The following is a 57,671-nucleotide window of genomic DNA, read 5'->3' on the forward strand; positions in this document are numbered from 1 at the left end:
CGTCCAAGAACAAAAGCTGGTTACTTGAAAAAGAATGAATACGTATATGACGCACATTTTGATTGTTACATTTGCCCCAACGGGCAAATTCTCTCTTATCGTACAACGACTAGAGAAGGCTATAAGCAATATGCATCTGATTCAGAGGTATGTAAATCCTGCTCGTTTTTAAATAACTGTACACAAAGTCAAAATCACACCAAACAAATTCATCGGCATATTTGGCAGGACTATCTAGATGAAGCAGACCATCTGAGGCTGACACAAATGAATAAAGACATCTATGCAAAACGGAAAGAAACAATAGAACGCGTTTTTGCGGATGCAAAAGAAAAGCATGGTATGCGTTGGACGAAACTTCGAGGACTCAAAAAAGTTTCAATGCAGGCGATGCTTACTTTCGCTGCCATGAATCTTAAAAAGCTAGCAAACTGGACATGGAAAGAGCCATGTCCAGCGTAAAATACATAAAGTTTTTATAAAAAATGTGAAAACCCCACTTTTACTTGAAGTAAAGGTGGGGTTTGTCTACGGTCTGAAGCCGCTGCCCAGCAGCGGCTTTTTTTTATTCATCGTAGGAAAGGACGGCATGAGCGAGTACCTTTGCTGCGACAGGCATTGCGTTTTCGTTAATATCAAATTTCGGATGGTGATGTGGATACACATCTTGGCTGTTTTCTGGCATAGCGCCTGTGTAGAAGAAAGTACCAGGAACATGCTGAAGGTAGTAAGCAAAGTCTTCTCCACCCATTTGGGTTTCGGCTTCTTTTACTTCTGTGACTCCTTCTGTCTGTTTGGCTATTTCTGCTATATATTCAGTTGGTGCAGGGTGATTTTTGACTGCAGGATAGCCTCTTACATATTCATAAGTATAAGAGGCATCGTGCATGTGGCAGACACCTTTCACCACCTGTTCAATTTCACGTTCAATGATATGGCGTGCACTCTCTTCAAAGGAACGTGCAGTACCTGTTAGCACGGCCGAATCTGCAATGACGTTAAAGGCATTTTCAGCGACAAATCCCCCTACAGATACCACCGCAGAATCAATCGGGTTGACTTTACGGGCCACGACCTGCTGAAGATTGGCTACAATTTGTGAACCGATGAGTACGGCATCTTTCGTCAGGTGCGGCTGTGCGCCATGTCCGCCTTTCCCTTGCACTTGAATAGAGAAACGATCGGCGGCTGCCATAAAGTTCCCGCTTTTATAAAGAACAGTGCCGCATGGCTCTGATGACCAAAGGTGGGTGCCGAAAATGACGTCAACACCGTCTAAACAGCCATCTTCAATCATTGGTTTCGCACCGCCGGGGGCATATTCTTCTGCGTGTTGATGAATGAGGACGATTTTTCCTTTTAATTGATCTCGGTGCTCATGTAAGATCTTCGCTAAGACGAGAAGTGTTGCTGTGTGGCCATCATGACCGCATGCGTGCATGATGCCAGGTTTTGTTGAACGGTAAGGTACATCCTTTTCATCATAAATGGGAAGTGCATCAAAATCAGCTCTCAATGCAATGGTCGGTCCAGGGGAAGCTCCTTCAATAAAAGCGAGTACACCATGTCCGCCTACATGTATGCGTGTTGGGATATGTAATCTGTCATAATATTGAGCGATGTAAGCAGCTGTTTCCTCTTCCTGAAAAGAAAGTTCTGGATTCATATGGAGATGGCGTCTAATTTCAACCATTTCCTCATAATGTTCATCAAGACGTTCATTGATCCTTTTGTGTAAAGTGGATACTGTCATTGATCCGAAAACCTCCTTTAGGCTCTTTTACTGATTGTATGGTAATTGTTAGAATCTTTCAACAGAAGAGGATGTCGAGAATGACAGAAAAGGTCATTTTACATAAAAGTCGAAGGTTAAGTATGAAGCTTGAAAAAGGGGGAGTGGCATTGGGAAGCTGTCCAAATTGTTCAAAAGCATTTTCTTTCGTCGAAAAATTTCATTTATCGCATACGAGAATGATGCTTTGTCCAAGCTGTCGGCATCAAATCAAAGAAACGTTCGTTTCGAAGATGAGCTTTTTGATGATTTGTTTGATTCCACTGTTGGTACTACTTATTCAGATGAAAGGTGCTTCACCTATGCTCAAATGGCCAATCTTATTAGGATGGATCTTGCTGAATTTTTATGTACTTCAGCCAATCATTCATCGGTACGAGCTTAGAGATAAGCGTTGAAAGCCCAGCAGAAGGGCTTTTTTTTATGAAAAAAAGAAGTGCGAAGAGTAGCACTTCCTTAATGGTCTATGACGGCATGATAGGATGTCAGATAGGCAGGACGAGAGAAGATGGAGCCAGTATCCTCGTGTGGCTGAAAGAATGCTTCTGACTCTTGGAAGTCTTGAAATAAGTCTTCAGATTCCCAAAGGGTCAAAATTAAGTACACTTCTTCATCCTTTTTTGGTCTTAACACACGAAGCGCCTGAAAGCCGCGCTGGTGCTCTGACATGTTTGTTTTTTTCTGAAAGGTGGATTCAAAAAGTGCTCTGCTTTCGAGCTTTACAGGGATATGATTCAGCGTGACAAAGCCAGATTGGACGAGCTCACCTTTTGTATAAATCACATCATAGGCATGGGGTGCTTTAAAGACTGTCTCACCCTCCGTTTCATGAAAAAGAGCCGCTTGTTCCTTACCGACCGTATAAAGCAGATTTTCAAGATGATGTTTTTTTGCGATTTTTTGCAAAAAGTCTGCTGTTCCATATGTAATATAGAAATTCATCTAAACCGCCTCCTGCTTGATAGTATAACAAAAGAATGATATATAATTCTTTGGTAGTCAATCCATAAAACATATTATGAAGCAATACATCCCATACTATCCGTATAAAGGAATGAGGTGACCTAATTTGAAGAAAAAGAAGATAATCATTCCATTAGTCATTGCAGGAAGTACAATCGTGCTTTCATTTATTGGCTATCTGACCATTTTATTTTTAGGACATTATGTCATAGATGAGAAGAAGCTCGTTTTTCACGCTTCCTCGAAAATCATTGATCAGAATGGAAAAGAACTCACAAGCATGTATTCAGAAAATCGGGACCCTGTGTCATTAAAAGAGGTCCCAGATAAAGTGGCGAAAGCTTTTGTTGCTGTAGAGGACAAGCGCTTTTATGAGCACCACGGAATTGATGCACAATCGATTTCAAGGGCGGTTTATCGAGATATTTTAGCAGGTGGAAAGGTAGAAGGCGGCAGTACCATCACCCAGCAGCTCGCCAAAAATATCTTTCTCACAAATGATAAAACGTTTCTTCGAAAAACAAAAGAAGTCATTATTGCGATCAATTTAGAAAGAGATTATTCAAAGGACAAGCTGCTTGAAATGTATTTGAATCAGCTTTACTTTGGTCATGGCGTCTATGGGATCCAAGCAGCAGCCAATTACTATTTTAGTAAAGATGTAAAAGATCTCACTGTCAGTGAAGGAGCTACACTTGCTGCCATGCCAAAGGCACCTTCAACGTATTCCCCTGTTCTACACCCAGATAAAAATAAACAAAGACGGGATACCATCCTGAATTTAATGAATGAACAAGGATATTTGTCTTCTACAGAAACAGTTGAAGCAAAAGGAAGAACACTTGGTATTCATTTAAAAAAGAAATCAGAAACCCCTTGGGTGGACAGTTATGTAGATCTCATGATTAAAGAAGCAGAATCACAGTATTCGATTTCGCATGAACAATTGCTTCAAGGCGGCTATACCATTACGGTACCAATCGATATGAATTTGCAAAAAATTGCCTATGATGCAATGAAAAACAATCGTTATTTCCCGGGAAAAAGCGGGTCACCTGAAGGCAGCGCTGTGTTTATTGACAACGCATCTGGTGGTGTAAAAGCAGCAATAGGCGGACGAGAATATCAGGCAAGAGGCTATAACAGAGTCACAGCTGTTAGACAGCCTGGTTCTGTCTTTAAGCCGATCGCAGTATATGGTCCAGCGATGCAGGAGAAAAAATTCAGACCGTATTCACTGCTTGAGGACAAAGAAAAAAGCTATGACGGCTATTCTCCAAAGAACTACGATGGACAGTACGAGGGCAGGGTCACGATGGTAGAGGCTCTCATGAAAAGTAAAAATACATCTGCCGTATGGACGTTAAGCCAGCTTGGCATCGATACGTCTAAATCCTATCTTGAGAAAATGGGGATGGATATTTCGGATAAAGGACTTGCCATAGCGCTTGGTGGTCTAGAAAAAGGGGTTTCTCCATTGCAGATAGCTGGAGCATTTCATACATTTGCAAATGAAGGCGTCTATAAAAAGCCGTTCTTCATTCAGAAAATCACGAATGATGATGGAGAAACCGTTGAAAAAAATCGAAACAAAGAAGAACGAGTATTTAGCGTACAAAATGCTTGGAATATGACAAGAATGCTTCAACAGGTCGTCAAAGGCGGAACCGCTCAGAGCGGATCATACGCTGGAGATTTGGCTGGTAAAACAGGTACAACTACGTATTCCGGTGTCAAAGGGGCAACGAAAGATGCTTGGTTTGCTGGCTACACGCCTAGTACAACAGGGGCAATCTGGATGGGATATGACAAAACGGATAACAGTCATTATTTAACTGGCGGCAGTCAGTATCCAGTGCAGTTAATGAAAGATATTTTAACGACCGCTCAAATAACCAATGAAACATTCCAAAAACCAGAGGGAATTAAAGAACTTCAATCGCCAATCCATTTAGAAGGACTGTCAGGCTTTGAAGCACGTTATGCATTTAAAATCAAAGGGCTCTTTACATTAGAGCTGTCATGGGATGAACAGGAAGACAAACGCGTTGAATATCGTATTTATGAAAAGAGGAATGGAAGCGAGACCCTGATCGATTCTGTAACAGGAACAAACAGCTACACAATGCCGTATGCAAATGTGTTTTCAGATGCGCAGTATAAGGTTGTTCCATACAATACTCAAACACAAGAAGAAGGCGAAGGTAGTGCTTATATCAAGCCAGAGGCTTTTGGACGTTAATATTCGGCGATTTTTTGAACATTGAGCCGCTTTAGTATACCGAGCCCTGAAAAAGCGGTATAGTAAAAGCAGTGTTTGAGCCTTATACAAAGAGAGTGTGAGGCGAAAGGTGGAATGAAAGGTAATGGGAAAAACGAAGGCTTTTAATGACACGTTCTTAAAGGCGTGCAAAGGGGAAAAAACAGACCATGTACCGGTTTGGTATATGAGACAGGCAGGACGCTCGCAGCCTGAATATCGTGCCCTTAAAGAAAAATACGGGCTATTTGAAATTACGCATCAGCCAGAGCTATGTGCTTACGTAACAAGACTTCCTGTAGAACAATATGGTGTAGATGCCGCTATTTTATATAAAGATATTATGACTCCGCTTCCAGCTATTGGAGTGGACGTTGAAATTAAAAATGGAATTGGACCAGTGATTGACTCGCCTATTCGGACAAAGGCAGATATCCAGCGTCTTGGAGAGCTTCATCCTGAAGAAGACCTGCCGTATGTGCTTGATACGATCAAGCTGTTAACAGAGGAGCAGTTGAATGTTCCGCTGATTGGTTTCGCAGGTGCACCTTTTACGATGGCAAGCTATATGATCGAAGGCGGTCCATCTAAAAATTATCATAAAACAAAGGCGCTCATGTACAGTGAGCCAGAGACATGGATGCTTTTGATGAATAAATTAGCCGATATGACGATCACATACATACGCGCTCAGGTAAAAGCAGGCGTCCGAGCATTTCAAATCTTTGACTCTTGGGTTGGCGCTTTAAATGCAGCAGATTACCGGACCTTCATTAAGCCTGTCATGCAGCGTATTTTCACAGAGCTGAAGTCTGAAAACGTACCAATGATTATGTATGGTGTCGGTGCGAGCCATCTGGCGAAAGATTGGCATGACTTGCCGCTTGATGTCGTTGGACTGGATTGGCGTATGAGTATAGACGAAGCGCGAAAAGAAGGCTTAACAAAAACGTTACAAGGAAACCTTGATCCAACGATTTTACTTTCTCCTTGGGAAGTGATTGAAGAAAGAGCAAAAGCGATTTTAGATCAAGGGATGAAATCAGATCAATTCATCTTTAACTTAGGTCACGGGGTATTTCCTGATGTCTCACCAGACACGTTAAAGAAGCTGACTGACTTTATTCACGATTATTCAGCTAAACATAAAAAAACATCCATCTAAATATTTCAAATGATCTGAAGGAGTGTTGGTTGTGGAGAAAAAGAAAATGGGGCTACTTGTCATGGCATATGGCACCCCATATAAAGAAGAAGACATTGAACGTTACTATACACATATCCGTAGAGGCAGAAAGCCAGAGCCGGAGATGCTGCAAGATTTAAAGGACCGCTACAAGGCAATTGGCGGCATTTCTCCTTTATCAAAAATTACAGAACAGCAGGCAAATGGCTTGTGTGAACATTTGAATGAGATCCAAGACGAGATTGAATTTCATGTATACATTGGGTTAAAACACATCGAGCCTTTCATTGAGGATGCGGTCGCTGACATGCACCGAGATGGCATCACAGAAGCGGTGAGTATTGTACTAGCACCGCACTTCTCCACATTTAGTGTGAAATCGTATAACAAACGTGCACAAGATGAAGCAGAAAAGCTTGGCCATCTGAACATTACTTCTGTTGAAAGCTGGTACGATGAACCGAAGTTTGTGGACTATTGGGTGAAACAAGTGAAAGAGACGTATGCATCCATGAGTCAGGAAGAAAGAGATTCAGCAGTGCTGATTGTGTCTGCACACAGTCTTCCTGAAAAAATTATTGCAGCAGGGGACCCATACCCTGATCAGCTTGCACAATCTGCAAAAATGATTGCTGAAGGTGCAGGAATTGAGCATTATGAAATTGGCTGGCAAAGTGAAGGCAATACGCCTGATCCGTGGCTTGGACCAGACGTACAGGATCTCACGCGTGACCTATTTGAGCAAAAAGGCTATAAAACATTTGTATACGTGCCTGTTGGTTTTGTCGCTGATCACCTTGAAGTGTTATACGACAATGATTATGAATGTAAAGTCGTCACGGATGAAATTGGTGCAGCTTACTATCGTCCAGAAATGCCAAATGCGAAACCAGCATTTATTGATGCACTGGCAGCAGTCGTATTAAAGAAGCTTAATGAAAGCAAGTAATCATATAAAAGAAGGCGATCCTATGCATGACAATCAAAAACACCTTGTCATCATTGGCGGTGGCATCACGGGTTTGGCCGCCGCCTTCTATTTGGAAAAGGAAATTGAAGAAAAAGGCCTTCCTATCCAAATATCTCTTATTGAAGCGAGTCCTAGGCTAGGTGGAAAAATTCAAACATTATATAAAGACGGTTATATCATTGAACGTGGACCCGATTCATTTTTAGAAAGAAAGGTCAGTGGACCCCAGCTGGCAAAAGATGTTGGCCTATCTGATCAGCTCGTCAATAATGAAACAGGGCAAGCGTATGTATTAGTCAATGAAACCCTTCATCCGATGCCAAAGGGCGCTGTCATGGGCATTCCAACTCAAATCAGTCCTTTCATTACAACTGGGCTTTTTTCAGTTGCCGGAAAAGCACGTGCAGCGATGGATTTCGTTTTGCCAAAAAGCAAACAGACAGAAGATCAGTCTCTGGGGGAATTTTTTAGAAGACGTGTGGGTGATGAAGTGGTGGAGAATTTAATTGAACCGCTACTATCAGGCATTTATGCTGGTGACATTGATCGCCTGAGCTTAATGTCTACCTTCCCGCAGTTCTATCAAACAGAACAGAAGCATCGCAGTTTGATTCTTGGGATGAAAAAATCACAGCAGCATGCAAAAGCGCAACAAGTGACAGCGAAAAAGCAAGGACAGTTCCAGACAATCAATCAAGGGCTGCAAGCACTTGTTGAAGCGGTCGAAAGTAAACTCAAGCTGACGAAGATTTACAAAGGGACAAAAGTGACCCAGATCGAAAAAGCCGAGGGAGGCTATGGCGTTCAATTAGACAGCGGTCAAACGCTTTTTGCAGATTCTGCCATTGTGACAACTCCTCACCAATCGATCTATTCCATGTTTCCAAAAGAAGCAGGGCTTGAGTACTTGCATGACATGACATCGACTTCTGTTGCAACAGTTGCACTCGGATTTAAAGAAGAGGATGTTCACAATGAATATGATGGCACTGGTTTTGTCATCTCAAGAAATAGTGATTTCTCCATTACAGCATGTACGTGGACAAATAAGAAATGGCCTCACACTGCACCTAAAGGAAAAACATTGCTTCGTGCATATGTTGGGAAAGCTGGTGATGAATCAATTGTTGAACAGTCTGATCATCAAATCGTGAGCATTGTGCTGGAGGATTTGAAGAAAATCATGGATATTAAAGCAGATCCAGAGCTGACGACAGTGACTCGCTGGAAAACAAGCATGCCGCAATATCATGTGGGTCATCAAAAACAGATTTCGACGATGAGAGAAACGTTTAAGCAATCATATCCTGGTATTTATATCACGGGTGCTGCATTTGAAGGTGTTGGGATTCCTGATTGTATTGATCAAGGAAAAGCTGCCATCTCAGAAGCTGTATCTTATCTATTTTCATAAAAAACAAACTCCCTTTTCTGTCATGGAAAGGGAGTTTTTCATGTTCGTATGTTTAGAAAAGAGTGGTGAATAATAAAATTGAACAAAGTTGTTGCATCTGACGAAAAAGATGTGGTATATTACTTTCTGTACTTAATGACCGAAACGTTCAAATAGTCATTTTGGGAGTGAGATCATGAGTGTTGATAGGAGACAAATGATTTTAGATGGAGCAACAAAGGCATTTACCCAGTTCGGGTATAAAGCCACGACAATGGACCTTGTAGCAAAGCTTGCCAACGTCGGAAAAGGAACGATTTATACCTTTTTTAAAAACAAAGAAGAGCTGTTCGATGAAATTTTCACATCACTGTTAATGGAGATGAGGAAAATTGCAGATGAAGCAATAGATGAGAAGAATAGTTTCTCAGAAAACCTTCATTTAGCACTCTTTGCAATATTAGAATTTCGAAAAAACCACCAACTTACAATTAAAATCTTTCAGGAAAATGCGGAGCTTGGCACATCAGCAGTGAAAGAAATGATTGAAAAAATGGAGCAGATGATCATTCGCTATATTAAAACAAAAGTAAAAGAAGCGATTGAAAAAGGCGACATTAAGCCCTGTGATCCTGAATTGACGGCATTTGTGATGGTGAAACTATATATTGCACTTATTTTTGACTGGGAAAAGCGATATGAGCCTTTAACAAAAGAAGAGGTCGCTGAATCGCTCGAGCTTTATGTACTAAAAGGACTGTCTGCAACAACATAATTTTTTTTGAGTTCAAATGACCGAATTCTTAATTTAGTCATTCATCAATGGGAGGAAAACAGCAATGAATGTAATTCGGAATCAATGGAAAGACATTGTGACGAGCAAAAAACTACTGATCCCGATTTTAGCTGTCTTATTTATTCCACTAATTTATAGTGGTGTATTTTTAAAAGCTTACTGGGATCCATATGGTACAGTTGATCAATTACCTGTAGCGGTTGTCAACTTGGATGAAGGCAGTCATTATGACGGCAAAACCCTTCAAGTGGGCGATGATTTAGTGAAGGAATTGAAGAAAAACGATAGTTTTAAATGGCATTTTGTTGATAGTGAAGAAAAGGCCATCAAAGGGTTAAATAACGAAGACTATTATCTCGTCGTCGAGATTCCGAAAGATTTCTCGAAAAATGCGAGTACAGTACTAGACAAACATCCGAAAAAATCGAATCTGAAATATTATACGAATCCAGGCGCAAACTATGCTGCGTCTCAAATTGCGAATAACGCCATTATCAAATTAAAAGATTCGGTTTCAAAGGAAGTCACAGAAAATTATGCAGAGGTCATCTTTGATAACTTCAAAACGATTGCAAAAGGATTAGATCAAGCAAGCGATGGAGCGAAGAAAATTGATGACGGAACAAAAAGCGCAAAAGACGGTAGCCAAAAGTTAAAAGACAATCTGGCGAAATTGGCAGAAGGAACGTTAACGTATAGCGAAGGTGTTCATCAGTTTGCAGGAAAAATGGGTGAACTGAACACTGGAATTCAATCTCTTGATAGCGGTCTTGGTCAGCTCTTAACAGGCTATCAAACGATTGATCAGAAATTTGGTGAACTTGGCACAGGCATTGATACATTGACCGAAGGGTTAAACACAAGCCGTGAAGGACATGAGCAGCTTTCTTCTAAAATGCCGCAATTCACAGCAGGCATTGAGCAGCTGAACAATAAAGCACAGTCATTTTCAGAAAAAATCGCTGCTGTGGAGAAAGTATTGTCTTCACCTGAATTAGCGAACCTTGAAAAGATGGCGCCTAAGATTGATCAGGTGAAAGAAGATGCAAAAACGTTTAGTACCAAACTTGCTTCTTTAAAAGAAGCATTATCTAATCGAGATGCAAAAGTAAAAAGTATTATTCAAAACAGCTCGATGACAGATGAAGAGAAAAAGGCGGCAATGGATCAGCTAGACAGTCTTCCTACAATCGAACTGCCTGATTTGTCTGGGATTGAGCAAAGCTTAGCGGCGCTGCAGGAACTGCCTGACGCAAGTGAAGTTCAGTCTGCGGTTGCATCTGCAAAAGCACAGCTACAGCAAGTCAAGCAGCTGCCAGAGAAAACAGAACAGCTGTATACATCAACAGTCGCCATACAAAATGCGATTGATCAAATGACATCCGGTACGAATAAATTGTATCAAGGTGCACTGAAGCTTCAAACGGGTCAAGGGAAATTACAAGATGGCCTGCAAACAGCAAATGGAAAGCTTGATACAGCGAAAAGTGGTGCGGATAAACTGGCAAACGGTTCAAGCCAGCTTAGTGCAGCATTGAATAAACTAGAAAGTGGATCAGCGAGTATCCAAAGCAACTCATCTAAACTGGCTGAAGGGTCAAAATCCCTTGATAAAGGATTAGGTGACTTAAAAAGTGGGACTGGAAAGCTTTCTGATAAGCTAAAAAGCGCTGCAGATGAAACAGGAGACATTGATGCGGGGCAGGACAATTACAATATGATTGCAAGCCCAGTCAAAACAGAGAATGATACAGCGAAAAAAATTGATAACTATGGAACAGGGCTCACACCATATATTTTATCAATGGGACTCTTTGTTGGAGCTCTTATGCTGACTGTTGTATTCCCAATGAAAGATCCTGCAGGACGCCCTAGAAATGCGTTTGAATGGTTTGTCAGCAAATATAGTGTGCTCCTCTTAGTCGGTATCTTGCAGGCAGTGATTGCAAGCTCCATGCTCATCTTTGGACTTGGACTTGAGGTGGAAAGCCTCTGGCGCTTCTATCTCTTTGCGATCATCGTCAGTCTGACATTCCTAGCGATCATTCAGCTTCTTGCGACGACGATGGGGAACCCAGGACGCTTTATTGCCGTCATTATCTTGGTTCTTCAGCTTGCAGCAAGTGCGGGTACATTCCCGCTTGAGCTTGTACCAAAATTCTTCCAAGTCATTCACAGTCTGCTTCCAATGACGTATACCATCAACGGATTTAGAACGATCATTGCCAGCGGTGATAACAGTTATTTATGGCACCAAGCAGCGATTCTTGGAACAGTAGCCATCATCATGATGGCTGCAACAACAGCATACTTTGCTTGGAACATAAGAAAAATGAAACAAGAAGAAGCTTAATCAAAAAAACCTTTCTCTTTCATGAGAAAGGTTTTTTCTATTAGAAATTAGACATCAGGAACCCGAAGCGATATATTTTAAGAAGGATGCTGAAAAAAGGCATGCTTGGAAAGAATTTCTTTTAGATGAAGGAGGATATGCCGAATGACAACGGAAGTAAATGAAACGATTCAGCTTATTCAAAAGCTTGTGTCGATCCCAAGTCCATCAGGAAATACTGAGAAAGTGATTGGCTTTGTCGAACGTTTTTTACAAGATTTACATATTGAAACGAAGCGAAATCGAAAAGGCGGATTAATTGCCACCCTAAAAGGAACAGATGACAAGGAACACCGCATGCTGACAGCACATGTCGATACGCTCGGTGCGATGGTCAAAGAAATTAAATCAAATGGCCGGCTGCGTCTTGCACTCATTGGAGGCTTTCAATATAACTCGATAGAAGGCGAGTATTGTGAAATTGAAACAGTAACAGGCCGTACATACACAGGTACCATTCTGATGCATCAAACGTCCGTTCACGTATATGAGGATGCTGGAAAAGCGAAGCGAAATCAAGAAAATATGGAGATTCGCTTAGATGAAAAAGTGAAAAATGCAGACGATGTGCAAGCACTCGGCATTCAAGTAGGAGACTTTATCTCATTTGATCCTAGAGTGGAAGTGACATCTTCAGGTTTTATTAAATCAAGACACCTTGATGATAAGGCAAGTGTGGCGTTGTTGCTGAGATTGATTCACCGCATTCAAACAGAGAACATCACATTGCCGCATACGACACATTTCTTAATTTCAAATAATGAAGAAATCGGATACGGTGGGAACTCGAATATCCCGGAAGAAACGGTGGAATATTTGGCTGTTGATATGGGAGCCATCGGTGACGGTCAATCAACTGATGAATACAGTGTGTCAATATGTGTGAAGGATTCTAGCGGTCCTTATCACTATGGTCTGCGCAAACATTTAGCCGCATTAGCTGAGGCAAATAAGATCGATTACCGCCTTGATATATACCCTTATTATGGCTCAGATGCGTCAGCAGCGATTCGAGCAGGGCATGATATCATTCATGGACTGATTGGACCTGGCATTGACTCTTCGCATGCCTTTGAAAGAACCCATGAAGACTCATTGATTCATACGGCCAATCTTCTGTACCACTATGTTCAAAGCAAATTAATCACAGTATAAAAAAAGAACCCCGATCGCGGGGTTCTTTTTGATTAGCTTGAAAGTTGTGTTGGCTCAGGTACATCTTGTCCAGTCATCACGCGGTGTCCTTTTTCAGGGTCATATTGCCCTTCCCATTTAGACATCACGACAGCTGCAAGTGCATTACCAGTTAAGTTGACAACGGTTCTTGCCATATCCATGATACGATCAACACCTGCAATAAAGGCTAGACCTTCAGCAGGAACACCGATCGTTCCAAGTGTTGCAAGTAATACAACAAAGGATGTACCAGGAACGGCAGCCATTCCTTTTGATGTCACCATCAGTACAAGAATCAGTGTGAGTTGCTGTACGATTGTGAGGTCAATGCCATATACCTGTGCTAAGAAAAGCGCCGCAATGGCTTGATACAAGACGGAGCCGTCTAGATTAAACGTATAACCAATTGGGATAACAAAAGAAACAATTCCTTTTGGACACCCGATGCGCTCCATTTTATCCATGACTCTCGGTAAAACTGTTTCAGAGCTGGATGTACTAAAGGCGAGAAGCATTTCGTCTTTCATGTAAGCAAGAAATCTGAAAATATTGACGCCAATCATCTTTCCAATAATTCCGAATACAACGATAAGGAAGAGAGCGAGCGCAAAATAAACAAGACCTACGAGCTTACCTAATGAAACAAGAGATTCAAGACCAAATTTTGATACTGTCACACCAATGAGCGCGAACACACCAAATGGTGCAGCTTTCATCACAACATTGACGACATGGAACATCGCATGTGACACACCTTCAAAGAAGGCGAGCACTGGTTTGCCGCGTTCACCAATTGCTGAAACGCCAAGTGCGAATAATACAGTGAAGAAAATAATCGCAAGCAAATCACCTTCCGCCAATGATTGGAAGAAGTTCGTCGGAACGATATGAAGGAACGTATCAGCAACTGATTTACTGCTTTGTTCTTTTTCCGTTTCAACATACTGGCTAATATCCTGTTTTTCTGTATGTCCAAAGTCAACGCCTGCACCTGGTTGAACAAAGTTCGCAAGCACAAGACCAAGGATGATCGCAAACGTTGTGATAATTTCAAAATAAAGAATGGTTCTAAAACCAAGCTTCCCTACTTTTTTACCATCACCCGCACCTGCAACACCTAAAATTAAGCTAGATACGACAATCGGAATGACAATCATCTTAATGAGTCGTAAGAAGAAGTCTCCAATTGGTTTTAAATATGTCTCAACACCAGGGTTACCGAAAAAGATCGCACCAACCACGACACCGAGAATAAGACCGATTAGGATTTGAGTAGCTAATCCAAATTTTAATTTTTTCATAGATTTCCTCCCTAACATATTCATTAAAGGAATATTCCCATTATATTAAGTTTTAATATATGAATTAAAGTATAACTAAAATTAAAGAGGTTCGTCCACGATTAAATTATATTAAGAAAATACAAAATTATTTGAAAAAATGGACACTTCGAACCCCCTTCGTTGTTTTAAGTCAATAAAAAGTGCCTTCCGAACTAAAAGTCATCATATGAAAATACTAAAAAACCCTTCTGTACCAAGGGTTTTACCTTTTTACCTATTTTTCAGAAAAAATAAAAAGCACTTTTGACTCCAACTGACGACGGAGGAAAAAAGTGCTTTTTTATTCTATTTATTACCTTATTTAAGATAACTTACTTGTGAGCATTCCTCACATTCATTACCGTAACACTCGTGCTGTTCCATTAAATCATTTCCACATTTTGTGCATTTTTTTGAAGGCAAATTTCTAAAAAACTCAGTGATTTTTCCTAGCATTTGTCATCCTCCAATACGTTTTATTGCTATCATTGTATTATAACAGATTAATAATTGTCAATCTGTTTTGTAACAATAGGCAAGAAGAATGCTTTTTTTATGAAAAATGGGTATATTGTAAGAAGGGGATTTTTTGAAAAGGAGGAAATATGACGATGAAATTAACCGTGATTGGTTGCTACGGAGGATTTCCAGCAGCTGGTGAAGCCACATCAGGTTATCTTTTTGAATCAGATGGTTTTCGTCTGCTTGTCGACTGCGGGAGCGGAGTTCTGTCAAAGCTTCAGCAATACATTGATATAGAAGAACTAGATGCTGTACTCCTTTCTCATTATCATCACGATCATATTGCAGATATCGGACCTCTCCAATATGCCAAGCTAGTGGGTTATCATTTAGGAAAAAGCAGTGGTCCGCTGACGATCTACGGACACACCGGGGATCAAGAAGCATTTCAGCGGCTCTCTGATGATGTACATACAAATACAACACCTTATCAGCCGGAAGAGGGCATTCAAATCGGACCATTTCAAATTGATTTTTTGAAAACGGTTCATCCGGCAGAATGCTATGCGATGAGAATTCAGGCAAATGAGGCTGTGGTGGTGTATACAGCTGACTCAAGCTATCAAGATGCATTTATCCCTTTTAGCAAGGATGCAGACTTACTTATTGCCGAAAGCAACTTTTACGCCGGACAAGATGGATCGGGTGCAGGACATATGAACAGTACTGAAGTAGGGAAGCTGGCAAGTGAAGCAAATGTTGGAGAGCTCATCATCACCCATCTCCCTCATTTCGGTCGGCATAAAGACCTAGTCAATGAAGCACAGGCGTTATATACTGGCAATATACAGCTTGCCCAATCAGGGCTTAGATGGAACAAGGAAGGAAGATAGAGATGCTGTTTATCGATAACGAGCAACATTATGACCCAATGATTAATTTAGCCATTGAAGAGTATTGCTTAAAATATTTAGATCCAGAAGAAACGTATTTGCTGTTTTACATCAACCAGCCGTCCATTATTATTGGAAAAAACCAAAATACAATAGAAGAAATCAATACAAAATATGTGGAAGACAATGGCATCAAAGTCGTTCGCAGGTTATCTGGCGGTGGTGCAGTTTACCATGACAAAGGAAACTTGAACTTCAGTTTTATTACAAAAGACGATGGGGACAGCTTTCATAACTTTAAAAAATTCACCGAGCCAGTCATCAAAGCGCTTGAAAAGCTTGGCGTCAAAGCGGAATTAAGCGGCAGAAATGACATCATGGCAGATGGGCGTAAAATTTCGGGGAATGCTCAATTTGCTACACGAGGACGTATCTTCAGTCATGGCACCCTATTATTTGATTCAGAAATCGAACATGTTGTCTCGGCATTAAATGTGAAGAAAGAAAAGATCGAATCAAAAGGCATCAAATCCATTAGAAGCAGGGTTGCGAATATTAGTGAACTGATGGATCAAAAGATGACAACAGAAGAATTTAGAAAAATTCTTTTAAGCTATATTTTTGACACGAACGGAGACGTGCCTGAGTATCAGCTGACAGAAAAGGATTGGGAGAAGATTCATGAGATTTCTCGTGATCGATACCAAAAATGGGAATGGAACTACGGCCGTTCACCTAAGTTTAACTTGCAGCACTCTAAGCGTTTTCCAGCTGGATCGATTGATCTTCGATTAGAAGTGAAAAAAGGCATCATTCAAGACTGCAAAATTTTTGGTGACTTCTTCGGTGTAGGGGATATTGCTGATATTGAGAAACGACTCATTGGGCAGCAATATGATCGCAAAACCATTAGTGATGTATTAGAAGACATGGATATGCGCCATTATTTTGGTAACGTATCAAAAGAAGATTTTCTAGATTTGATTTATTAAGCAAGGACAAGCACGGCTAGAGATAGCGGTGCTTTTTCTAATGAAAGGGATGAAAGCGGTTTACATTTGATCTTGTGAATTTTTTCGATTGTCTATTATAATAGAAAAGAGGAATGTTTGGTCATAAAATGAATGGCTATTCATTCATTGATGAAGTATAAGGGGTGGGAGAATGGATTTGATCAAAAATCTTGAGCAGACTGCGATGACCAAGGGAGAGAACGTCGCACTGATCTTTGAAGAGAACAAGTGGACCTATCGAGAACTGATGACAAGTATCGAACGTTTTGCAGATGGTTTAGTGAGCGAAGGGTTTCAAGCGGGAGATCATATCGCGCTGATTTTAGGAAATTCACCGCATTTTGTGATTTCATTTTTTGGTGCATTAAAGGCAGGACTTGTTGTTGTACCTGTCAATCCAACATATACGCCAAGTGAAATCGGCTACATGCTGGTCACTGGTGATGTAAAAGGGATTGTTGCACCGGATCAGCTTCTGCCGATATACGAGCAGGTGTATGAACAGCTTCCAGCGATTGAACGAGTCATTATTTGTGCTCAAAATGAATCTGCGTGCAGGTCAAGTTTAAAAGAAGTATCTGATCGTCTTGTTTTCTTCGGAAAGCTTGTATCTGGAGGTGCGCCGGAAACTGAGCATCCTGTCATACAACCTGACGATACGGCCGTTATTTTATTTACATCTGGCACAACAGGAAAACCAAAAGGGGCAATGCTCACTCATGTTAACCTATATTCAAATGCAAGAGACATTGCGGAGTACCTGTCAATTGATGAGAAGGACAAGGTGATTGCTGCTTTGCCGATGTTCCATGTGTTTTGTTTGACCGTCTGTATGAATGCCCCTTTGATTCATGGAGCGACCATCTATGTCCTGCCGCATTTCAGCCCATCAGAGCTTTTACGAATGATGGAGAAAGAAAAACCAACGCTATTTGTTGGTGTTCCAACCATGTATAACTATTTATATCGTCAGGACGGTCATGAGGAAGCGATGAAGTCGGTGAGGATTTGTATATCAGGCGGTGCGTCCATGCCTGTTGCTTTACTTCACGGTTTTGAAGAAAAGTTCGGTGTCACGGTGTTAGAGGGCTATGGATTGTCAGAGGCTTCCCCAGTGACGGCATTCAATCCCCTTGATGGAAAAAGAAAACCAGGCTCGGTCGGCACTGATATTATGAATGTGAAAAATAAGATCGTGAATGAACTTGGAGAGGAAGTTGGACCAAACGAAGTCGGAGAACTGATCGCAAAAGGGCCAAACATTATGAAAGGCTATTATCAAATGCCAGAAGACACAGAAGCAGCACTGAAAGATGGCTGGCTGTACACAGGAGATTTGGCGAGAAGAGATGAAGACGGATATATTTATATCGTCGATCGAAAAAAGGATATGATTCTCGTAGGCGGGTATAATGTCTATCCAAGAGAAGTAGAAGAAGTGCTTTATCAACATGAAGCTGTAGCAGAAGCCGTTGTCATCGGTGTGCCCGATCCAAACACAGGAGAGGCTGTTGTCTGTTACATTTCCCCTAAGAAACATGCTCACATCAATCAAGAAGACATCATCACACATTGTTCACGCTATTTGGCGAAATATAAGCAGCCCCAAACGATCCATTTCATTGATGATATTCCAAAAAACACGACTGGTAAAATTTTAAGAAGAGCGCTAAAGGATAAGTACCAAGCAGAAACAAGTAAATAAAAAGGGAGCCTCTTGAAGAGACTCCTCAGATTGTTGACAAAGGGCTAAAATGTTGTTTATTTTAGCCCTTTGTCTTCTTTTCAGCGTGATAGAAAACCTTTGCAGCCCTAGGAAGAACGAGTACTGGCGCGGAGCGAATTTCACATTCGTGAGCACCAGCACGCAGGACTGACAAAGAATGCGAGGGTTTGTCTACACGCTGGGGAGACTCCTATGAAGAGGCTCCTTTTTGAATCGCTTCTTGTACCTGTTTTCGAAAGGAATTTGACTGTTTTTGATTTAATTCATAATAGGTGCCGTCTACTAAAAAAACAACTTGAGAGCGGTTGATCCATAGCTGAAAAGAAGTGCCATTTGTCCGTCCGAACATGACCTTGGCGATATAATCTGGCTTTTTTACATTCTTTTTGAGATGGCTGCTTGTTTGTTTCCCTTTGTTTAATTGTTCAATTAGATCTTCAGTTGTATCTTTATCATCTATTTCATAAGAAATGGACTGGTTCGTCGGTGAAAGCAATAATTTCTCTGCTCGATTTTCATCGAAGATGTCACTTGTCCGGCTGAACACATAAAAGAAGGTAATCAGTAAAAGCCCAAAGATCACAATTCCTGCAAGGATTTTCTTCATGATGAACCTCCAACTCACTTTTTTATGGTTAGTTTCTCCGATTTTTGAACAGCATAATCATTTTTTCACTCAAGCTTTTTCAGATAGGGCATGCTATGATTGAGCCACATGAGACAGGTTCTAAACAAAAACGTGCGTGATTACAATAGAGAGAAATGGAAAGGAGGCTGACCAGTGCGAGTACGCAAATGGGTAGCTCTTGCAACGGTAGCATACATATTGTACGGTCTTTTTATTTATTCTTACTTATTTCTAATGGGGGATTCATCTGTCCCTGACAGTGTGAAAGGGACAAGTGCAGACCCGCATACATTTATGACAAGCCATGAGCTTGTGATCAGTGGAAGTTACTCGAACATTCGTAACCTGTTGTACTTTATGACAATTCCTTTAGATTGGTATGTCTTATTCCTTTTGCTCATTTCTGGGTTTTCAAGGAAATTAGCAGATTGGAGCTTGGCAGCAGCTCGTTTTCACCTTTTGAGCAAACTTGTGTATGTGTTTGTGCTGTCACTTTTGACGATGCTGATCACATTGCCGGTCAAGTGGGTGAGCTACCAGTTGTCCTTGCACTACGGTGTTTCAGCACAAAGCACGGCAAGTTGGCTAAAAGACCAAACGCTTGATTTTTGGATTCAATATCCGCTGCTTGTTCTATGCGCTATTGTGTTCTTTTGGCTCATTCAAAAGAAAAGGAAATATTGGTGGCTGTATGCTTGGTGTTTAACCGTTCCAGTTACACTGTTTCTCTTCTTTATACAGCCGGTCGTTATTGATCCACTCTACAATGATTTTTACCCATTGAAGGACCAAGCGCTTGAGAAAAAGATATTAACCCTTGCAGAGAAAGCACACATTCCAGCAGATCATGTATATGAAGTCAACATGTCAGAGAAAACAAACACGATGAATGCTTACGTCACAGGAATTGGTGAAAATAAGCGTATTGTTTTGTGGGATACGACACTTCAAAAGCTGAAAGACCGTGAAATCTTATTTATCATGGCGCATGAGATGGGACATTACGTGATGAAGCATGTATATATCGGTTTAGCAGGATATTTAGTGTTGTCTCTGGTTGGATTTTTTGCCATTGACCGTCTTTATTTTTCCCTTTACCAAAAAGGCGCTTCTCCATTTCGTCTGAAGGCACCACATGACGTTGCTGCTCTTCCGCTTCTTTTGATCATTGTATCTATGCTGTCATTTGCTGCTTCTCCTTTTACAAATGCTGTGTCAAGGCATCAAGAACGTGCAGCTGATGAATACGCCGTGAACTTGACGAAAGATGGAGAGGCGGGGGTAACATCATTTCAAAAGCTTGCAAAATCAGGGCTTTCCCAAGTCAATCCGCCACTTTTAGTGAAAATATTCCGCTATGGACACCCGACGATGATGGAGAGAATCATCGATATGGAAAAAGCGGCGAAAAAAGAGGAAACATCGAAAAAGCAATAAATAAAAAATCCGGCTCAGTTCGCCGGATTTTTTTGTCACACTTATTTTAGTTAGAAGCTGCTTGAACGTTAATCAATCCTTTTCCGTAATAGAACGAATTACCAAGCGGTGTTGCCGTATTTTCTAAGCGCTGACGAACCTGAGACGTTGATAGATTCGGATACTTAGAAAGGATAAGCGCTGCTGCTCCTGCTACATGAGGAGATGCCATTGATGTTCCCGTATAAGATGTATATCCACTGCTTGGTACTGTACTTAAAATCGATGTACCAGGTGCAGAAACATCTAATTCAGGACCTGCGCTAGAAGATGAGTTTCTGACATTGTTGCTGTTCACGTTGGCAACAGCAATCGTAGAGTCGTATTTTGCAGGATAGCCTACGGTGCTAGTAGAGCCAGTGGAACCTGAATTCCCTGCTGCGGCAACGACAACCACTCCGCGATTATTCGCTGTGTCTACAGCATTTTTAAGCGCTGTGGAGCCGTTTGGTCCGCCTAAGCTCATATTGATGACATCCATGTTATTGGCAACAGCCCATTCAATACCACTGATAATCCAGCTGTATTGTCCATCTCCGTTTCGATCTAACACTTTAACGGCATACAAGGAGGCGCTTGGCGCAACCCCAAGAACACCAATCGTGTTATCAAGGGCAGCAATGGTTCCGGCTACGTGAGTTCCGTGTGATTGAAAGTCTTGTGTGGCATTTGGCTCTGAAGGGACGAAGCTAGCACCGCCTGCAACATTTAAGTCAGGGTGTGCGGCGTGGATTCCAGTATCAAGGACAGCTACTTTGACGTTAGCACCTTTATAACCTTGAGCGTGTACGGCTGGAGCTTTGATTTGAGGGATACCATAAGGGACGGTTTGTGCATATGCTTCTGCTTTGTGGTCTTCTTCTACATAAGCAATGCTAGGGTCGTGTTCAAGTTTTTTTGCGGCTTGTTCAGACATCTTCACTTGTGCAGCATTAATGAGGCGGTATTGTTTTTCTAATTTCCCACCATTTTGTGTCACTGCTTGTTTCTTAGAGCTGTTTGTGGTGGCAGAAGCTTTAAAGCCAACGATATAGCTTTTTTCACTTTCTGACTTTGAGGCAGTCTCGGCATTTGCCATCGAGCCTCCAAACCCTGCTGAAAACAGAAGAGGGACAGCCAATAAAACACTTGTCATCACATTTTTCTTTTTCACGCACATTCCACATCCCTTTTTCTTATTTCAGAATAATCATCCATAGTCTATAAGAATGATCCGTTTGATTATTCTGTATTTTCAGTTTAATAGAGGTAGGCAAATAAGAGTAGACCTGAATTTTTGTGGAAGTCCTAGCGAAAAATAGGGAATTAAGTCGCTTGGAAATGATGGTAAAATATGTTTATTGTGTATTTTCAACGATTTTCTGTTAAAAAGGAATCGTGCTTTTTTTCTCATGATCTATTTGGGGATAAACATTCGATACCCGAAATGCCTTAAAATAGGTAGAAAAGGCTATCATCTATTTCGAATTTCGATATAAAAAAATATTATTTTATCATTGTTTTTGACATGAAAAAGAACCTGCTATGAAAACAGGTTCTTTAAGAAGGGGCAGATTGTGTTAAATGGCTGACCACGTTGTAATCGTTCACCTTCCATTCACCATCTGTCCATTCCACATAATTTAAGCAGGCATTCTCAAGTCTTGTATCCTTAATACCCATCTGTTCGTCAGCTAGTGAGGTGAGTAAGGCATGGATGGCAGCACCGTGTGCTACGATTAGTACCCGTTGATCTGGGTAGGTTGCTCTCACTTTTTCGATACCTTCTAGCATTCGATCTTGAAGTGCCGATAGTGGTTCCATATTTGGATACTGTTTATTTGGAAACAGTTTCTGACGTTCCTCAAATGACATGCCTTCAGCGTCGCCATAGTCACGTTCAATAAAATCGTCCATGATCACGAGAGGTGCATGTACATGCTGTAAAATCAAATGAGCTGTTTCTTTTGCCCTTGATAGCGGACTGGAAATCACAACATCCCAGTGGGCATCTTTTAAGTAAAGACCGGTTTGTTCCGCTTGCCATTTACCAGTGTCATTTAAAGGGATATCTGTTCGTCCTTGAATTCGTTTTGCTGCATTCCAATCGGTTTCTCCGTGTCTGACTAGGCAAATTGCTGTCAATCAAATCCCGCCTTTTCTATCTTTTCTTCTATTATACTAAAACAGAAGAAGAATGACTGGATCAGTGATTTGTCAGACTCGTTAAGGACTCGACCGAACTTGCCACTTGGGACACTGTTTGTTTGACTTCTTTCAATTCGTTTAGGAATGTTTGCAAATCTATTTCAATTTTTCCGTTTTGGTTTTTGCTTAAGTTCATGCTGCTGACGATATCATCGAATAGCGAGTTGATTTGGGTCATTTTTTCTTTACTGTCTGTCACAAGTAAATTCACATCAGCAATATGCTGTGACACAATGGAGATTTGTGAATTTGTGTTGTTGACGAGCTCAGATACAGTTGAAACCGTTTTCTTTGTATCCTCTGATAATTTGCGAACCTCGTTTGCAACGACAGCAAAGCCTTTGCCATGTTCACCTGCTCGAGCTGATTCGATTGAAGCGTTTAAAGATAGTAAATTCGTTTGCTCCGCAATACCTGTGACAATCCCAAAAATTTGTTCAATTTGTTTCGCAATTTCTTCTAAGCGTTTAATTTCTGTTTCAATCTTTGTCATACTGCCGTCAATTTGGTTCATTTGCGTCTGCTGAATTTCTAACTCTTTTTTACCGCCAATTGATTTCTCTTCAACTTGTGCTGAAATCTTTGTGCCAGCCTGTGACATATCCGCCATCTCATCAGATTTTGATACAAGTTTGTCCACTGCATTTGTTGTGTTTGAGAAGAGAGAAGCAAGTGAATTAGATGTTTCTGTAATTTTTGTATGAAGCTCTTTTTGCTGTAGTTCTGCTTCATCACGAACTTTAGAGTATTCATTTTGGAACGTATCTAGGACAAGCTGCTGCTCTAGATTTAAAATTTTCGTCGTCGCTTTCACTGCCGTCTGATATTCTTTGAAATCTTGGATATGCTGGGCAAATAAATCCATAATGGATAGTAATAGGTCTTGGAAGGCTGCCATATACCATTTAGGTTGAAGTCCAATTCTTAAATGAACTTGTGCAATTTTAATTCTTTTGGCCACATAAGATTCGTCAATCACACCAGCAAACATTTCACTAATATGAATGCGTAGTGTTTTCTTTAGACGCTCGACTGAGCTGTTATCTTGAATGATGTGCATCAAGGAAGACTCGACTTCTAGGTTTTTATAAAATTTATCGACGATATGTTCAATTTCATCTTGAACGATTGGATTCAGCTGTTTCAAGATAAAAAGGTCTTGCTGCGTCAAATCAATCATTTTAATTTGTTTGGCAATGTCCGTATTCTCCGGAAAATTGATTCGTTTTATCCCATCATCCTGCTGTGTGAAAAAAGCAGTGTTTTTCTTTTTACTCTCTTTTTTAAATAACAATGTGTTTGTCCCCCCATGATCATCAAAAATATCAGACTTTATGTTTTTTATCGGATAATATTGGATTTTTTAAAGGGGAAACAGTGAAATTTTACTGTTCTTTATATGACCTTTTTAGTGGTTTTTTCGCCGGACCTTCTACTACTTCTCCCGTAATGGAGAAACGAGACCCGTGACAAGGACAGTCCCACGTGCGGTCACTATTATTCCACGCGACTTCGCAGCCTAAGTGAGTACAGGTTGTATCGACAAGAAAGATATCGCCGTCCTCTGACTTAAAAGCGCCACATTTTTTGTGCTCATAAGATACAATGCCGCCTTCACCCGGTTTTAAATCATCAATTGTTTGATCAGCTCGCTTTAATTTACCACTGATCAGCTTCGCTGCAACATTGGTATTTTCTTTGATAAAGTCTTTTACGAATGCGTCTGACACGAGTCTTGATGGAGTAAAGATGGATTCGTAAGGATTCGATTTTCCTTCGATCAAATCTCCGATCAGTGTCGCTGCTACGTGGCTTGTGGTCATGCCCCATTTTCTAAAGCCTGTTGCCACAAAAATATTCGAATGATGTGATGTCAGGCGGCCAATGTAAGGGATTTGATCCATTGTGACCATATCATGCGTGGACCAGCGGTAAAGGACTTCCGTTATACCAAGGGTCGCTTCTCCAAACTTTTCTAGTGCTTCATAGTGTGCTGATTCATCTCCGCCTTGTCCGGTTTTATGGCCTTGTCCACCGATGAGCACGACATCTTCTCCATGGAATTTCGCCGTTCTTAATGAATGGGCAGGCTGATCAATTCCTAAGTACATGCCGTCAGGAAGCGGTTTTTTTGTTTTGGCTGCGACGACATAAGATTGCTCAGGATGGATTCGCGTGAAATACAGTCCTTTGCCATCGTAAAAAGGAAAGTGTGAGCATGAAATGATAGAGCGCCCCATCAGATGATGGCCACTTTTTGTGACGACAGCAGGGTGTTTTCCTTCTTTTACATCGACTGCCGTTGTCTGTTCAAATATGCGCACGCCTCGGTCAATGAGCTGATCGATCAGTGCATGAAGATAATGAAGAGGATGAAATTGTGCCTGCTGCGTCATGGCGAGGGATGCCTTGATGCCAGCATCAAACGGGAGCGCTGTTTTCCATTTGCGATCGATACCGAGCTGTTTGTACGCATCTAATTCCTTCTTTAACTTTTTGACGCCGTTTTCTTCTGTTGTATAAAGGTAAGCATCTTTTACCTCAAGATGACAATCAATGTCATACTCTTTCACACGTGCTTGGATGAGTTCCTTTGCTTTTTCATTTGCTTCTACATATAAACGGGCTTTCGGCAGACCAATATGCTGAATCAGCTCATGATAGTACACATCATGCTGGGAGGTAATTTTCGCTGTTGTATGTCCGGTGGTTCCTTGCAATACTTGATCAGCATCTATGATGATGACATCCAGTCCGCGTTCTGTCATTTCAAACGCAGTAGCGATACCGGTAATACCGGCACCGACAATGATGACATCTGCTGTAAGGTCTTCGCTGACAGTAGGAAAAGAGGGCTTCTCACTATCAGCTAGCCATAACGACTTTGCTTGCTCCGATCCTTTATGTTCTTGTTCCATGTTGTCGCCTCCAGTCACTTGTTGTGTATAATTTTTCCACGATGCTGAAAATCATACATTTTAGTGAAAACAAGAGCGAAATACATAAAAAAATGAGCAACACATAAAAATAAACGAGATAAAAAGGAAGGAGTGGACTGACGTGTCAACAAAGCAGCCAAAGAAAACGTTACCGCCTCAGCATCAGAACGAACGTCCAGGACTTGAATATAAAATGAACCCTAGACCTATCTTTGATCGAGAGGTGCAAGGCAAAAAGCTGACAGGGAAAACGGCGATTGTCACAGGTGGAGACAGCGGGATTGGACGAGCAGTATCTGTCTTATTTGCGAAAGAAGGAGCCAATGTAGCGATTGTTTATTTGAATGAACATCGTGATGCGGAAGAAACGAAGGACTATATTGAAAAAATGGGAGGCCGCGTCATTTTAATATCAGGTGACCTAGGGGATGAAGCTTTTTCAAACGAGGTCGTCAAACAAACAAAAGATGCTTTCGGTTCGATTGATATTTTGGTCAACAACGCAGGTGAACAGCATCCGCAAAAAAGCATTGAACAGATTACTTCTCACCAGCTTCTTCGGACATTTCAAACGAATATATTTGCCATGTTCTATTTAACAAAAGCGGTGCTCCCTCATTTAAAGAAAGGAAGCAGTATTATTAATACAGCATCGGTCACTGCTTATAAAGGTCATGAAACCTTAATTGATTATTCATCGACAAAAGGGGCGGTTGTAACGTTTACAAGATCATTATCTCTATCTCTGATTAAACAAGGGATTCGGGTAAATGGGGTAGCGCCTGGACCGATTTGGACACCGCTGATTCCATCCACATTTACGGAAAAGGAAGTGTCTGAATTTGGTGGAGATGTCCCAATGGAGCGGCCTGGTGAACCAGTAGAGTTAGCGCCGAGTTATTTATTTTTAGCGAGCGAAGACTCTTCTTATATAAATGGACAAATGATTCATGTGAATGGCGGAACCATATTAAATGGATAAAAACAAAAAACTTGCGGTAAAGAGACAAGTTTCTGTCTCTCTGCCGCAAGTAAAATCATCATGATTGATGTAAGCAGTGTTCTGCATATTGAGCTGACAGGTCATTAAAACGTTTTTCATCACGCTGATCTAGCGCCTTGTCAATCTCTTCTCTAAGGAAGGTTAAGCGCTGTTTATAAAGCGCCTCATCTAAAACCATTTGAATATAAATGTCTAAAATAGTAACGCCATTCTCTTCGGTTTTTTGGGTGTTGCGGGACTTCATGAGCTCAGCATACGTTTTTTTCTCTTTCATAAAGAATCCCCCCGATGCCTTTTTTATAGTATATGGATTGGCGGAGAAAAAATCAACAAGAATTTATAATTTTTAGACAATTTATTTTTGAGCCATATCGACACCCCTTGTCCAGTCGACAAGATGCGATATATCTTTAAAAATGGCTTTTAGATAGATCGAATGTACTAAAAAACATGATAAAAAGATAATTTTAAATAAATATTGAAAAAATCCTGTCGTTTCTTATACGTTGGTGATAGATTAATAGTATCTAAAATAACCAAAAATTAACACAGGAGGAAATGAAGTGTCAGGAATTAGTGAAACACCATTAGATTCATACGTCATTAATCAAACAACAATGGCGGTCCTTCCGGTTGAAGAAGGAAAACGAGTATATTCAAAAGTGATCGAAAGAGAGACAAGCTTTTATGTTGAATTAAAGCCGCTGCAAATTATAGAACGCAGTTGCAGGTTCTTTGGCTCAAGCTATGCAGGCAGAAAAGCGGGAACATATGAAGTAACAGGTATTTCCCACAAGCCTCCCATCGTGATTGACTCATCCAATCATCTGTATTTCTTCCCAACCTATTCATCCAACCGCCCTCAATGCGGATGGATCTCCCACAAATACATTCATATCTTTCAGGAATCATCCCTCGGAGACACGGTTGTTACTTTTACAAATGAGCAATCGGTCAAACTAGATGTCTCATATAAGTCATTTGAGAGTCAGGTACACCGAACAGCGTATCTCCGAACGAAATTTCAAGATCGACTTGATGGAGGTCTTCCTAAGAAACAAGAATTTATGCTGTATCCAAAGGAACAGCAGCTCAACCTTGTGTATGATTTTATCTTAAGAGAACTTCGTAATCGTTATTAGTGAGAGACCAGCGGCAGACAGCCGCTGGAATGCTTACCCATCGTCATCACTTTTTTGCAGAAAAAACCATTGATTATTATATAAAAAAATATATAATTTATCTATATCATATAATTTTTTATACAACGAAAGGGGTCATGGGGATGATGTATGAAGAACTGGATACGCCGGCACTACTCATTGATAAACGGGTGATGATGGAGAATGTAGCGGCGATGCAGCAATACGCAGACCGTCAGCATGTCAAATTGCGCCCTCATACGAAAACGCATAAAACGCCTGCACTTGCCAAGCTGCAGGAAGAGAAAGGTGCATCTGGCATTACGGTAGCGAAAGTAGGAGAGGCTGAAGTAATGGCAGCCCATGGGCTCAAGGATATTTTTATCGCCAATCAAATTGTAGGTGAGACTAAACTCAAGCGGATTCGTAAACTGGCAGAGTCGATACAGATTTCATTCGGTATAGATTGTGTTGAGCATGTGAAGCAGATTGAGCAAGTCTTTCGTGAATCAGAGAAAAAAGCGGAGGTTTTAATTGAGATAGAGGTTGGAGAAGGAAGGTCTGGTGTCATTGAAGAACGTGATTTCTGCCACATATTAGAGGCGATTCAAACAAGTGATGCCGTTCATTTAAAGGGGATTTTTTCTCATGATGGCCATACATATCAAGCGGAAAGTAAAGCACATTGCCGGACATTATACAAGGAGGCTGTAAATCGAACGCTCCGTTTTGCGCAGATTGCAGAAGAAGCTGGTATGCCGATAGAGGTCGTCAGTATTGGATCAACACCGCCATTTTTATTTCAATTTGATATCCCAAAAGGAGTCACAGAAATACGGCCAGGCACATACATCTTGATGGATGCTTCCCAGTCCAATGTAATCGGCACATATTCACATTGTGCAGCATCTGTGCTGACGACGGTCATTAGTAAACCGACAGAGCGCCGGGTGATTACAGATGTAGGGGCCAAGGGGCTGACGGCACAAACACGTACAAAAGGGCTGACCAAAACAGAGGGCTTAGGCAAAGTGAAAGAATATGATGATGTATTTGTTTCAAGCGTATTTGACGAGCATGCCATTATCTATCATGAAGGCTTTCGTCAAAGTGTACAGATCGGTGAGAAGGTGCAAATTATTCCGAATCACATCTGTCCTGCTGTGAATCTTCATGAAAAAGCATACCTCATTCAAGATGGCGAAGTGGTAGAAGAGCTGGAGATTGCTTGTAAAGGAAAGCTGCAATAAATGGGTAGGATCATAAAAGGCGCCGAAAGGGGTCTTTTTTATTGGAGAAAAAATGGCGAAGATGAATTAGATTGAAACCAAATGTGCCTTTCTCGTCGTCTATTGACTGTATCCATCATGAAATGGCAGGGAAATGTGAACCATTAGAAGGATTTTCATTCATTTCCGCATAAATCACAGAAGTGATACATGCGGTCTGTTACAATAAAAATAAGTCATTTCTTGCAATGTGTTCGTATGAGGTAAAAGTTGATCATATTTGACCGATATGAACAAATGGGAAAGAGAAATGGGGGCCGTGTATGAAAAAACGATGGCATTTGATGCTGCTATTTACCGTGACAGTGACACTACTCACGGCCTGCAATCAAGCAGGTCAGCCGCCTTCAAAACAAAACACAAAAGAAGCTGCGTATGAACAATGGGTTCAGCGTTATATGGATGAGTTAAATGAAGCATATGAAAACATGACCGATCAATTTATTTCGGATGGACATGGAAAAATTCAAGTAAATGAAAAATTGACAAAAGCGACGAAAGCATTCGACCGTGTCATTCAAAAAGGGCTTACTCATCAAGAAGTGCCAGCTGTGTATCAAAAGGCAGACAAACAATTAAAGACAGGTCTTGCTTCATTTGAAAAAGGAGTTAGCAAGGTAGAGCAGCTGTTAAAGCGTCCTGATCAAGAAAAGCTGTTTATGTCAGCCACTCAACATTTTCAAGATGGATTGCAAGAGACAGCCTCTTTCATTGAAGAAGTAGGAAACGTTCAGCAATCACAATGAAAAGCCTGGAAGAGAGACTTCCAGGCTTTTTCAGATGTGCAGTGTTTGCTTTAATCGGCGAACACCTTCTTGAATCATGGCTTCATCCGTACAGGCAAAACCGAGCAGCAACCCTTTCCTTTCGCTTTCATAACAATAGGGGCTTAATGGATAAATGCCGACACCTGCCGCTTTTGCGGCCTCAATCGTACCTTGTTCATCAAAGTCTGGTGTTCCTTCCAAAAAGACGTGAAGGCCTGTATCAGTTCCATATAAACGGAAGTGTTTGTCAAAGTGATGTGTCAAAAGAGCATCCATCATCGCTGCCTGCCGTTTTTTATACACCTGTCTCATCCGCCTGACATATCGCGTAAACTCGCCTTCTCTGAAAAAAGAGGCAAGAGTGATTTGCTCCATGATCGGCAGCTGTCTTTGAATAAGTGATTGCAGTGCAGCGATTTCTTTGATGACTGCTTTGGAGCCGATGATGGCAGCAAGGCGGATGCCTGGAGCAAGTACCTTGGAAAAACTGACAATATAGATCACATGATCGGGTGCTTCTGAAAATAAAGAAGGAAGCGGTCCGCCATGATAACGATAATCCCCATCAAAATCATCTTCTAATATGTAAGATTGAGCCTTCGCAGCAAACTGCAGCAGCTCCCGTCTTCTATTGACGCTCATACAGACTCCGGTTGGCCGCTGATGAGAGGGCGTTACAGCGATCAGTTTTGTACGTTCTGGCAATGTATTCACCATCATTCCTTCTTCATCGACTGGTGCGGGGTAAATAGTCATTTCGCGATGTAAAAAGGACAACCTAGCTCCAGGAAAACCAGGATCTTCAACTGCTACTGTATCTCCTTTTTTGAGCATGACTTGTGAAATTAAGTCAATGGCTTGCTGTGTGCCCCCTGTTAACACCATTTGGTCTTCTTCTATATCAATGCCGCGTTCAACCGATAAGTATTGGCGAATTTCTGAACGCACTTCCCATAATCCATGCGGAGAAGAATAGCCCCAATCTTTCATATTTAAGCGCTGTAATGCTTTTAGAAGCGAGCGTTTCCATATGTTTTGAAAATGGTCGTCGATGGCTGGTTCTTGATGGCGGAAATCAATCTCAAGTGTGTCATGAAATTGATTGGCCGAGAGCCAGTGATCCATTTGTTTTTCAGCCTCGTCAAAGTGAAGTCTTATCGGAAGTGCAAAAGGCGGTTCGTTTTGATGTGGGGGAGAAGCAGCATAGTGATTACTTGAAATGACCTTTGTCCCGCCTCTTCTAGAGGTGCTGACATAGCCTCTTGCCAGCAGTTCATCATAGGCAAGCTGTACGGTGGATCGAGATACGTTGAGCTCTTGTGCTAATACTCTTGTCGGAGTCAACTGATCATCAGGATTCAGTGTGTTTGTATGAATTTTTTGAATGATGCCATTGACGATTTGCTGCCAGAGCGGGGTAGAGCTGGAACGGTCTAAATGAATGTACACAGTGCACCTTCTTTCCTTTGTCATGTCATCATTGATGATGACATGGAATTATGGACTGGTCAATAGCTTCATTTTTGGATGTGGGAAGAAATCCAAATGATGTGTACACTGGTTCATATCATTTACACAGAGGAGAGAGTCCCATGATTCCTGCATCAAAAGAAGAAACAGCACAGCTATCCATGATTCCGTTTGTGTTCGTTTTATTTAGCCTTTTTATGATTACAACAGCAGTGAACCTGCAAGTCCCTCTTTATACGGAATATGCAGAGCAGGCAGGATACGGAAAGGCGTCAACAGCCCTTGTGTTTGCTGCGTATGTTTTCGGACTGATTCCAGTATTACTGTTACTTGGCGGCATGTCTGACCGGGCTGGACGAAAACCGATTTTATTGATCGCACTTTGCTTTTCATTATGTGCCACCCTGCTCATGATCGTGCATCCGACCATCCAAATGCTCTTTGTCGCCCGGCTGCTGCAAGGAGTGGGACTTGGGTTAAGTGTTGGCACATGTACTGCCTACTTGATTGCTTTATATCCAGAGAAATCGGGCTGGATCCCAACGTTTATCGCATTATGCAGTTCAATTGGATTTGGGGGAGGTGCTCTTTTTACAGCGATTCTTTCTTTTGAGCAAGTGTCACTGACGCCTCTTAGCTATTGGATTGTGTTGGTCTTGATTATGTTGACGATTGTTGCTGTATTCTTTTTGGTGCCGCCTGTACAAGGGGAGGCAAGTAAACCGCTAATGAACATGCCGAGGTTTCCAAAAGGGACAATGCCTGCCAACTTAGCCATTGCTATCGCATGGTCTGTGTGCGGTCTTGTCATTTCGATTTTGCCAGCACAGCTTAAATTAAATGGCTATGAATTGTGGGTAGGCCCGGCGCTGTTTTTTATTAATATGGCAGGTGTTCTGATGCAGCCTTTTGTCCGAAAGATGAATAGCAGTGCAGCGCTTCGTATTGGTTTTATTTGTCTTCCGTGTGGATATGGCCTGCTGTTATTCGGTGCTAATAGCGGGTCCATTTTCCTTGTCCTTGCTGGAACTCTTTTAGCGGGCACAGCTTGCTATGGATTTACTTACTTAGGTGGTCTCCAGCTGATTGTTGAGAAAGGGAAGAAGGAAGCGGCTAGAGCCGTTGCTGGGTATTACTTGTTTGCGTATCTAGGTCTTGGCATACCAAGTGTGTTCGTTGGTCTCTTTGCTGATATGTACGGTACTCAGACAGTGTTAACGCTCTTTTTCATGCTCGTGCTGGCTGCCTGTCTGATCTTGCTTAGTTTAAGTTTCAGAGAGAGGCAAAAGTGAAATGGATTCTTTCTCTTTCCTCTCCAATTCGTTTAAAATAAAGACAGAAGAGGAGGAGGGAAATGAAAAAAGTACAGCTAAATGGTGCGATGTGTAGATCACAAGAGGAGCTTCATGAACAACTAAAAACAGTGTTACAACTTCCTGATCATTACGGGAAAAACCTTGATGCCCTTTGGGACTGTTTAACAGGAGAAGTGAGCTTGCCTGTAGAGCTCACATGGATTCATTATCAAGCAAGCAAAGACGAGCTTGGTGATTATGCAGAGAATTTGCGGCAGTTATTTCAAGAGGCTGAAGAGGAACTGCAAGGGCAGTTTCAATTGAATATTGAAGCGTAAAAAAGCAGCTGATCCTAAAAGCTGTTTTTTTATGCAGTTTTCACCCTTTCTCATTCTACTATTGAATATTTCACTAAATATGATAATATATGAACTGCCGTTAATTGATAATGATAATCATTTGTGGCAGAGAGCTTGATAGAAAGTGTGAACCCTGTATGAAGTTGTACCAATTAAGTTTGTTGTTTGTGTGTTTGGCATGTGCGTCGCTGTTTGTCGGAGTACAGGACCTGTCTCTTTTACAGTTGTTTCATCTATCAGATGAACAAATGAACACCTTATTTTCAAGTCGCATCCCGCGGCTGATGAGTATTGTGCTTGCTGGCATGAGCCTGAGCTTATGCGGTTTTATCATGCAAAGCATGACGAGAAATAAATTTGTCTCTCCAACGACTGCAGGAACAATGGATTGGGCCAAGCTGGGTATTTTAACCGCTATGCTTGTTTTTACACAGGCAAGCCCGCTGATGAAAATGGCGATTGCGTTTTTATTTACGTTAGCTGGCAATCTATTATTCTTAAAAATTCTACGCCATATTAAGGTGAACGATACGATCTACGTACCGTTAGTCGGCTTAATGTTTGGCGGAATTGTTAGTTCAATTTCCACGTTTATAGCCTATAAATATGATTTGATCCAAAACGTATCCGCATGGCTGCAAGGGGATTTTTCTCTTATTGTTCAGGGACGTTATGAACTACTCTATGTGAGTGTTCCTCTATTGATCATCGCGTATTTATATGCTGACCGCTTTACAGTGGCTGGTATGGGTGAGAGCTTTGCCGTCAATTTAGGTTTAACGTATAAACGTGTCATGGCAGTTGGTTTGGTGATTGTTTCGATGATTACTTCTGTAACGATTTTGACTGTTGGCATGCTACCTTTCCTCGGCTTAATCATTCCGAATATTGTATCGATCTACCGAGGGGATCACTTGAAAAAGAGCCTTCCGCATACGGCTTTATTAGGGGCCATTTTTGTGCTCATATGTGACGTGCTCGGACGAGTGATCATTTATCCATATGAAATATCTGTCGGGCTTATGGTCGGCATTATTGGAAGTGCGATCTTCCTGTACATGTTATTAAGGAGGAAGCGCTATGCATAAGAAACGAACATTATTTCTCATTGCAGCCATTGCAGCCGTATTCGTTGTCATCTTCGTCACCTTTCAAATGGGGTACTGGGAGTACACAGTGCCGAGCCGTTTAAAAAAGGTGCTTGCCATGACTTTGACAGGAGGCGCGATTGCCTTTTCCTCTGTTGTGTTTCAAACATTGACCAATAACCGAATCTTAACGCCAAGCATTTTAGGGTTAGACGCGCTTTACTTGTTTTTGCAAACGGCGATTATTTATCTTTTTGGATCGACCAATTTGATGATCGCGAATAAGAACCTGAATTTCTTTCTCTGCGTTGGATTAATGATTCTGTTTTCTGTGCTGCTCTATACGGTCATGTTCAAGCGCAAAAACAAGCATATTTTCTTACTCCTGCTTGTCGGGATTGTGTTTGGAACATTGTTCAAAAGTCTTTCTTCCTTTATGGAAATGCTCATTGACCCGAATGAATACCAAGTCGTACAGGACAAGTCCTTTGCCAGCTTTAATCACATGAACACAGATATTTTACTCTTCGCTTCTCTTTTATTTGCGGCACTTTGTCTTTATATATGGACCTTCCGCGCGAAATTAGATGTCATGTCGTTAGGAAAGGAACAGGCTGTGAATCTCGGGATTGACTATGACAGGATCACAAAAAAGATGCTGATCGTCATTGCCGTCCTTGTTTCTATTGCGACGGCCCTCGTCGGCCCAATTACGTTTCTTGGCTTACTCGTTGTGAATGTGGCAAGAGAGCTGTTTCGTACATATCGGCACACGTACTTGCTATTAGGCTCGTTTTTCATTAGTGTCATTGCGCTTGTAGGCGGGGAATTTCTTGTGGAAAAGGTATTTACGTTTCAAACACCGCTTAGTGTGCTAATTGATTTAGTCGGCGGACTGTATTTTATTTATCTACTTTTAAAGGAGAGTCGTTCATGGTCGTGATGAAGGGAGTCAGTAAGACATATAACGGAAATACAGTGCTTCACGAAACAACTGTCAGTGTAAAAAAAGGACAGCTGACCTCTCTCATTGGTCCAAATGGCGCAGGCAAAAGTACGCTTTTGTCCATCATGAGCCGCCTGATTCAACCTGATACTGGGGAAGCTTATTTAGAGGACAAACCTTATCGTGCCTACTCTCCTCAGGAGCTTGCGAAAAAAATGAGCATCTTGAAGCAGTCGAACCACATGAGTGTGCGTCTGACCGTTCGTGAGCTTGTCAGCTTTGGCCGCTTTCCTTACTCTCAAGGCCGCTTGACAAAAGAAGATGAGAACATGATTGATGTGTCGCTTCAATACATGAGACTCGTCGAAATCCAGCATCAATATTTAGATGAACTAAGCGGCGGACAAAGGCAGAGAGCCTTTATTGCCATGGTGCTGGCTCAGGATACGGATTATATTTTCTTAGATGAGCCTTTAAATAATTTAGATATGAACCATTCAGTTGAAATGATGAAGCTGTTTCAGCAACTCGTGAAAGATCTTGGAAAAACGATTGTTGTTGTTCTCCATGATATTAACTTTGCATCTGTCTATTCAGATCACATCGTCGCCTTAAAAGAGGGTCAGGTGATCAAAGAAGGAAGCGTTGATGAAGTGATTCAAACAGAAGCACTTGAACACATTTATGACATGCGCATACCGATCGAAGTCATTCGTGGTGAGCGTATTTGCTTATATTTTTCTTGAAAAAATGAAGAGGTGATCAATCATGAAAAAATGGATTTGGATGATAACAGTATTAACAGCGATTGCTGTCCTTGCTGCCTGTGGTAACCAAGGAAAAACAGCGGGAACGAATGAGGAAACCGTAACAGTAAAGGATATGTTGAATAAAGACGGTGTGAAAATCAAGAAAAACCCGAAAAAAGTCGTCGTCTTTGATATGGGAAGTCTCGATACACTTGATAAGCTTGGTGTCAACGTGACAGCCTTACCAAAACAAGTGATTCCTCACTATTTATCTAAATATGAAAGTGACAAATATGAGAATGTCGGCGGCTTAAAAGAGCCAAACTTTGAGAAAATTGCAGAAATCAAGCCTGACTTGATCATTATTCAGCATCGTCAAGCAGATGCATTTGATGAATTTTCTGAAATTTCTCCGACGATTTATATGGATGTAGATAACGCAAACTATATGGAATCATTTAAAAAGAATGCTGAAACATTAGGAAAGATTTTTGATAAAGAAGACAAAGTCAAAAAAGAACTTTCTGCCATTGACCAAAAAGTGGCTTCATTAAAGAAACAAGCCAAAGAGTTAAAGAAAAATGGACTCGTCATCATGGCAAACGACAGCAAAATGACGGCATTTGGTCCTAAGTCAAGATATGGTCTGATCCATGATGTATTTGGCATCACACCAGCAGATCAAAAGCTAGAGCCATCTGATAAACATGGACAAAGCATTTCGTATGAGTATATGGTCAAAACGAACCCAGATTACTTATTTGTCGTGGATCGCGGCGCGGCAATTGGAGAAGAAACGTCTGCGAAACAGCTTGTTGAAAATGATTATGTGAAATCAGTCAACGCAGTGAAAAACAATCATGTGGTGTATTTAAACTCTGACATGTGGTATTTAGCGGGCGGCGGCCTTGAATCATTGAATGCGATGATTGATGAAGTGAAAAAAGGAATTGAACAAAAGTAATGGATGATAAGCTGCTCATTTTGAGCAGCTTTTTTATTGTGGATACATAAAAATATGTTGCATGCAGGAAACTTTCATCAAAATATGTTATAGTGGAACCTACATTGTGAGACTAAGATAGAGTGAGGGTTCGGAAAGGATGAAGGAGAAAACAAGATCAAAAAGAAGGCTAAGACCTTGGGTGAAAGTCGTGCTGTTTATCATGGCATTTGTCATGATCATGGCAGTATCTGTCACAGGATACGCATACTATAAAATTTCAAAAGCGTCGAATAAAACGCAAGTATCTTTAGAAAGAGGAGAGACCTCGCAAAAGCGTGTGAAAGCTTTTGATCCAGGAAAGGATAGCTTTTCGGTGCTGCTCTTAGGGATTGACAGCCGTCCAGGTGAAACGGTAGACGAAGCAAGAAGTGATGCGGTCTTACTGGCGACGGTGAATCGAACAGACAAAACGATCAAGCTCCTAAGTATTCCTCGTGATTCTTATGTTGATATACCGGGGAGAGGATATGATAAAATTGCTCACGCCCATGCGTTTGGGAGTGCAGATTTATCAGTCAAAACGGTAGAGAATTTGTTAAACATCCCGGTAGACTATGTGATTGCAGGAAACTTTAAGGCGTTTCAAGACATTGTCGATGAGCTAAATGGAATTGACGTAACGATTGAAGATGAAGGTATTGCAAAACAAATGGAAAAGGATTCAAAAGGAAAAGTTCATGTGGAAACAGGCACGCATACGCTCAGTGGTGAAGAAGCATTAGCGTTTGTGAGAACGAGAAAGGCAGATAGTGATCTCATGCGCGGAAAGCGCCAAATGGAAGCACTTCAAGCCATCTTTGAAAAATCCAAATCCATTTCGTCCATACCGTCTTATGACAACATCATTGATACACTTGGGGATAACGTCTCCACCAATTTATCCATGAAACAGTTGATCGGTCTATTCCCTTTACTGAGTTCATTAAAATCAGTGGATACCATCCAGTTAAAAGGGCACGATTACCAGCCTGGGAATGTGTATTACTTTGAGTTAGATGGACCAGGATTAGAAGAAGTGAGACAAGAGCTGAGAAAACAGCTCGAATTATCATAATGGAGAAAGAGCCTGCCGCTGTGGCAGGCTTCAGCGTGTAGACAAACCCTCGCATTCTTTGTCAGTCCTGCGTGCTGGTGCTCACGAATGTGAAATTCGCTCCGCGCCAGTACTCGTCCTTTCTAGACTGAAAAGGTTTTCTATCACGCTGAAAAGAAGACAAAGGGCTAAAATAAAGTTCATTTTAGCCCTTTGTCAACAATCTGGAGCCTGCCGCTGTGGCAGGCTTTTTTTAATAATAGAGGGTTGCAGGCATCGTTGGGTACCACACACCATTTAAAGCAAGCGCCCAGCCATACACCTTTTGACCTGATTCAATCTTGTCCTTTACCGAAGTGAGCGCTTCGTATGAAGAGACTTGATAAGCCTGTCCGGTTTTTTTAGCGACAATGACCGATAGAATATTGTCATTGAATACACTTGGCTCTTCGTCCGTACTCGTCCAAGCAATTCGATTATAGTAATTCATGTTGAAAGGATTTTCGAGTGCTTTCACTTCAAACTTCACTCGTTTTCCAACGATAGAAACCGTTGTATAGGCTACACTTGTTATTTGTGCAGATGCTGCTGGGGCTTGTTTTCCTGTTTGCAGTGGTTCTAATGCTGACACTGTGCTTGGCACAAGTAATCCTGCTGCTAAGGTGAGTGCTGTTATTTTTTTGAACATGAGTTGGAACCTCCTAATTTTTGGTATAATAATCAATTCGCCAAAAAGTGAAGAGTTCCTTCTGTAAATGTAAAATATAGCCATATTATTTTCCTGAATGGAGGAAATAATGGGTGAGCATTTCCTCTACACGATGACGTATACGGGGATTAAAATATTTATGCTTTTCTTCATAGCCATTGATCAGAAATAAATATGTCGTAAATCCTTCATCGTGTTCAATTTGCTGTACGTTCATTTTTTCTTTACGTAACTGTTGTTTCAGTTGATAAAGGGCTTTTTGTGCTTCTTTTAATGAAGAGGTGACTAGCTGAATATATGGTTCATTTAGTTTGAATGTTTGATGTTTTTTAAGGTGCGTCAAATCACGATTGAGGATGGAGATGACCATTGGAAGAAAGATGGCTTGTTCCATCATCTGAAGTTGTACGCTTGATAATCTCGTCATGTCCATGCCTGCTTTCTTTATATATAGAACATTTGTTCTTATTTATTATATCGGATGAGTTAAAAAATCTCAAGGGGGGGCTTAGAGGGATTCATTTGTATATTTTTATGTTTTCCATGTAAAATGAAAGATAGACAAACCTTGAAGGAGTCAAACAAGTTGCCATTATTTCTTTCTATATTTACTCATGAAAATATCACATCATTTTTTGAAAGCTACAAGGCTTTTGGACCCATTGTGGCTATATTACTCCCTTTAATAGAAGCATTTCTACCGTTTTTACCTCTCGTGGCATTTGCGGTGGCCAATGCAAATGCTTTTGGGCTATGGGAAGGCTTTTTATTGACCTGGATTGGTGCAAGTGCAGGGTCTATCCTTGTCTTTTTACTGATCAGAAAATTTGGACAGATGAGGATGTTGAACTTTATTAGCAGACACCCTTCTATTCAAAAGCTAATGCTTTGGGTTGAAAAGCGGGGATTTGGTCCGTTGTTTATTTTACTCTGCTTTCCTTTTACACCGTCTGCTGCCGTTAATGTCGTAGCAGGTCTATCAAGAATCAGCGTCTGGCAGTTCTCATTAGCTGCTTTATCAGGGAAGTGTGTCATGCTCTTTATTATTAGTTTTATCGGCTATGACATTTCAGCTTTAGTAAAGAATCCGTTAAGAAGTATTTTTGCGGTTCTAGTCATTGCTTTATTATGGTATGTTGGAAAGAGAGTAGAAAATAGGTTGAATATTCGGATGAGTCAGCGTGAGGACAAAGGAGGCTCTTAATGAAAAAGAAGCCATTGCTATGGTTCATGATTATTACATGCATCGTCTTGTTGTTCCAAGTAAAGAATTTCATGTTTGTCACGTACAAAGTAGAAGGGGTTAGTATGGACCCGACATTTACAGATGGAACAGAATTATTAATTAACAAGTTCTCGCCAAAACTCACGAAAATTAGCCGGTTTGACTATGTATTATTTCATGGCCCTAAAAATCAAATCTTGATCAAACGGGTCATTGGGCTTCCAGGAGAAACAATCAAATATGAAGATGATCAACTGTTTGTTGATGGTGTAAAGTGGAAAGAGCCGTATTTAAAAGAGCAGAAAAAACATAAAATGGGCAACGTCCTAACAGGTGATTTTCAGCTGAAAGCCATCACCGGTCGTCAGAACATACAAAACAATCATTACTTCGTGATCGGAGATAATCGAATACATAGCTTTGACAGCCGGCATTTTGGAACGATCTCAAAGGATCAAGTAGTCGGTGTAAAAAGGAATCATGATGAATAAAAAAGAGCCGCTCTGCATAAGTAGAGCGGCTCTTTCTATTTAGCGGCTTTATAATCAGTCTGTCTTTTTGCCCAGACATGATGTAAGAAACGAAAAAACGGTGGCAGCATGGCGATGACCAAAATAATTCTAACGACTTGTACAGCCACAACAAAGGTGGAATCCTCATGAAGTGTAACAGCTGTTGTGGCCATTTCTGCAATACCGCCAGGCGAAAAAGCAAGAATGGCTGTAATGACAGAAATACCTGTTATTTCTGCAATGGCAATTGAACTGAGAACGGTCGCAGCAATCAATCCGGCTGAGCTGACGGCGGCCACAATCAAGGTATTTTTTAACCCGACAAACATTTGTTTATTCATTTTTGACCCGATGGTTGCCCCTAGAAATACCTGTGACGCAATGTTTGCTTGGGCTGGCCAATAAGGAATCAAATCATGACCTGTCAAGGCGCCTGCCCCTACTTGGAGAGCTGCCACACCTAACATACTGCCGATGAGCCAAGGGGCGGGAAAGTGAAGACGCACGGCTAGGCGTGACATCAGCCATGCCCCTAAAATGAGTGCAGCAGTCCAAGAAATGTTTGATATTGTGAAAACGCCTGATGAGAAGGCGCTGCCTTGGGCGACTACCACATCTGATTGGCTTTTTGTATTTAAATAAAATACCGTAAATGGAATGGTCAGTACGACCATTAACACACGTATCGTTTGTACGAGACTCACTACAGCTGTATTTGCTCCAACCTCTTGGGCGATGCCCGGCATAGCGGAAAGACCGCCGGGGGCAGTGCCGACAAAGCTAGTCAGCATATCTGTTTTACTCAGCTTCCATAAGACAAACCCGGAGAGCATGGCTAATAAAATAGAAAAGACGAGCATGAAACTCACGGGAAGCCAATTTTCAGCGAAAATGTGAAGGACTTTCATGTTCATTTTTTGTCCTAGTTCGATTCCGAGAATGAATTGACCAAGGAGTAGCCATCTGCTGTGAATACGTAAGGTATTCTTTCCTTTACGCTGAAACAGGGCGGGACGGCGCAGGGCAATAAATGCAGCTGTCATTAATGTGCCAATCATCCAGCCGATAGACATCCCTGTTAGAGATAAAAGGAATCCACCTAAACCGCTTACCGCAATCAAAATGAGATCGGTTCGAAGGCTGTTTCCTTGCTTCATCACGTATAAACCTTCTTCCTGTATATTTGTTCAGTAAGTGAAATGTTGTTATCTTCACTATAATACAAAAGTCTCTATAAATAAAATACGAATTTTTTTAGTATTTTCATAAGATTATCTTATGGTTAACTCTGTTAGAAAAAATTGTTTTTGATATAAATGTCATATAATTTTTGTCAAAAACAAATACAATATACAACGATTTTCCCCTATTTTTGTTATCGGTTGACTATCATTTTCAATTACACTACAATGCTTAGTGTGAGGTGATGACATGAAAATTCCTTCTTTTAAATATAATGAAAAGGGATTGAACCGCTTTTTCGGTCCTTTAGAAGGAAGGATTATGGAGATCCTTTATCAAGGTGAGGATATGCCGATTAAAGAGGTACAGCAGAAGCTGTCAGATGAGAAGCCAATTAATTTCAACACGGTCATGACGGTACTCAATCGATTAACCGAAAAAGGAATTGTGGAAAAGAAAACAAAAGGGCGTTCATCTATCTATAACCCTGTTTTAACAAAAGAAGAATTTTTAAATGAGCAAACGAAATGGATTACTCAAGGACTGATGGATGATTTCGGCCCCCTTGCAGTCAATCATATGGTGGACGCAATTGAAAGTGCTGATCCTGAATTACTGAAGGTACTCGAAGCAAGGCTTGCATCCAAAAAAGAGGAGAAACGACATGATTAAAATGAAGTCGAGTCTGCTGTTTTTAGGCGGTATATTGATTGGCTTAGTGATCTTTTACCAGATGGGCTATTATGTACTCTCAAGCTTTTTTGGCTGGAATCAAGCATATAACCTGATCCATGTATGTCAATCTGTTCTCGAATTTTATGGATTCACTCCTTTAAAGTATTTTCTGGATGCGTTCGTCTTGTATACGCTTGGTTTTGCCGTTTTCTATATGACAAAGCAGGTCAGAAAGTATCTTCATTTCAAAAGAAATATGATGATGGCAGTCGATCAACATTCAACGCAAACTCTATCAGACAAGTATAGAAATGAGATTATTGTGTTTCATTGCCATGAACCGCTTGCTTTCGCAATGGGGATGCTTCGGCCAAAAGTGTATCTCTCAACAGCGCTTATAGACATGCTGGATGAAGGGGAAATCGATGCGGTTGTCTATCACGAATTACATCACAAATACAGCTACGATCCTTTAAAGACTTTCGCTTTCTCTATGCTCACAAAAGTGATTTGGTACATTCCTGTGTTAAAGCATATGAGACAAAGTTACTCCGTTTTTCGTGAAGTCATTGCAGATGACTATGCCATTCAGCAGACAGGGACTGAGCTTGGAGTAGGGCAAGCCCTTTTGAAACTCATTAAAAAAAGAACCCAGTTTCAAAAACAAACGAAATTTGCCGTGTCCTTTGGAGACCGAGCATTAAATTTAAGAATCCAAAAAATCTTAAACCCAACATACAACATACCGTTCAATGTACCACTTATCCCAATTGTGACATCAACCATCCTCATGTTGGTCTTAATGATTATGCTCAACTTAAATTACTAATTTTTTTTACGAATGAACATTACATGATGTAGTGTAAAAATGGGAGGAAATCACTATATGAAAACAAATCAAGAAATAGGAACACTTTTTGTACGCGTCATCTTAGGCATTATTTTCTTTTTACATGGACTTCAAGCATATCAAGGTGGACTAGGAGGCACTGCGGCATTTTTTGGTCAAATTGGTGTTCCTGAATTTATGGCCTATATTGTCAAAACAATTGAACTGGTTGGTGGAATTGCCCTGATTCTAGGTTTAGGCACACGTCTTTTCGCAGCTTTATTTGTGCCAATTATGGCTGTAGCCATTATCACAGTTGGTTTTGCAAGAGGATTTGTGGGCGGTTATGAATTTGAACTTTCTTTAATGGTCATGGCGCTTTACTTGACACTTAGTGGCAGCAAGATGCTATCGATTGATGGATTGTTAAAACAACAGCAGCAAAGCAATGAAGCAAAATTTCATTAAATAACAAAAAACTCCTTCTGCGATTTGTAGCAGAGGAGTTTTTTTATGGTCAAAAGGTCGTTTTATCATTAAAAAAGGAAAAGCGAAGAGTCGTTTTGATGATGACAGCCCTTTATTTCACATATTGAATGAGCAAAAAAGCAATTTCATTTTTTGACGGAACATACGATCTCCTATTAAAATAGGAGTAACTAAGAAACATGGTGCGTTAAAAGATATAGAAACCAGACAGCATGCTGCTGTTCATCTTGAGCAATACGCTTCATTAATTCCTTTGTTCCTTGATCACGGACATAGTCTGATACCGTTAAGTAAAAATCGACTGTTTTTTGTTCGTCTTTAAAGGCAAATAAGAGACCTTCCCTAAATTGGTCTGGACAAGGCTCTGTTATGCTTGGTTTGTGGTTTTTACCAGTCAAAGAATAGTATAGCTTTGTAAATAGCTGATAATGTCTGACTTCATCCTGACGTATTTCTTGAATGATTTTTTTCGCTTCAGGATTTTTTGCTTTTTGTGCAAGTTTTTCATAGCATTGGATCGCAGAATATTCGCCATTGATGGCCTTTTCAAGGTCTGCAATGATCCTTGTGTTTTGGCGCATGTCATATGGCGAGTAGTCATAATAACCGTAATACATGATATTGCCAGCCTCCTTTTAGATCATGATGGTTTATGATATGAAAAGAGTCGGGAAAGGTGCCTATTTTCTTTTCAATCACAGGAGAAAGGGAAGGTGATAGGAAAATAGCTATTTACCTTTATTTTCGCTAGAATATGAGTACATAAGAAAGGTGTTGTGGAACGTGGAGATTCAGTTTTTAGCAGGCAGATCGGGGAGTGGAAAAACGACTGCAATTCTAGAAGAAATCAAAGAACAACTGCGGCTTGATCCGCTGGGTCCGCCAATCATTTTTTTAGTCCCGGATCAAATGACATTTTTAATGGAATATGAGCTTGCAAAAACGTCTGAAGCTGGTGGAATGATCAGGGCCAAAGTCTTTAGTTTTACTCGGCTTGCCTGGTCTATATTACAGCAGACTGGCGGTGCGAACCGTCAATTTGTCACAAGCACAGGAATTCAAATGCTCTTAAGAAAAGTAATAGAAGAACAGAAAGACAAGTTTAAGGTATTCAAAAAGGCGAGTGATAAACCGGGATTTGTTGAGCAAATAGAAAAGACGATGGCTGAATTCAAAAGGTACTGTATGATGCCGGAGGATATTGAAAAAATCTCGGCATCCAGTATGCATTCAGAGTATACAGAAGAAAGACGTGCGGCGGAAAAATTGCATGATCTTCATGTTCTTTATCAGCAGATGGAGCAGCATCTGCAAGATGAGTATGTGCATTCAGAGGATTACTTGACACTTCTGGCTCAGCAAATTCCTTTATCAGAAGAATTGAGAGGGGCACACATTTATATAGATGGTTTTTATCAGTTTACCCCCCAGCAGCTTCTTGTCATTGAACAGCTTTTGCTACATGCAGAAAAAATAACAGCTGCATTCACAGTGGATCGTTCCTATCATGACACGCAGCCAAATGAACTTGATTTATTTCGCATGACAGGTAAGACATATTCCCAGCTTTATCAGCTGGCTAAAGAGTGCGGAGCGGTTATTTCTGAGAACATTTTGGAGAGAAATAAGCGGCATCTTCATACCCCAGATCTAGCTTATTTAGAAAATCAATATGAACAGAGACCTTTGCGGCCGTATCAAGAAGAAACGCCTCACCTTACCGTATCGAAAAGTGCAAATAAACGAGCTGAAATTGAGGGAGTAGCGAGAGATATTCTTGATTTAGTAAGAGAGGAAGGTCTTAGGTTACGAGATATCTCAATTGTTGCAAGACATGTAGACGACTATAAAGATACGTTAAAAGAGGTGTTTCGAGATTACGATATTCCTTTCTTTATTGATGGAAATGAATCGATGCAGTATCATCCGCTCATTGAGTTCATTCGTTCGAGCCTCGATGTCATAAAAGGGAACTGGCGGTATGAGGCGGTGTTTCGCTGTGTGAAAACGGAGTTCTTATTTCCGCTTGAACTCGCTAAAAACAAAGCAAGAGAACAGGCGGATCAGCTTGAAAACTATTGTATTGCTTACGGTGTAAAAGGTGAACGCTGGACGAATGGTTCACGATTTCATTATCGCCGCTTCCAATCACTAGATGAAGATTTTGGACAAACCGATCAAGAAATAGAAATGGAGCAAATGCTGAATGATGTAAAAGAATGGATTGTTCCGCCTCTCTTTCAATTGCAAAAAAGATTGAAAAAAGCGCAAAAGCTAAGAGACATGGTGGAGGCAGTGTATGTCTTTCTAGAAGAAGCCCAAGTGCCAGAAAAGCTTGAAAAGGCAAGGCTTGAGGCAGAAGAAGCAGGCAGGTTAGCTGAAGCGATGCAGCATGGTCAAGTGTGGGATGCTGTCGTTCAATTGATGGATGAATTTGTTGAAATGCTGGGCGAGGAGGAGCTCTCATTTCCATTATTTCAACAGATGATAGATACAGGACTGTCCTCTCTCAAGTTCGCTTTGATTCCCCCTTCACTTGATCAAGTGTTTATCGGAAGTATGGATTTATCCAGAATGTATCAAGTAAAGTGTACGTTTGTCATTGGAGTAAATGATGGGGTTATACCTGCCCGGCCCTCTGATGAAAGTGTATTGTCTGAGGACGACCGGGAATGGTTAAAACGTGCAGGAGCAGAGCTGGCAGAGACAGGGAAGGAACGGCTGCTGGATGAACAATTTTTGATATATCAAGCGCTGTCCAGTCCATCGCACTACCTGTATTTATCCTATTCAGCTTCAGATACGGAAGGGCGGTCTCTTTTGCCTTCGACCCTTATCAAGTATTGTGAGGAACTGATGCCAAACCATCAGCAAGCCCTCTATGTGTTAGATCCAGAGCAGTTGGATGATCAGGAGCAATTAAAATTTGTAACAAACGAGCATGTCTCGTTATCCTATACCGTTTCGCAGCTGCAACAATGGCTCAATCAATATCCGATCAGCGGCGTATGGTGGAGTGTATATAATCATTTGATGACCTCGTCAAACCGCGACGTATCAAAAAAAATCATGTCCAGCTTGTTCTTTACAAATAGAGCGAAACGTTTAAAGCCGAATGTCACAAAAGAACTTTACGGTGACCATATTCAGGGCAGTGTTTCAAGAATGGAGAAATTCAATGCATGTGCATTTTCTCATTTTGCTTCCCACGGGTTAAAACTAAAAGATCGACAATTTTACAAATTAGAAGCACCTGATATCGGTCAGCTCTTTCACTCGGCTTTAAAACTGATTTCAGATACGCTTGTTGAACAAAAAAAGGATTGGAAAAACTTAACGAAGGAAGATTGTGTGACCTACTCAAGGCATGCAATCGAACAGCTGGCTCCACGTCTGCAAAAAGAAATTTTATTAAGCTCTAATCGGCATGCTTATATCAAAGAAAAGCTCCAAAAAATCCTCATCAGGGTGTCTTCTATATTAAGCGAACATGCAAAAGTGAGCGGATTCTCTCCGGTTGGACTTGAGTTAGGTTTTGGAGGTCAAGGACCTCTGCCGCCGTTTACTTTTCAATTAAAAAACGGCTGCACGATGGAGCTTGTTGGAAGGATTGACCGAGTGGATAAAGCAGAAGGATCAAAAGGACTTCTATTAAGAATTGTCGACTATAAGTCCAGTGAGAAGGGGCTTGATCTAGCAGAAGTTTACTACGGTTTAGCCTTGCAAATGCTCACTTATTTAGACCTGACCATTACGTATTCTAAAGAATGGCTTGGCATGGAAGCGACACCGGCAGGAATTTTATACTTCCATATTCATGACCCGCTGATTCAAGCGCCTATTCCGCTTGGAGAAGATGCAATTGAGCAGGAAATATTGAAGAAATTTAAAATGAAGGGTCTATTGCTCGAAGATGTGGAAGCAGTGAAGTTGATGGATCAAACACTCGAATCAGGAAGATCACAAGTCATCCAAGCTGGTTTGAAAAAGGATGGTTCTTTCCGATCTGACTCTGCGGTATTAAGTGAAGATCATTTTCACATTCTCACAAAACACGTTCGGCGAACCTTTGAAGAGGCAGGAGAAAGAATTACAAGCGGTGAGGTAGAGATAAACCCATATAAATTAAAGGATCAAACCCCTTGCCGCTTTTGCTCCTTTAAGTCTATTTGCCAATTTGATGAATCAATAGAAGATAATGAATTTAGGGTGCTCACCTCTGAGAAGGATGATGTCATGTTAGACCGGATCAAAAAAGAAGGGGATCAGTATGCAAATACCAAAACCGAATAACAGTACTTGGACAGATGACCAATGGAACGCCATCGTTTCAGAAGGACAAGATATTCTTGTTGCTGCGGCGGCAGGGTCAGGGAAAACAGCGGTCTTGGTTGAACGGCTCATTCGAAAAATGACTCGGCCGGAGCAGCCAGTTGATGTGGACAGGCTGCTCGTAGTGACTTTTACCAATGCTTCAGCAGCAGAAATGAAGCACCGGATCACTGAAGCACTTGAAAAAGAACTATCTAAAAACCCTGGTTCCCTTCATATGCGGAGACAGCTGTCACTTATGAATCGTGCCAATATTTCTACCTTGCACTCCTTTTGTTTGCAAGTTCTCCGTACCTTTTATTATGAGATTGACCTTGATCCAGGTTTTCGTTTGGCTGATCAAACAGAAGGAGAATTACTAGGAGATGAAGTGTTAGATGAACTGTTTGAGGATGAGTATAAGGCTGGAAAGCCGTCATTCTTTGAACTCGTTGATCGTTACACATCTGATCGGCATGATTTAGATCTTCAATGGCTTGTTAAAAGAATTTATGAGTTTTCTAGATCACATCCAGCGCCCGAACAATGGATGCGGGCATTCCTTTCTCTTTATGATGTGGATACACAGACAAAGGTAGAAGAATTACCCTTTTATCCATATATCAAAGAGGACCTTTCTCTCGTTTTAAGAAGCTGTCAGGAACTGCTGGAACAAGCGCTCACTTTATCAAAGGAGCCGGGCGGTCCAGCACCGAGAGCAGAGAATTTTATAGATGATTTAGAGCAAGTAAATGAATTAATAAGGCATCAAGATGATTTTGGTACACTTTATAAGCTTTTGCCAAATATCAATTTTAAAAGGTTAAAGACTTGCAAAGGGGATGACTATGACCCAGCTCTGTTAGAAAAAGCAACAGATGCACGCAATCAAGCCAAAAAACAATTAGAAAAGCTAAAAGATGAATACTTTATGCGCAGTCCCGATCAGCATTTAAAAAGCTTGGCTGAAATGAAGCCAGTTGTAGAAATACTTGTAGAGCTTGTGATTCAATATGGAGAGCGTTTCGAAAGAGCAAAACAAGAAAAATCAATCGTGGACTTTTCGGATCTAGAACATTATTGTTTGCGCATTTTAGCGAAGCAGGACGCAGAAGGAAATCTCATTGAAACAGAAGCGGCTAAATACTATCAAAAGCAATTTGAAGAAGTACTCGTGGATGAATATCAGGATACAAATCTTGTCCAAGAAACGATTTTAAAGCTCGTGTCTAAAGGGAAACATCCTGCAGAAGGCAACCGCTTTATGGTTGGTGATGTGAAGCAGTCCATTTATCGCTTTAGACTTGCAGAGCCGATGCTCTTTTTAAATAAATATAAACAATTTAAAGCAGACAGCAATGAAACAGGTAAAAGAATTGATCTAAATAAAAACTTCCGTAGCCGGGCTGATGTATTAGACAGTACCAACTTTCTGTTCAAACAGCTGATGGGAGAAACAGTTGGAGAAATTGAATATGACGAACAAGCTGAATTAAAGCTTGGAGCGAGTTATCCGCAAAGCGAAGACACGACGACAGAAATGCTTCTTGTTCATTTAGATCAGCACGACACAGAAAGCGATGAAGAACGAGAAGAGCTAGAGACGGTTCAATTTGAGGCGAGAGTGATTGCAAAGAAAATAAAAGAATTGGTAGAACAGCCTTTTCAAGTGTACGATGCAAAACAGCAGCTGACCCGCAACTTGCAGTATCGAGACATTGTGATCTTGCTTCGATCAATGCCGTGGGCTCCGCAAATGATGGAAGAGTTGAAGAAGCAGGGAATCCCTGTTTATGCGAATCTTTCCTCAGGTTATTTCGAAGCTACAGAAGTATCTGTCATTCTTTCTTTGTTAAAAGTGATTGATAATCCATATCAAGATATTCCGCTCGCTGCTGTTTTAAGGTCACCTCTTGTTCATTTAGACGAAAATGAGATGGCACTGATTAGAACCAGTGATAAAAAAGGCACTTATTATGATGCTGTGAAGGCATTTATGAGTGTGACACACTCTGATCATCCGACGTGCAGAAAGCTGGAGCGTTTCTTCCTTCAATTACGCAAATGGCGTGATTTATCTATTCAGCATTCGGTAGCAGAACTGATTTGGGAAGTGTACCGAGATACACAATATCTAGATTATGTCGGCGGGATGCCAGGAGGCAAGCAAAGACAGGCAAACCTTCGGGCTTTATATGATCGAGCAAAACAGTATGAAAAGGCTGCTTTTAGAGGGCTGTTTCGATTTCTTCGATTTATTGAAAGAATGCAAGAGCGTGGAGATGATCTTGGAGCGGCAAAAACGTTCAGTGAAACAGAGGATGTTGTCCGCATGATGACCATTCATAGCAGTAAAGGACTCGAATTCCCTGTTGTGTTTACTGCAGGACTTGGCAGGAACTTTAATATGATGGATCTAAATCAGTCCTACTTGCTCGATAAAGAACTAGGTTTTGGCAGCAAATATATTCATCCTGAGCTGAGAATTAGTTATGCAACATTACCGCTGATCGCGATGAAAAAAAAGATGAGAAAAGAACTATTATCTGAAGAACTGAGGGTTCTATATGTGGCGCTCACAAGGGCGAAAGAAAAATTATTTTTAGTCGGTTCTGTCAAAAATCAAGTGAAAGCTTTAAGCAAGTGGCAAAATGCCGCAAACGGAGACGACTGGCTCCTCCCTGATTTTGAACGTTATCAAGCGAGAACATACTTAGATTTTATTGGCCCTGCTCTTATCCGTCATCAAGCGATGTCATCTCTTTTAGAAGAATCGAGAGAAGTCGTTCTCTCTCATCCATCATCATTTTCTATCACCTTTCATCAAGCGTCCGATCTTCTAAAAGAAGACATGTTACTTGAAAAACAAAAACAAGACGAAGTGGTACAAGCATTAATGGAAGGGGTGCCTGTTGAAGGATATGGCGATTACGAGGAGGAAGTAAAAGAAAGGCTTTCATGGCGATATCCATATTTAGCGGCCTCCCAAGTAGGGACAAAGCAGTCAGTTTCTGAGATCAAAAGAATGAAAGAAATACAGGATGAATACAGTGTGCCTTCTTCCGTTCGAAAAGCTCGTGCGACATTGTACGAACGACCGGCTTTTATGAAGAAAAAAACACTCACAGCCGCAGAACAAGGGACGGCCATGCATACAGTCATGCAGCATATCCCTCTTCCTTCAAATGAACCATATGATGAATCTCGTGTAGAAGAGCTGCTCCATTCTTTAAAAGAGAAAGACTTACTAACAGATGAACAAATCCAGTCCATCAATCGAGAAGGAATTGTGGCCTTCTTTTCTACTGCTATTGGTCAAAAACTGCGGAAAGCGGACTGGGTGAAACGAGAAGTATCGTTTAGTATGGTTTTACCGGTTAAAGAGGTATACAGCCATATTGATGCAGAAGGTGAACCTGTGCTCATTCAAGGAATGATTGATTGTTTATTTGAAGCAGATGGCAAGCTCTATTTACTTGATTATAAAACAGATCGAGTGACTGGCAGATTCTCAGGTGGCTTAGAGGAAGCTGAAGCGATGTTAAAAAAACGCTATGAAACGCAAATATCGTTGTATACAGCAGCGGTAGAGCGTTTAACAAACAGAACATTAGAGGAGAAAATCCTTTATTTCTTTGATGGAAATCTAGAAATTTCTTTATAGGTGGAATGAATGAGAGGTGAATCACATGAGGATTCTGCATACAGCGGATTGGCATCTAGGGAAAACCCTTGAAGGCCGAAGCAGGCTTGAGGAGCAAGCGGAGTTTTTAGATGAATTAAATCAAATCGTCAAGGATGAACACATTGATGTCATTGTGATGGCAGGCGATGCCTTTGATACAGTCAACCCTCCTGCTCGCGCAGAACAGCTTTTTTATGAAAGTCTGTCTGCATTATCTGATAAAGGAAAGCGTCAGGTGGTTGTGATCTCTGGCAACCATGATAACCCAGACCGTTTATCAGCCGCATCTCCTTTAACGAATGAGCAGGGGATTCATTTAATTGGATATCCGACAAATGATTTAATTCATGTCGATGTTCCTTCTGCAAGTGAACGTCTATCTATTGCAGCACTCGCTTACCCGTCCGAAGCAAGGCTCAACGAAGTGCTGGCTGAAACATTTGAAGAGAAACTGCTCCGTGATCAGTACAATTTAAAAATACAACAAATGTTTCAACATTTAAGCAGCCAATTTCAGGCGGATACGGTTAATATCGCAACAAGTCATATTTATGTGGCAGGTGGCAGTCAAACGGATTCGGAAAGGCCGATTGAAGTGGGAGGCGCATATACCGTTGCGGCCGAAAGTCTGCCTGAGGCGGCTTGTTATGTCGCACTGGGGCATTTGCATCGCCCACAAACCATTAAACGCGCCAAAACGATTGCCCGCTATTCTGGATCTCCACTTGCATACAGCTTTTCTGAAGCAGGCTACGCCAAATCAGTCACCATTGTGGATGCAAAACCGAATGAAACAGCAAGCTGGAAAGAAGTGTTTTTATCAAGCGGTAAACCACTTATGAAGTGGAAGGCGACTGAAGGGCTGAGCCAAGTACACAGTTGGCTGGATGAAAAGCGGGATCTTCAAGCCTGGATTGATTTAGAGATTCACTTAACAGATCAGCTGTCGATCGAACAAATTCATCAGCTTAGAAAACAGCATAGTGGATTTGTCCATATTAGACCAAAGTTTAAAGAGTTACAGCAAAAAGAAGAACAAAAACAAGTGGAAAAGCTCTCGATTGAAGAGCGGTTCGTGAAATTTTATGAGCGTCAGACAGGTGGAGGTCTACCTGATGAAAAAACCGTCAAGCTATTTTTAGAGCTTGCCAATGACATGCAAGAGGAGGAAGCGAATTGAAGCCGATCACGCTAACCATTAAAGGACTTCATAGCTTCAGAGAAGAGCAAACCATTGACTTTAGCTCCTTATGTGATGCAGGTGTGTTTGGTATTTTTGGACCGACTGGAAGCGGAAAATCGTCCATATTAGATGCCATGACACTCGCACTCTATGGCAAGGTCGAACGTGCACTCAATAATACGCATGGTATTTTGAACCAAGCTGAAGAAAAGCTGTCTGTCTCCTTTACGTTCGCTTTGCAAAGGGAACACCATATTTCTTATAAAGTGGAACGTGCCTTTAAACGGGCAGATGAAATGAAGGTTAGAACGACGTTATGCCGATTGATTGAAATTGGTGATACGCAGACAGTTCTTGCAGATAAAGCAAGTGAGGTCAATCGTAAAATAGAAGAATTACTTGGTTTAACCATTGACGATTTTACGAGAGCGGTTGTTTTACCCCAAGGAAAGTTTGCGGAATTCCTTTCATTGAAAGGAGCCGACAGACGCCAAATGCTGCAGCGTTTGTTTAATTTGGAGAAATATGGTGATCAGCTCGTCAAACGTTTACGCGCAAAGGCTCAAAAACACTATGGTCAGAAAAACGAACTGCTGGCTGAACTGACTGGATTAGGAGAAGCTGGTCCAGAGGCATTAGCGAAAGCTAAAGAAGCAGCTGCGCAGGCGCAAGCTATTTTTCATGAGAAAAAACAAACGCGGGACGAAGCGTTCACTGCTTTTACAAAAGCGCAAGCCATCTGGCAGTATCAAAAGGAACAAGAAGCGTACGAGAAGGAACAACACAACCTCAATCTGCTGGCATCCACGATGGAAGAGAAAAAGAATCAACTTCACATTGCAGAGCAGGCAGAGACATTAAAGCCTTATGCGGATGCATTAACAAAGGCTGAAAAGCAGCTCTCTCAAGCATCAAAAGAGAAGCAGGAAGCAGAAAAACATTTACTTCATCAACGAACGATCTATGATCAAATGACGCAGGAGTATGAGCAAACGCGGCAAAAGAAAATGGAAAATGAGCCAGAGCTTCTTCAAAAGAAAGAGCAGCTGATTCAATTAAAAGAAATTGAACGAAAAAAAGAAACAGCTCTTCAGGAAAAGACCGTACTAGAGCAGCAAAACCATGAAAAAGCGCAGCAATTGACTCAAAAAAAAGCGGAAGCCGAAAACGTGCAATCTTTATTAGAGCGTGCGCTTGCGAAACAAACACAGTTGAAGCATGAGCTGGAACAATTACAAGTCTCTGTCAAAGAGCGGAAACTTGTACAAGACGCACTTCGTTTCAGTGAAAATGTTCAAAGAATGAATGTGAGCATTCAAAAGGAAGAACAAAAGATTGAGGAGCTAAGACAGCGTTCAGCACAGGCGACACAATCGTATGAAAAGCTTCAAAAACAGCAAAAAGATCATCATGAAAAAATAAATCAATCGTTTCAAGCGATAGAGCAATTGTATTTTTATGTATGTGAATTTGAACGAGGTCTTACAGAATGGAGTCATAAAGAGCAGGACAAAAAACAAGAAAAATTAAAACAGCGTGATGTTGTCAGATCGGCAGAATTAAGAAAAGAATTAGCGGCAGAGCTAGTAGACGGTGAACCATGTCCTGTTTGTGGATCGATTCATCATGATCCAAAGGCTGTGATAGACAATGTCCATGAAGAAACGGTTGCCCAAATTGATGAATGGATTGTAAAAATGGATAAAGAGCTCAAGCTGGCAGAGGAATATGCTAGAGACATGTTTGCTGCAAAGCAGCTGCTTGAAACGCATGCCAATCAATTAGTTAAACAGTTCTCCTTTTTATCTCAAAAAGCCCCCGATTCTGAAGTAGCTGCAGCAGTAGAAGCAGTACAGAATCCGCAGTCTTTGCACCAGCTGATTCAAGAATGGAAAGGCGTAAAACAAGATATTCAAGCAATCGAAAGCAAACGAGCTCGTTTAATGGACGTCACTTATGATCAAGCGGCAGAAATGAGCAAAGTCAAAGATCAACTGACATTTGAGCAGCAGCGCATACAAGAACTAGACATGCTGATCAAGGAGCTTCGATCTGAGCTTTCCGAACAACTGACGCAATTTGAACAGACCTTTCCTCACCTGACAATCAACCAAGTGCAGGAAATGCAGCAACAAATTGATGAAAAGGATCAACAAGCGGAAGGTTATCAAGAGCGTATTGAGAAGAGTATTTCTTTTCTAGAGGAAAAACAGCAGGCAAAAGAGCATCTGCAAACAGCCATATACGATCTAGAGAAGGAACTCGATAAGCTGGCGCATCAGCTGGGAAGCCAGCAGCACCTGATCGATCAATATGAAACAGATTTACAGCGATATCCTTTAAAAGCCGCTTCTCTTTCTGATGAACTGGACGAAGTTCAACAATCTCTTGCTCATCTAAATGAAAAAGAACAGCATTCGTACGAGCAATTAAAGCATGCACAGCAATTATTTAGTGAGGCGCAAAGCCATTTCTCAAGCAGTGAACGTCAGCTCCAAGAGGCTAAGCGGCGAAAACAAGAAGCTGAGGAAGCATGGCAAAAAGAAACAGGACCTACTCCTTTTGATCAGCCGCAGGAGATTCAACCTGCTTTAATGGATCGATCTGTACGTCTTACAGTCAAACAGGAAATTGATGAATTTGAGGATAAAAGAAAGCAATGTGCAGCAAACTTAAAGCGAATTTCTGAACTGTTAAAAGGTGAGTCGCTGGATGAAGACGAGTGGACAGACATTCAACTAAAAAAAGAAGCGGCGGAAAAAGCGCTTGAAGAAGCGACAGCGCTGAGTGGATCTGCACAAGAGCATCTGCGAGTGATTGAAACAAACCATCAGCGCTTTGCAAGCATTCATGAACGTCTTGAAGAATTGCAACAAGAAATTGACCGGCTGGATAAGCTTCAAACTGTGTTTAAAGGGAATACGTTTGTTGAGTTCCTAGCAGAAGAACAGCTAGAAAGTGTCAGCCGTGATGCTTCTCATCGTCTTGGGATTTTGACAAGACAAAGGTATGCCATTGAAGTCGATTCAGAGGGCGGTTTTGTGATGCGGGATGATGCCAATGGAGGTGTCAGACGTCCGGTATCCAGCTTGTCTGGGGGAGAAACTTTCCTGACGTCTTTAGCACTTGCCCTTGCTCTGTCTGCACAAATTCAGCTGAGAGGTGAGTTCCCGCTGCAATTCTTCTTCTTAGATGAAGGATTTGGTACGCTCGATCAAGACTTGTTAGATACGGTGATTACAGCATTAGAGAAGCTACAGTCTCAAAATTTGGCCGTTGGTGTGATTAGCCATGTGGAAGAATTAAAGATGAGACTGCCAAAGAAACTGATTGTCCACCCAGCAGATCCAAGCGGGAAAGGAACAACAGTCTCGATGGAATTAATGTAAAGTGAGGTGATCTCAGGATGGCAAAGCAAACGATTGGATTATGTGAGCTGTGCGGAAGACAAGAGGTCGTCCTTACGGAACATCACTTGACGCCAAGAGAAGAGGGAGGGGCCTTTCTACCGACTGCCTTCCTGTGTATCCCTTGCCATAAACAGGTACATGCTCTTTATACAAACCAGGAGCTTGCCGCACGTTTGAATACGCTGGATGCACTAAGACAAGATGAAAAGCTTGTTCCGTACATCAAATGGATTCGAAAGCAGCCGGCAAGCAAGCTGGTCAAAACAAAGAAATCAAGACAACGTAGAAAGAAATGAGCATAAAAAAGCGCTCCTCTAAATGAAATGAGTGTAGAGGAGCCGCTTTATGCATTGCCTACCATATTCTGATCATTTAAGTCAGGATCCACATAGTTGGTGGCGCTAATGCCATTATTTAAAATCAAGAAATCTCCGGTATTCCCCGCTCCAGAGCCTAAAGCAGATTTTGAAGAACTTTTAGGCGAAAGATAAAATGAGTCACCGACGTTTACGACGCCCCCAGAAATCGAGTTAATGTAAATGGGTCCGACAATTGCTGGCATAATCGACATCCTTTATTCGAAGTCATATCACCATCATATGCGCAGGTAGGTCCAATTGTGAGTTTGGCGGATGTTCGTCATTGTTGCTAAATAACTCTCGAATATGCTTCACTCGCGCAACGGCATTTATTCCGCACGTAGAGCCAATTTGATAGATAGACGAAGAAGAGACCCCTTCTACATGAATGGACGACACTTTAATGAGAGGCTTTTCATGATAAAAGGCCGTTCTAACCGCTCGTTCTGGTAACATCAATGGGATCGGCTCATAATACACTTCAAATTCTTTTGCATCTAGGTTTTCAGCTTCATTTCCATAAAACAAACTAATGGTTCGCTGAACAGCTAACACCTTCACGTTCGGGCATAGCTCTTGTGTATCACCAATTTGAACAACACTCGCGATCCCGACAGAATTCACCTTCGAGAACTTCACTTGAGATGTGCGCTTGATCATTATCGAGGGGCTAGAGGAACAAACGGGCCAATAATTAATGATTCTGGCGGTGTATCGAAAATCGATGACAGTTGTACATGGTCCGTGTCCCCGATAATAAATAGGGAAGAGGACGATACCCCAACTACTTTAATGCTTCCGGTTTCGATGTTGCGGTTGACGACTGTGAAATTCATCCGTTTTCCTCTCCTTTCGTTTCATTTGGAATATGGGCTAAAAAGTGCTCGATTGCCCGTTTGACATCATGTTTCACGTATTCAGCAATTTGCTCGGAACGTTGAAGCGGGGTCATATCTTCCCTTTGTGGCAGCTGCCCCGCATAATATTTGATTCTGCTGTCTATTTGTTTTCGAATGTCCTCAATGATATGGTGTTTGTTGCTTTCATCAAGCGAGCCTTCGTATCGCTGCTCTAGTTCTTCAAGAAGCTGCGGTGCTTCTTCATTTAAGAATGCATCGACAAGCTGGCGTGTTTGATTGAAAAATTGATCAGCCATTTCTTGCTGCATCATTCCAATTCCCGGGGTTGTTGTTTGGCCCACTTCAAAATTTTGAACACTATTTGGATCAGATGGATTGAGACCGATATTTAATGTGCCTTCCAGCCGCTCGATTTTCAGTTGATCAAATTGATAATCAATCCGTTCAATCGTTGTTGTCGGTTTATCTTTGATCATTTGCATTTCCTGCTGAAGCTCGTTAAGCCTTTTTTCAAGCATCAT

52 protein-coding genes (1 of these 52 running past the window's edge) are annotated in these 57,671 nt (G+C 41.2%); 33 read left to right on the forward strand and 19 right to left on the reverse strand.

The features are described 5' to 3' along the window. Window positions 1-462: transposase (locus ES896_RS09665; RefSeq protein WP_205687768.1), on the forward strand; the 462-nt coding region annotated here is incomplete at its 5' end. A gap of 103 nt (window positions 463-565) precedes the next feature. Here ES896_RS09665 and ES896_RS09670 read toward each other — a convergent pair. Together ES896_RS09670 and ES896_RS09680 are read right to left on the reverse strand one after the other, a co-directional pair. Continuing rightward, window positions 566-1,753: a M20 family metallopeptidase gene (locus ES896_RS09670; protein WP_135226745.1), complete on the reverse strand. Its 1,188-nt coding sequence runs from the start codon at window positions 1,751-1,753 to the stop codon at window positions 566-568. Window positions 1,754-2,248: 495 nt separating this feature from the next. After that, the gene (locus ES896_RS09680) at window positions 2,249-2,734 is read right to left on the reverse strand and encodes an antibiotic biosynthesis monooxygenase family protein (RefSeq protein WP_007497177.1); all 486 of its coding nucleotides are present in this window, start codon (window positions 2,732-2,734) and stop codon (window positions 2,249-2,251) included. Between the two features lie 127 nt (window positions 2,735-2,861). On the opposite strand from ES896_RS09680, the gene ES896_RS09685 reads away from it, so the two are divergent. The 7 genes from ES896_RS09685 to ES896_RS09715 all read left to right on the forward strand — a co-directional run bounded on the left by ES896_RS09685 (window position 2,862) and on the right by ES896_RS09715 (window position 12,907). Then, complete coding sequence (locus ES896_RS09685) at window positions 2,862-4,997, forward strand: transglycosylase domain-containing protein (protein ID WP_135226746.1); 2,136 nt, start codon at window positions 2,862-2,864, stop codon at window positions 4,995-4,997. Between the two features lie 124 nt (window positions 4,998-5,121). Further along, window positions 5,122-6,180, forward strand: a complete 1,059-nt coding sequence (gene hemE / locus ES896_RS09690) for a uroporphyrinogen decarboxylase (RefSeq protein WP_007497181.1) — start codon at window positions 5,122-5,124, stop codon at window positions 6,178-6,180. 31 nt (window positions 6,181-6,211) lie between these two features. After that, window positions 6,212-7,150 (forward strand): ferrochelatase, encoded by a 939-nt coding sequence (gene hemH, locus ES896_RS09695; RefSeq protein ID WP_017366949.1) that lies wholly within the window; start codon window positions 6,212-6,214, stop codon window positions 7,148-7,150. A gap of 22 nt (window positions 7,151-7,172) precedes the next feature. Continuing rightward, window positions 7,173-8,585: a protoporphyrinogen oxidase gene (gene hemY / locus ES896_RS09700; protein ID WP_008348859.1), complete on the forward strand. Its 1,413-nt coding sequence runs from the start codon at window positions 7,173-7,175 to the stop codon at window positions 8,583-8,585. A 175-nt stretch (window positions 8,586-8,760) separates the two neighbouring features. Beyond that, window positions 8,761-9,339 carry a TetR/AcrR family transcriptional regulator gene (locus ES896_RS09705; RefSeq protein WP_007497184.1) on the forward strand — a complete coding sequence of 193 codons (579 nt, stop codon included), beginning with the start codon at window positions 8,761-8,763 and terminating at the stop codon, window positions 9,337-9,339. Between the two features lie 64 nt (window positions 9,340-9,403). Next, the gene (locus ES896_RS09710) at window positions 9,404-11,713 is read left to right on the forward strand and encodes a YhgE/Pip domain-containing protein (protein WP_135226747.1); all 2,310 of its coding nucleotides are present in this window, start codon (window positions 9,404-9,406) and stop codon (window positions 11,711-11,713) included. 144 nt (window positions 11,714-11,857) lie between these two features. Next, a complete protein-coding gene (locus ES896_RS09715; protein ID WP_017360302.1) occupies window positions 11,858-12,907 on the forward strand; it encodes a M42 family metallopeptidase in 1,050 nt (349 codons plus the stop codon). A 32-nt stretch (window positions 12,908-12,939) separates the two neighbouring features. Here the strand turns inward: ES896_RS09715 and ES896_RS09720 are convergent, their stop codons facing one another. Together ES896_RS09720 and yhfH are read right to left on the reverse strand one after the other, a co-directional pair. Continuing rightward, entirely contained in the window at window positions 12,940-14,229 is a 1,290-nt protein-coding gene (locus ES896_RS09720) for a cation:dicarboxylate symporter family transporter (protein WP_008348850.1), read from the reverse strand. A 339-nt stretch (window positions 14,230-14,568) separates the two neighbouring features. Continuing rightward, window positions 14,569-14,706 carry a protein YhfH gene (gene yhfH / locus ES896_RS09725; protein WP_008359029.1) on the reverse strand — a complete coding sequence of 46 codons (138 nt, stop codon included), beginning with the start codon at window positions 14,704-14,706 and terminating at the stop codon, window positions 14,569-14,571. Between the two features lie 155 nt (window positions 14,707-14,861). Between yhfH and ES896_RS09730 the strand changes: the two genes are divergently transcribed. From ES896_RS09730 to ES896_RS09740, 3 genes are all read left to right on the forward strand, one after another. Continuing rightward, entirely contained in the window at window positions 14,862-15,605 is a 744-nt protein-coding gene (locus ES896_RS09730; RefSeq protein ID WP_048001747.1) for an MBL fold metallo-hydrolase, read from the forward strand. A gap of 2 nt (window positions 15,606-15,607) precedes the next feature. Then, entirely contained in the window at window positions 15,608-16,597 is a 990-nt protein-coding gene (gene lplA / locus ES896_RS09735) for a lipoate--protein ligase (protein ID WP_008348846.1), read from the forward strand. Between the two features lie 172 nt (window positions 16,598-16,769). After that, window positions 16,770-18,323 carry a fatty acid--CoA ligase family protein gene (locus tag ES896_RS09740; RefSeq protein WP_135226749.1) on the forward strand — a complete coding sequence of 518 codons (1,554 nt, stop codon included), beginning with the start codon at window positions 16,770-16,772 and terminating at the stop codon, window positions 18,321-18,323. Window positions 18,324-18,534: 211 nt separating this feature from the next. On the opposite strand, the gene ES896_RS09750 is transcribed toward ES896_RS09740, so the two are convergent. Beyond that, window positions 18,535-18,951 (reverse strand): YhfM domain-containing protein, encoded by a 417-nt coding sequence (locus ES896_RS09750; protein WP_135226750.1) that lies wholly within the window; start codon window positions 18,949-18,951, stop codon window positions 18,535-18,537. Window positions 18,952-19,125: 174 nt separating this feature from the next. Here ES896_RS09750 and ES896_RS09755 point away from each other — a divergent pair, with 174 nt between their 5' ends. Further along, complete coding sequence (locus ES896_RS09755; RefSeq protein WP_135226751.1) at window positions 19,126-20,409, forward strand: M48 family metallopeptidase; 1,284 nt, start codon at window positions 19,126-19,128, stop codon at window positions 20,407-20,409. A 46-nt stretch (window positions 20,410-20,455) separates the two neighbouring features. Here ES896_RS09755 and ES896_RS09760 read toward each other — a convergent pair whose 3' ends face one another. The 4 genes from ES896_RS09760 to ES896_RS09775 form a co-directional block, all read right to left on the reverse strand. Continuing rightward, window positions 20,456-21,601, reverse strand: coding sequence for a serine alkaline protease SapB (locus ES896_RS09760; RefSeq protein WP_046526644.1), 1,146 nt, complete (start codon window positions 21,599-21,601; stop codon window positions 20,456-20,458). Window positions 21,602-21,987: 386 nt separating this feature from the next. Then, window positions 21,988-22,572, reverse strand: coding sequence for a histidine phosphatase family protein (locus ES896_RS09765; RefSeq protein WP_007497198.1), 585 nt, complete (start codon window positions 22,570-22,572; stop codon window positions 21,988-21,990). A 61-nt stretch (window positions 22,573-22,633) separates the two neighbouring features. Further along, a complete protein-coding gene (locus ES896_RS09770) occupies window positions 22,634-23,995 on the reverse strand; it encodes a globin-coupled sensor protein (RefSeq protein ID WP_375803964.1) in 1,362 nt (453 codons plus the stop codon). A gap of 25 nt (window positions 23,996-24,020) precedes the next feature. Further along, entirely contained in the window at window positions 24,021-25,553 is a 1,533-nt protein-coding gene (locus ES896_RS09775) for an FAD-dependent oxidoreductase (protein WP_135226752.1), read from the reverse strand. Between the two features lie 142 nt (window positions 25,554-25,695). Here ES896_RS09775 and ES896_RS09780 point away from each other — a divergent pair, with 142 nt between their 5' ends. Then, a complete protein-coding gene (locus tag ES896_RS09780) occupies window positions 25,696-26,556 on the forward strand; it encodes an SDR family oxidoreductase (protein ID WP_039962782.1) in 861 nt (286 codons plus the stop codon). Window positions 26,557-26,614: 58 nt separating this feature from the next. Here ES896_RS09780 and ES896_RS09785 read toward each other — a convergent pair whose 3' ends face one another. Further along, the gene (locus tag ES896_RS09785; protein WP_008348804.1) at window positions 26,615-26,851 is read right to left on the reverse strand and encodes an IDEAL domain-containing protein; all 237 of its coding nucleotides are present in this window, start codon (window positions 26,849-26,851) and stop codon (window positions 26,615-26,617) included. 289 nt (window positions 26,852-27,140) lie between these two features. Here ES896_RS09785 and ES896_RS09790 point away from each other — a divergent pair, with 289 nt between their 5' ends. The 3 genes from ES896_RS09790 (at window position 27,141) to ES896_RS09800 (ending at window position 29,754) form a co-directional block, all read left to right on the forward strand. Continuing rightward, window positions 27,141-27,719 carry a competence protein ComK gene (locus ES896_RS09790; RefSeq protein ID WP_017366958.1) on the forward strand — a complete coding sequence of 193 codons (579 nt, stop codon included), beginning with the start codon at window positions 27,141-27,143 and terminating at the stop codon, window positions 27,717-27,719. 143 nt (window positions 27,720-27,862) lie between these two features. Next, on the forward strand, window positions 27,863-28,969 hold the full coding sequence (locus tag ES896_RS09795) for a D-TA family PLP-dependent enzyme (RefSeq protein ID WP_046526643.1): 1,107 nt from the start codon (window positions 27,863-27,865) through the stop codon (window positions 28,967-28,969). Between the two features lie 302 nt (window positions 28,970-29,271). After that, a complete protein-coding gene (locus ES896_RS09800; protein ID WP_135226753.1) occupies window positions 29,272-29,754 on the forward strand; it encodes a hypothetical protein in 483 nt (160 codons plus the stop codon). 30 nt (window positions 29,755-29,784) lie between these two features. On the opposite strand, the gene pdxR is transcribed toward ES896_RS09800, so the two are convergent. Next, window positions 29,785-31,224 carry a MocR-like pyridoxine biosynthesis transcription factor PdxR gene (gene pdxR, locus ES896_RS09805; protein ID WP_205687769.1) on the reverse strand — a complete coding sequence of 480 codons (1,440 nt, stop codon included), beginning with the start codon at window positions 31,222-31,224 and terminating at the stop codon, window positions 29,785-29,787. A 143-nt stretch (window positions 31,225-31,367) separates the two neighbouring features. Here pdxR and ES896_RS09810 point away from each other — a divergent pair, with 143 nt between their 5' ends. The 7 genes from ES896_RS09810 (at window position 31,368) to ES896_RS09840 (ending at window position 37,742) form a co-directional block, all read left to right on the forward strand. Next, window positions 31,368-32,537 (forward strand): MFS transporter, encoded by a 1,170-nt coding sequence (locus ES896_RS09810; protein ID WP_135226755.1) that lies wholly within the window; start codon window positions 31,368-31,370, stop codon window positions 32,535-32,537. A 62-nt stretch (window positions 32,538-32,599) separates the two neighbouring features. Further along, the gene (locus tag ES896_RS09815) at window positions 32,600-32,878 is read left to right on the forward strand and encodes a barstar family protein (protein ID WP_135226756.1); all 279 of its coding nucleotides are present in this window, start codon (window positions 32,600-32,602) and stop codon (window positions 32,876-32,878) included. Window positions 32,879-33,036: 158 nt separating this feature from the next. After that, window positions 33,037-33,987, forward strand: coding sequence for an ABC transporter permease (locus tag ES896_RS09820; RefSeq protein WP_017366964.1), 951 nt, complete (start codon window positions 33,037-33,039; stop codon window positions 33,985-33,987). Then, entirely contained in the window at window positions 33,980-34,930 is a 951-nt protein-coding gene (locus ES896_RS09825; RefSeq protein WP_017366965.1) for an iron chelate uptake ABC transporter family permease subunit, read from the forward strand. Before ES896_RS09820 ends, ES896_RS09825 begins: the two co-directional genes overlap by 8 nt. Beyond that, a complete protein-coding gene (locus ES896_RS09830; protein ID WP_056705126.1) occupies window positions 34,921-35,679 on the forward strand; it encodes an iron ABC transporter ATP-binding protein in 759 nt (252 codons plus the stop codon). Before ES896_RS09825 ends, ES896_RS09830 begins: the two co-directional genes overlap by 10 nt. Before the next feature lie 22 nt (window positions 35,680-35,701). After that, the gene (locus ES896_RS09835; protein ID WP_135226757.1) at window positions 35,702-36,646 is read left to right on the forward strand and encodes a siderophore ABC transporter substrate-binding protein; all 945 of its coding nucleotides are present in this window, start codon (window positions 35,702-35,704) and stop codon (window positions 36,644-36,646) included. Between the two features lie 139 nt (window positions 36,647-36,785). Then, window positions 36,786-37,742: an LCP family protein gene (locus ES896_RS09840; RefSeq protein WP_072368152.1), complete on the forward strand. Its 957-nt coding sequence runs from the start codon at window positions 36,786-36,788 to the stop codon at window positions 37,740-37,742. A gap of 232 nt (window positions 37,743-37,974) precedes the next feature. Here ES896_RS09840 and ES896_RS09850 read toward each other — a convergent pair whose 3' ends face one another. Continuing rightward, window positions 37,975-38,409: a hypothetical protein gene (locus ES896_RS09850; RefSeq protein ID WP_017360225.1), complete on the reverse strand. Its 435-nt coding sequence runs from the start codon at window positions 38,407-38,409 to the stop codon at window positions 37,975-37,977. Window positions 38,410-38,494: 85 nt separating this feature from the next. Next, complete coding sequence (locus ES896_RS09855; protein WP_008348633.1) at window positions 38,495-38,857, reverse strand: YhjD family protein; 363 nt, start codon at window positions 38,855-38,857, stop codon at window positions 38,495-38,497. A gap of 159 nt (window positions 38,858-39,016) precedes the next feature. On the opposite strand from ES896_RS09855, the gene ES896_RS09860 reads away from it, so the two are divergent. Together ES896_RS09860 and lepB are read left to right on the forward strand one after the other, a co-directional pair. After that, window positions 39,017-39,634, forward strand: a complete 618-nt coding sequence (locus ES896_RS09860) for a TVP38/TMEM64 family protein (protein ID WP_081298145.1) — start codon at window positions 39,017-39,019, stop codon at window positions 39,632-39,634. Then, a complete protein-coding gene (gene lepB, locus ES896_RS09865) occupies window positions 39,634-40,146 on the forward strand; it encodes a signal peptidase I (RefSeq protein WP_007499139.1) in 513 nt (170 codons plus the stop codon). The genes ES896_RS09860 and lepB overlap by 1 nt, the downstream gene beginning before the upstream one ends. Window positions 40,147-40,181: 35 nt before the next feature. Here lepB and ES896_RS09870 read toward each other — a convergent pair whose 3' ends face one another. Further along, window positions 40,182-41,324, reverse strand: coding sequence for an AbrB family transcriptional regulator (locus tag ES896_RS09870; RefSeq protein WP_135226853.1), 1,143 nt, complete (start codon window positions 41,322-41,324; stop codon window positions 40,182-40,184). Between the two features lie 274 nt (window positions 41,325-41,598). On the opposite strand from ES896_RS09870, the gene ES896_RS09875 reads away from it, so the two are divergent. The 3 genes from ES896_RS09875 to ES896_RS09885 are packed head-to-tail and all read left to right on the forward strand — an operon-like array spanning window position 41,599 to window position 43,321. Continuing rightward, window positions 41,599-42,021 carry a BlaI/MecI/CopY family transcriptional regulator gene (locus ES896_RS09875; protein ID WP_007499135.1) on the forward strand — a complete coding sequence of 141 codons (423 nt, stop codon included), beginning with the start codon at window positions 41,599-41,601 and terminating at the stop codon, window positions 42,019-42,021. Then, window positions 42,014-42,853, forward strand: coding sequence for a M56 family metallopeptidase (locus tag ES896_RS09880; protein WP_050827121.1), 840 nt, complete (start codon window positions 42,014-42,016; stop codon window positions 42,851-42,853). Before ES896_RS09875 ends, ES896_RS09880 begins: the two co-directional genes overlap by 8 nt. 57 nt (window positions 42,854-42,910) lie before the next feature. Next, window positions 42,911-43,321 carry a DoxX family protein gene (locus ES896_RS09885; protein WP_008348626.1) on the forward strand — a complete coding sequence of 137 codons (411 nt, stop codon included), beginning with the start codon at window positions 42,911-42,913 and terminating at the stop codon, window positions 43,319-43,321. A 191-nt stretch (window positions 43,322-43,512) separates the two neighbouring features. Here the strand turns inward: ES896_RS09885 and ES896_RS09890 are convergent, their stop codons facing one another. After that, complete coding sequence (locus ES896_RS09890; protein WP_007499129.1) at window positions 43,513-43,959, reverse strand: ferritin-like domain-containing protein; 447 nt, start codon at window positions 43,957-43,959, stop codon at window positions 43,513-43,515. A gap of 166 nt (window positions 43,960-44,125) precedes the next feature. Here ES896_RS09890 and addB point away from each other — a divergent pair, with 166 nt between their 5' ends. The 5 genes from addB to ES896_RS09915 are packed head-to-tail and all read left to right on the forward strand — an operon-like array spanning window position 44,126 to window position 56,227. Then, window positions 44,126-47,635, forward strand: coding sequence for a helicase-exonuclease AddAB subunit AddB (addB, locus tag ES896_RS09895; protein WP_050827122.1), 3,510 nt, complete (start codon window positions 44,126-44,128; stop codon window positions 47,633-47,635). Continuing rightward, window positions 47,613-51,317 (forward strand): helicase-exonuclease AddAB subunit AddA, encoded by a 3,705-nt coding sequence (gene addA, locus ES896_RS09900; RefSeq protein ID WP_135226759.1) that lies wholly within the window; start codon window positions 47,613-47,615, stop codon window positions 51,315-51,317. Before addB ends, addA begins: the two co-directional genes overlap by 23 nt. A 25-nt stretch (window positions 51,318-51,342) precedes the next feature. After that, entirely contained in the window at window positions 51,343-52,518 is a 1,176-nt protein-coding gene (sbcD, locus tag ES896_RS09905; RefSeq protein ID WP_025207109.1) for an exonuclease subunit SbcD, read from the forward strand. After that, the gene (gene sbcC / locus ES896_RS09910) at window positions 52,515-55,910 is read left to right on the forward strand and encodes an exonuclease subunit SbcC (RefSeq protein ID WP_135226760.1); all 3,396 of its coding nucleotides are present in this window, start codon (window positions 52,515-52,517) and stop codon (window positions 55,908-55,910) included. The genes sbcD and sbcC overlap by 4 nt, the downstream gene beginning before the upstream one ends. A 17-nt stretch (window positions 55,911-55,927) precedes the next feature. Beyond that, on the forward strand, window positions 55,928-56,227 hold the full coding sequence (locus ES896_RS09915) for a hypothetical protein (protein ID WP_017360217.1): 300 nt from the start codon (window positions 55,928-55,930) through the stop codon (window positions 56,225-56,227). A gap of 47 nt (window positions 56,228-56,274) precedes the next feature. Here ES896_RS09915 and ES896_RS09920 read toward each other — a convergent pair whose 3' ends face one another. The 4 genes in view from ES896_RS09920 to ES896_RS09935 are tightly spaced (at most 22 nt apart) and all read right to left on the reverse strand, a layout consistent with a single transcriptional unit that may run on beyond the window. After that, window positions 56,275-56,493, reverse strand: a complete 219-nt coding sequence (locus ES896_RS09920; protein WP_003211468.1) for a spore germination protein — start codon at window positions 56,491-56,493, stop codon at window positions 56,275-56,277. A 22-nt stretch (window positions 56,494-56,515) separates the two neighbouring features. Next, window positions 56,516-56,950, reverse strand: a complete 435-nt coding sequence (locus tag ES896_RS09925) for a spore germination protein GerPE (protein ID WP_008348609.1) — start codon at window positions 56,948-56,950, stop codon at window positions 56,516-56,518. Further along, entirely contained in the window at window positions 56,950-57,126 is a 177-nt protein-coding gene (locus ES896_RS09930) for a germination protein GerPD (RefSeq protein WP_003210893.1), read from the reverse strand. The genes ES896_RS09925 and ES896_RS09930 overlap by 1 nt, the downstream gene beginning before the upstream one ends. Continuing rightward, a protein-coding gene (locus tag ES896_RS09935) for a spore germination protein GerPC (RefSeq protein WP_008348607.1) crosses the window boundary here: on the reverse strand, window positions 57,123-57,671 show its 3' portion. Its footprint extends 66 nt past the window's final position; only the last 549 of its 615 coding nucleotides appear in the window; its start codon lies beyond the right edge, outside the window; the stop codon is at window positions 57,123-57,125. Before ES896_RS09935 ends, ES896_RS09930 begins: the two co-directional genes overlap by 4 nt.

This window comes from Bacillus sp. 005/A4HT-01/001 (assembly GCF_004634445.1).
In the GTDB taxonomy this organism is placed as follows: Bacteria; Bacillota; Bacilli; order Bacillales; family Bacillaceae; genus Bacillus; species Bacillus altitudinis.

Bases quoted from the DNA above. Each gene is read 5' to 3' on its own strand.
- ES896_RS09670 (WP_135226745.1), bottom strand. From the start codon at position 1,753: ATGACAGTATCCACTTTACACAAAAGGATCAATGAACGTCTTGATGAA.
- ES896_RS09680 (WP_007497177.1), bottom strand. From the start codon at position 2,734: ATGAATTTCTATATTACATATGGAACAGCAGACTTTTTGCAAAAAATC.
- hemE (WP_007497181.1), top strand. From the start codon at position 5,122: ATGGGAAAAACGAAGGCTTTTAATGACACGTTCTTAAAGGCGTGCAAA.
- hemY (WP_008348859.1), top strand. From the start codon at position 7,173: ATGCATGACAATCAAAAACACCTTGTCATCATTGGCGGTGGCATCACG.
- ES896_RS09705 (WP_007497184.1), top strand. From the start codon at position 8,761: ATGAGTGTTGATAGGAGACAAATGATTTTAGATGGAGCAACAAAGGCA.
- ES896_RS09710 (WP_135226747.1), top strand. From the start codon at position 9,404: ATGAATGTAATTCGGAATCAATGGAAAGACATTGTGACGAGCAAAAAA.
- ES896_RS09715 (WP_017360302.1), top strand. From the start codon at position 11,858: ATGACAACGGAAGTAAATGAAACGATTCAGCTTATTCAAAAGCTTGTG.
- ES896_RS09720 (WP_008348850.1), bottom strand. From the start codon at position 14,229: ATGAAAAAATTAAAATTTGGATTAGCTACTCAAATCCTAATCGGTCTT.
- yhfH (WP_008359029.1), bottom strand. From the start codon at position 14,706: ATGCTAGGAAAAATCACTGAGTTTTTTAGAAATTTGCCTTCAAAAAAA.
- ES896_RS09730 (WP_048001747.1), top strand. From the start codon at position 14,862: ATGAAATTAACCGTGATTGGTTGCTACGGAGGATTTCCAGCAGCTGGT.
- lplA (WP_008348846.1), top strand. From the start codon at position 15,608: ATGCTGTTTATCGATAACGAGCAACATTATGACCCAATGATTAATTTA.
- ES896_RS09740 (WP_135226749.1), top strand. From the start codon at position 16,770: ATGGATTTGATCAAAAATCTTGAGCAGACTGCGATGACCAAGGGAGAG.
- ES896_RS09750 (WP_135226750.1), bottom strand. From the start codon at position 18,951: ATGAAGAAAATCCTTGCAGGAATTGTGATCTTTGGGCTTTTACTGATT.
- ES896_RS09775 (WP_135226752.1), bottom strand. From the start codon at position 25,553: ATGGAACAAGAACATAAAGGATCGGAGCAAGCAAAGTCGTTATGGCTA.
- ES896_RS09785 (WP_008348804.1), bottom strand. From the start codon at position 26,851: ATGAAAGAGAAAAAAACGTATGCTGAGCTCATGAAGTCCCGCAACACC.
- ES896_RS09795 (WP_046526643.1), top strand. From the start codon at position 27,863: ATGATGTATGAAGAACTGGATACGCCGGCACTACTCATTGATAAACGG.
- ES896_RS09800 (WP_135226753.1), top strand. From the start codon at position 29,272: ATGAAAAAACGATGGCATTTGATGCTGCTATTTACCGTGACAGTGACA.
- ES896_RS09810 (WP_135226755.1), top strand. From the start codon at position 31,368: ATGATTCCTGCATCAAAAGAAGAAACAGCACAGCTATCCATGATTCCG.
- ES896_RS09815 (WP_135226756.1), top strand. From the start codon at position 32,600: ATGAAAAAAGTACAGCTAAATGGTGCGATGTGTAGATCACAAGAGGAG.
- ES896_RS09820 (WP_017366964.1), top strand. From the start codon at position 33,037: ATGAAGTTGTACCAATTAAGTTTGTTGTTTGTGTGTTTGGCATGTGCG.
- ES896_RS09825 (WP_017366965.1), top strand. From the start codon at position 33,980: ATGCATAAGAAACGAACATTATTTCTCATTGCAGCCATTGCAGCCGTA.
- ES896_RS09830 (WP_056705126.1), top strand. From the start codon at position 34,921: ATGGTCGTGATGAAGGGAGTCAGTAAGACATATAACGGAAATACAGTG.
- ES896_RS09835 (WP_135226757.1), top strand. From the start codon at position 35,702: ATGAAAAAATGGATTTGGATGATAACAGTATTAACAGCGATTGCTGTC.
- ES896_RS09840 (WP_072368152.1), top strand. From the start codon at position 36,786: ATGAAGGAGAAAACAAGATCAAAAAGAAGGCTAAGACCTTGGGTGAAA.
- ES896_RS09850 (WP_017360225.1), bottom strand. From the start codon at position 38,409: ATGTTCAAAAAAATAACAGCACTCACCTTAGCAGCAGGATTACTTGTG.
- ES896_RS09855 (WP_008348633.1), bottom strand. From the start codon at position 38,857: ATGACGAGATTATCAAGCGTACAACTTCAGATGATGGAACAAGCCATC.
- lepB (WP_007499139.1), top strand. From the start codon at position 39,634: ATGAAAAAGAAGCCATTGCTATGGTTCATGATTATTACATGCATCGTC.
- ES896_RS09870 (WP_135226853.1), bottom strand. From the start codon at position 41,324: ATGAAGCAAGGAAACAGCCTTCGAACCGATCTCATTTTGATTGCGGTA.
- ES896_RS09875 (WP_007499135.1), top strand. From the start codon at position 41,599: ATGAAAATTCCTTCTTTTAAATATAATGAAAAGGGATTGAACCGCTTT.
- ES896_RS09880 (WP_050827121.1), top strand. From the start codon at position 42,014: ATGATTAAAATGAAGTCGAGTCTGCTGTTTTTAGGCGGTATATTGATT.
- ES896_RS09885 (WP_008348626.1), top strand. From the start codon at position 42,911: ATGAAAACAAATCAAGAAATAGGAACACTTTTTGTACGCGTCATCTTA.
- ES896_RS09890 (WP_007499129.1), bottom strand. From the start codon at position 43,959: ATGTATTACGGTTATTATGACTACTCGCCATATGACATGCGCCAAAAC.
- addA (WP_135226759.1), top strand. From the start codon at position 47,613: ATGCAAATACCAAAACCGAATAACAGTACTTGGACAGATGACCAATGG.
- sbcD (WP_025207109.1), top strand. From the start codon at position 51,343: ATGAGGATTCTGCATACAGCGGATTGGCATCTAGGGAAAACCCTTGAA.
- ES896_RS09915 (WP_017360217.1), top strand. From the start codon at position 55,928: ATGGCAAAGCAAACGATTGGATTATGTGAGCTGTGCGGAAGACAAGAG.
- ES896_RS09920 (WP_003211468.1), bottom strand. From the start codon at position 56,493: ATGCCAGCAATTGTCGGACCCATTTACATTAACTCGATTTCTGGGGGC.
- ES896_RS09925 (WP_008348609.1), bottom strand. From the start codon at position 56,950: ATGATCAAGCGCACATCTCAAGTGAAGTTCTCGAAGGTGAATTCTGTC.
- ES896_RS09930 (WP_003210893.1), bottom strand. From the start codon at position 57,126: ATGAATTTCACAGTCGTCAACCGCAACATCGAAACCGGAAGCATTAAA.